Source organism: Dapis hubbardiae BLCC-M172, from assembly GCF_050016015.1.
Classification (GTDB): domain Bacteria; phylum Cyanobacteriota; class Cyanobacteriia; order Cyanobacteriales; family Microcoleaceae; genus Trichodesmium.
The window spans coordinates 10,501-60,741 of sequence record NZ_JBNHEQ010000101.1 but is presented as its reverse complement, the minus strand read 5'-3'; the positions used below and the strand labels follow the sequence as shown (position 1 = coordinate 60,741).

Sequence of the window (50,241 nt, the reverse complement as noted above, 5' to 3'; positions counted from 1 at the left end):
TTACTTCAGAAGAGAAAGCATTAAGTTGATCTACCATTTTATTCAAGGTAGTCTTAAGTTCCAATATCTCCCCTTTTGCTTCTGCGGTTATCTTTTTACTTAAGTCTCCTTCGGCAACAGCAGTAGCTACTTCGGCAATATTACGAACTTGGTAAGTTAAGTTCGCTGCCATTTGGTTAACATTATCAGTTAAATCTTTCCAGGTTCCCGCGACTCCCTCTACTTCAGCTTGACCTCCTAATACTCCTTCGCTTCCTACTTCCTTAGCAACCCGCGTTACTTCTCCACTAAAAGCATTAAGTCGGTCTACCATTTTATTCAAGGTAGTCTTGAGTTCCAATATCTCCCCTTGAGCATCAACAGTAATTTTCTGAGTTAAGTCTCCTTCGGCAACAGCAGTTGCAACTTCAGCAATATTTCTCACCTGTAAAGTCAGGTTAGCTGCCATACCATTCACATTATCTGTTAAATCTTTCCAAGTTCCGGCGACTCCTTTTACTTTCGCTTGACCTCCCAATGTTCCCTCGGTTCCCACTTCCTTAGCAACCCGCGTTACCTCCGAAGCAAAAGTATTGAGACTATCCACCATCAAATTAATAGTATCTTTCAGTCGTTGGAGTTCCCCTTTTGTTTCTACCGTAATTTTCTGAGTTAAGTCTCCCACACTAATAGCGGTGGCAACTTTGGCAATGTTCCTGACTTGGTTTGTCAAATTACTCGCCATCTCGTTAACATTGTTTGTTAACTCTTTCCAAACACCAGATACTCCTTCAACCTTTGCTTGGACTCCCAATTTACCTTCTGTCCCCACTTCCTGAGCAACCCGCGTTACTTCTGAGGAAAAACTATTAAGTTTATCCACCATTTGATTAACAATGGTGCCAATGCGGTAAAATTCTCCTTTTAAGGATTTTCCTTGCAATTGTAAGTTAATTTTTTTCGACAAATCTCCATTTGCTACTGCTTCTAACACCCGCGAAACTTCTGTAGTGGGTCGCGCCAAATTATTAATTAGTCCATTTACCGCATCAATACTTGATTTCCATGATCCTTTAACTTCTGTCAAACTTGCTCTAGCAGTTAATTCTCCTTCTTCTCCAACTTCACGACTAATGCGCCCCATTTCTGCGGCAAAGTTTTGATTAATAACTATCATTTGATTAAAGACAATAGCTACTTCTCCTAAGCCATTATTTTCAGGAAGACGCACGGTAAAATCTCCATCTCTAGCAGCTTTAAGAGCAGTTAATAAAGAGTCAAGATTAGGATTATTATTCATATCAATATTAGTTTTTGCTTGAGAAATTGGAGTTGATGAAATTGATTCAGATTCAGTCATAGTTTCTTGGGGGTTTTCTACAGTTTGTTCAGTATCTTCAAAAAATACCTGACGACCAGGATTTCGTTTTTTAGGAATTGTCATTTCAGTTATAGCGCTAGGGAATAGGGAATAGGGAATAGGGAATAGGGATTCAATAGGATGTGTAATTAATGTTGCTTATGAACTTATCAGTTATCAGTTACTTGAAACCTTATTTATTTAGTCATAATTTTAAACTTTGATTTTCAAATTATTTAAAAGCTGATTCATAATGTATAAGCCTATTAATCATTGCGATAAATTTGAAAAAGCAAGAATTTTTGACTATCTAAATTATTAACCTCCTCTGACTAAGAAACTGTTTGTAAACTCATAAAAACCTCTCTCCTATAGCAGGGGACAGGGAACAGGGAACAGGGAACAGGAATTCAATAGGATGTGTAATTAATGTTGCTTATGAACTTATCAGTTATCAGTTATTTGAAATCTTATTTATTTAGTCATAATTTTCAACTGTGATTTTCAAATTATTTAAAAGCTGATTCATAAGGTATAAGCCTATTAATCATTGCGATAAATTTGAAAAAGCAAGAATTTTTGACTATCTAAATTATTAACCTCCTCTGACTAAGAAACTGTTTGTAAACTCATAAAAACCTCTCTCCAAACCTCTCTCCTACGAGGAGAGAGGCTTTTCACCCCCCATTCCCTTGTAGGGAAAGGGGGCAGGGGGGTTAGGTTTGCGCGGATTCATCGGTTCCATACAGCACTTCTCAAACAGGTTCTAAAGTTGTCAATTTACTTCTGATAAATAGTTGGCTATTTCCATATAATTTTTCACAATTTGACTGGTGGGTGAAAAATGAGAAATTGGCATTCCCTCCTGTTGTGAACGATAAACTAACAGAGATTCGGGAATTTTAAATAGAGGATAAGACATCCTTTTAACTCCCTCCTCAATTTCTTCAGATATACTATTTTTTGATGATTTTTTTGATTGAGATGCACCAGTTCTAGATTTCGTATAACGATTGAAAATAACCATAAACCGATTAATTTTATGTCCGGTCATTTCCTGAATATCCTGACAATAAATTTGGAATTTTTCTAACGCTTCTAGAGAAAAAATACTACTATCAATAGGAATAATAGCCTCATCTGCTGCTCGTAAACTATTGAGCATAAATAAGCCCGTATCCGATGGCACATCAATTAAAATATAATCATAATAGGATTTAATCGGAGCTAAAATTCGATTTAAAATTCCGACTTTATCTTTACCTTGCTGCATTAAAATAGAAGCTGCTGCTAAATTTAATTCTGAGGGAACTAAATGAAGATTTTCTATTTGTGTTTCTAAAATTGTCTGAGTAATAGGAACTCCTTGATATTCCTGACATTGATTTAAGACTACATCATAAATAGAGTTTTCTAAACTATTCTCATCAATTCCTAATCCAGAAGTTGCATTAGCTTGAGGGTCAAAATCTACTACTAATACCCGACTTGTTGGACGAATTAAAGTTAAACATCCAGCTATATTTATGCAAATAGTAGTTTTTCCTGTACCACCTTTTAGGTTAGCAAAGGCAATGGTTTTAGCCATGACTTATAATCTAGATATATTTAGCGTTGCTGAAATAAGGTATGAAATTCAACTAGCGGTAAATTTTCAGGCAAAACAAGACTACAAATTATACCTATTTCTTCCTCGCAGTCGTCACCGAAAAACTCCTTTCTACCTTATGAGGACTGTAGGGGTGATTCGCGAATCATCCCTAGAAGGACCGACTACTGTAAAATCATACAATCATTCACATCAACCTTGTTTCTAAGAACGGTTTTAACGGTTTGATCGTACTAATACTACTAGCGGGTCTAGCTTGAAAATTTGGGTTGAAAAAAGCTAACCCCCCAACCCCCTTCCCTGGTAGAGAAGAGGGAGAACATTCCCCCCTCTCCTTGTAGGAGAGGGGTCGAGGGAGAGGTCTTCATTGACTCAAATTTACCCATTTTTTCAAGGTAGACACCCTACTACCAGATTTGGTCTTAGTCTGACTAAACTATTTTGACTGATAATACTTTTGCTGGTCTGTCAATCTAAAATACTCCTATTTTTTTTGTTGGCATTATTATATAGCTGGTATTATACAGATTTCTAGATAAATTTATTTATTGTGACATACTCCCGACACAGAGACAAGCTACAGTGCGGGCTTCTCAGCGACTCCTCTATGAGGACATAAACTGAGCTAGCAAGGAATGCCCTTCCTCTCCAGGTGGGAAGATTTGGAGATGTTAGTCAAATTTAATTGGTGGTAATAAATCTTTCAACAATACTTTGGCTCTATTCTTGATATTAATTGCAGCATTTAAGTCTCTACCAAGAGATAATCCGCAGTTAGGACAATCATGCTGTCTCTGAGCCAAAGTCTTTTTAACTTTATGACCACATCTACTACATTCAACAGATGTTCCATGAGGTTTTACTTCTACAATTAACTGACCAGCTTTTTCGGCTTTGTTAGTTAATATAGTATTAAATTGACCCCAACCTGCATCATGTACAGACTTAGCTAATCTAGATTTAGCCATACCTTTAATGTTCAACTTTTCTACTGCTACAATGTCGTATTTTCTTAGTAAATCATTAGCAGTTTTAAAGTGGAAATCTTTTCTAGTATCAGCTACTTTTCTATGTTTTTTGGCTAATTGTTTAATAGCTTTTTGTCTACGTTTGCTACCTTTCTTTCTTCTAGATACTTTTCGTTGTGCTGACTTTAATTTTCCTTCAGACTTTCTCAAGTATTTAGGAGCTGGTACAGACTCATTATCAGAAGTAACATAAAAGTCTATTAGCCCTACATCTATGCCTACAATATTACCTCGTTTAATATCTGGTTTAATTTCGGGTACAGACTTATCTTCTAAGCTGAAAGTAACAAAATAGCCATTAGATTTTTTGGTAATTGATGCTGTTTTGATACTAAACATATCTGGAATAGGTCTATGTACAATTACTTTTACATCACCAATTTTAGATAATTTAACTCTATTGTTGATAAAATGATGCTGCTGAAATTGAGCATAAGTAAATGTCTTATACTGACCTTTGCCTTTGAATCTAGGTTTTCCTAATCTCTTACCATTACTGTCACCTTTTAGCCATCTTTTAAAAGCTAGTTCAACCCGTTTTGGCACTTCTTGTAAAACTTGAGAATGAATATCTTTGTACCAAGGTCTGTCTACTTTTAATTGAGTTAATAACTTTTGCTGACTAAATCTTGTTGGTTGGTCTTTTAATTCGGGAAGATGACATATTAAAGGACAAGCATTAATCGGACAACGATTTTGCTCCCACCAATCAAATCTTTCTGCTAACATATAGTTATATTGGCAACGCAACATATCTAAAGTTCTATCTATTTTTTCGGCCTGTTCTTTAGTTGGGCGTAACTTGTATTGGTAGGCTATTCTCATCTTTCTTTTCCCTTTCGACCATATATCTATATAGAGATGTCAATGCAGCTATCAATATTCTAGAAGCAGGAACAGTTAATCAACCGATAACCAAGGCTGAAAAAACTGTACTAGACACACCAATTCAACTATCACTTTTCGTTAGGGTTAGCGCAGCTCCTCTGCAAGAGGCAGCTCCGACCCAGGAGGCTATAGTCGCGGGAGGGCAATCCGAGACTAATAATAAACGGACACGGAGTCGGCGGAAGACTGCTCCTAAAAAGGCAGCAGCTAACAGTGATGTGTCAACCCACCTTGAGTCATTTAAGCAACTTAGTTTGTTTGATTGATGGATAGGAATCTCCACGCCTTTAGGACGGAGAGGATGTCAATTAAGCAATATCATGGTGGGAATACCTAACACAATTTCGTCCGTTTTCTTTCGCAATATAAAGACCTTTATCGGCTTGACTAATTAATTCATCTGGATGTGAATTTATAGTCGGAATAGTTGTTGCCAAACCTAAACTAATGGTGATATATTTGTCAACTTTTGAAGCCTCATGGATAATTTTCAAACTATTAACTTCAGTGCGAATACTTTCAGCAACAAACATTGCTCCAGATTTGTCTGTATTGGGTAATACTACTACAAATTCTTCTCCTCCATAACGAGCAACTAAGTCTGTTGATCTTTTTAAAGTTTTTTGAATTACTTGAGCCACTTTTTTTAAACAAATATCCCCTTTGGGGTGACCATAAGTATCATTAAATAATTTAAAAAAATCAATATCCATCATTATTAAAGATATGGGCTGAGATTCCCGGATAGATTTTTTCCAATCTCTTTCTAAGACTGTTTCCCAGCAATAACGATTAGGAATTCCTGTCAAAGGATCTGTATTTGATATTTTGAGTAGATGTTGCAGCTTCTCATTTTGTTGCTTAAGCTCATAAGTTCTTGCCAGCACTTCATCAGCTAATTTTTCAGTAAAACCACTTAATTCTTGTTCTCTCTGCTGTAGTTTTTGCACTAACTGAATTCTTTCCAAGGAATAACGTATCGAACGGATTAATACTTCTGCTGAAATTTCACTTTTAACTAAATAATCCTGCGCTCCTTTTTGAACTACTTGAACTGAAAAATCCTCATCATCTCTTCCGGTTAAAACAATAATTGGAATATTAGGAGCAATTTCTATCATGTGGGAAATAGTCTCAAATCCTTGACTATCAGGTAGTCCTAAATCGAGCAAAATTACATCAATTTTTTCTTCATTAAGTTGCTTAATTGCTAAGGATAATCTATCACAATGAGCCACATTAAAATTCAAGGATGATTCAATTTTTAATAACTGTTTGATCAGAAAAGCATCTCCTGGATTGTCTTCTACTAATAAGGTATTTAAAGATTTTTTTTGATTAACATGGTTATTCCTAAACATGGTTTTCTTCTCATTTGAGATATAATAAACATTATAGGTTGCTATTTGGGAATTTTTCTGATATTGGGATAATAATTTCATAATTTATTATGATTTAAGAAAATAAAAACTAGGGTTTAATTAGAATTAAGTAATATCACTAATGTTATATATAAACTGTTTGATAAATTATCTAGTCTTTGACTACCAAAGAGTCTATTAAGAAATAATACTTATAGCAGCCATAATTTCCAGTTTCCCTATTTAGGATAGTATAAATATTATACTGTTTCTAGATTTTTTAAAAGGTTTATTCACATAATTAGATATTTAGATACAATATGTAATATTTTCTCATGAAATATCTATGTTATTCAAAACTGTCAGTTTTTTATAGTTATTATGTGGTTTACCTATAGCAATCCTATTTAACTTGTACTATTAGGAGTTAGGAATCAGAATTTCCAAGGTTTTAAGTTAAAATTTATTATAAAAATTATCACAACTAATTTAGGATTACTATAATTTTATTAGATGAAAAAGTTAACCAGGTACACAAAATAAATTATAAGCATTCAGCTATTTCATTAATGGATAATGGATAATTGATAATTGATAATTACCTCTCCCTTTTAGGGAGAGGATTGACACTAATCAGGAAAAGATTTATTTTTTTCCCCTTGAAAGGGGAGGCTTTAAACCTGAATTATCTAATTATTTAATTGTTTAATTATTAATTATTTCGGTAATACCAATTCTCAAAAAGTTTTCTACATTTGGTTAAGCAGGGGAGTAGGGGAGTGTAGGGACGTTGCATGCAACGTCCGTACGGGAGAAGTAAAGATAAGAATAATTAACATTAACAAGTGCTAAAATTAGCAAAAAGATTAAAATATTGGTGTTAACTACTTAATAACTGAACTGTTAGCTAAGTATAGCATTAATGCATGGTAATTGGTACAGCGCTTTTCAAGTTGATGAACCACATCTTCACAAGCAAAACCTAGTAGGGACTAACCATGATTAGTCCCTACTGTAGTCTACTGAAATGAAAACTGCTGTATAATTGCTTAAAACCACTTAAAATAGAGCGATAAAAAAATTATGAATATTACTAATAAACTGAGAAGTATAATAGCTATTCTTTTAGCATTTGCTATTTTTGATGTAGGATTAATCTATCAAAAAATAAATGAGATGATAGACGATGAAAGAATTATTAATATTGCCGGAATGGTGAGAGGTGGAGGTCAAAGACTGGTCAAAAAAGAGATGATGGGAAGTGGCACAAATAAAGCAATAATTGTTGAAGTTGAGGAGAATATTCAAGGTTTAATTCATGGTAGCTCAACTTTAAACATTCCTAAAGCAAAAGATCGGATGTTCATAAATGATATGAAAGCAGGGGAGCAGAGTTGGATAAAATTAAAGTCAGCTATCGAGATATTTAGACAAGATTCTCAACAGAAAGATATCCTCATAGAAGCTAGTGAAAACTTCTGGAAGGCAGCCGATAAAGCAACATTTACATCTCAAAAATTGGCAGAATCTAAAGTAAAAAGTCTTCAACTTCTTCAGGGATTACTTTTTGGAGTTAACCTGCTTATTTTGGGGGTTATTTCTTTTCAAAGCTATCAAATATCATTGAATATTCAGGCTCGTGAACAAGCAGAGAAAGCAAAGGAAATATCAGAAGCACGGTTAAGAGGTATTGTGGATAATGCTGAGGATGCCATTGTTTCTATTGATAAGAATCATCGCATTATTCTCTTTAACCACGGAGCAGAAAAAATATTTGGTTATGACGTTCAAGAAGTCTTAGGAAAACCCTTGAATATACTACTACCTCAGCGTTTCGCTCAGGTTCATACAGGCCACATAGAAGAGTTTCGTCACTCAGAGGTGCAGGCAAAGGCAATGGCTCAACGTCCGAAGGTTTTGGGTTGTCGCAAAAATGGAAGTGAGTTTCCTGCTGAAGTCTCTATTGCTAAATTGAAGTTAAACGATGAAATTATCTTTACTGCTATTCTTCATGATGTGACTGAGCGTCTTCGCATGGAAGAAAAGTTAGAACACGATGCTTCTCATGATTTACTAACGAATCTTGCTAACCGAGAAATGTTTATTAATGGCTTAGAGCGAGCTATTAGCCAGACTAAGCGCGATCAAGAATATTTATTTGCTCTACTTTTCCTTGATCTCGATAATTTCAAAAATATTAATGATAGTTTAGGACATTTAGCTGGTGATGAACTGCTAATAACTTTTGCCCATCGTTTGCAAATTCTGTTGCGTGCTGGGGATACTTTAGCTCGTTTGGGAGGAGATGAATTTACGATCCTTTTAGAACCGATCAAGGATATTGAAGACGCGCTCAAGGTGGCCGAGAGAATCCACGAACAATTATTGGCTCCTTTTATTCTGAATAATCAGGAAGTTTTTATCAATACCAGTATTGGTATCACCTTCAGCAAAGATAAGTACAACACACCAGAAGAAATTCTCCGGGATGCAGATACGGCCATGTATCGTGCTAAAAAATTGGGCAAAGGGAGTTGTATGATTTTTGATGAACAAATGCACTACCGAGCAGTTAACCGCTTGCAATTAGAAACTGAATTAAGAAAGGCTCTAGAACGTCAAGAATTTAGGCTTTACTATCAGCCAATTTTCTCATTAACTACTAATAATATTTTGGGTTTTGAAGCTTTAATTCGTTGGCAACATCCCCAAAAAGGGTTCATTTCTCCTAGTAAGTTTATTCCTCTAGCGGAAGAGACTGGGTTGATTATTCCTATAGGTTTATGGGTACTAGAAGAAGCTTGCCGTCAACTATCTATTTGGCATCAAAAATTCCCTCATCAAAATTTCCTTACTGCTAGTGTAAATATCTCTAGCAGACAGATTAGAGACTCAACTATAATAGAAGAAATTGACATAATTATCAGGCAAACTAATATACCTGCTCAAAGTTTGAAGTTAGAGTTAACTGAAAGCATACTAATGGAAAATATTACTATAGCAACTAACTTTCTCAAACAGCTTAGACTAAGAAATATTGATGTTTGTTTGGATGACTTCGGCACAGGTTATTCATCTTTGAGTTACTTACATCTGTTTCCTGTTAATGTCTTAAAAATTGACCAATCTTTTGTTAGTCAGATTCAACCAAATGATGAGAAAATAGCTATTATTCGTTCTATCATTAATTTGGCTGACGATTTGGATATAGATATTATTGCTGAAGGGATTGAAACCCAGTATCAATTAGAAAAACTTCAGGAGTTAGGATGCGAAAAAGGACAAGGATATTTGTTCTCAAAACCATTAGAAGCTCAAGCATTAGAAAGTTTATTAATTAGAAATTAGTCTTTAATAGACTTCTTGCATACGTCAGGGAATAGGGAATAGGGAATAGGGAGATGGAATTTTTTATTTCATATCAAATCTGGTAGTATCGGTAGAATTCAAGACCGTAGGAGTTTGGTCTCCAAACCTTCCACAAACTAGGAGTTTTCACTCTTTTCTGATGGTAGAATTATATCCCTTCCGTTGCCCAGCGGATTTGATATCATATCTTGAATTGATTTAATTAAAACTTTTGCAAGAGGTCTATTATAGAACCCAAATGGGTTCTTTTCTTGAAATACAAAGGTTTCAGGAAAGCCGTTTTCAGGAGCATAACAACTATAAGGGTTCAGGAAACCGAAAAATTATCAAAAATGACTATTCACCAATGCCGCAATTTAATACTCTATAACTTGTTATCTGTCAATAGCCATAATTACTTAAGCATTTCTACTTGTCTAAAATTTATCGTTTTGAGATTATCCACCTTGACCAAAAATGTAAATATTCTGGATGATATTAACGTAAATACTTGCTTGTAGCTTTATTCAAGACAGAATCTTTTACTTTTAAACACAACATTGGCACAATACCTTATGTACAAACTATGATACCAAATGCCTAAAATAACGCAAGTGCGTGAAATATTTTGTCATAATTTGGGGAAAATCGGAACTTGTTTGATTAAAATAAATAATTTTAATGACTGACGTGATAAGTTAAATTTATATTTTTCCCTTCTTGTCTAATTTTTAGTTTGAAACTACTTTTAGATGATTGGCGATCGCCTGACTGACAAAAAAGAGAAAATTAAAGATACCTTCAGGGGTTCTATAAATTTAGGAATTTCATACCGTGTTTCAGCAACACCAAAAATATTAATTCCTATTATTTTAATCTGATTATTTATATTCATTAATTATTAATTATGTCTAACCAACTCCAGCTATCACCTAGAACCTTAAATATCTTATTAATTGAGGATAATCCAGGAGATGTTTTCCTGATTCTCGAAATGTTAAGATTAGCCAATACGACGCAATTTAACACAACCCAGGTTGAGCGATTAGAAAAAGCAATTACACAACTTCAGCAAAATGAGTTTGATGTAATTTTACTGGATTTGAATTTACCCGACAGTAAAGGAATTGAAACAGTTATCTCAATTAACGAACAAGCTCCATATACTCCTATTGTCGTACTAACAGTAACCAATAGCCAAGAATTAGGGGTTGAAACAGTTCGGGAAAAAGCACAAGACTTCCTAATCAAAGAACAGGTTAGCACTGCTTTCTTAGTTCGGTCAATTTACTATGCCATTGAACGAAAACATTCAGAGAGTGAAATTTTATTACAAAAACACCATTTAGAACAGCGTATTGCTATACAAACTCAAGAACTAAACCAACTTCAACAAGAACTTCAGCACATAATCTATCAACGTCAAAACATTGAAGAAGAATTACTTTACAATGCTTCCCATGACTCTTTGACAAATTTACAAAATCGTGCTTGGTTTCTCGAACGACTATCCCATGTATTAGAAATTGCTAAACGAGATGCAACTTATTTCTTTTCCATATTGCTGATTGATATTAATAGATTTCAGGTCTTAAATACCAGTTTAGGTTATCCGACTGGAGACCAAATACTTAGAGAATTCGCTAATCTATTACAAACTATAATCAGAAGTGAAGATTCTGTCGCCCGTTGTGGAGGAGATGAATTCGCTATCTTAGTAGAAAATAGTCAATCTTGTGGGGAAGGAATTCGTCTTGCTCAACGTATTCAAGAAGGATTAAAATCTCCTTTTAAGTTCGATCAACAAGAAGTAATTATCTCAGTTAGTATTGGCATTGTTTGTGATTGTAATGTTTATGAAAATGGTGAAAATATTTTACGGGATGCTCATTTAGCAATGAAAGAAGCTAAAGAAAGTAGTCAAGTTGATTATGCTATTTTCAACCAAGATATGCACAGTTTAACTCTAAAGATATTAGAGTTGGAACAGGATTTACAACAAGCCTTAAAACGTCAAGAATTTATCTTGTATTATCAGCCAATTATATCTTTAACCAGCCAAAATCTTGTTGGGTTTGAAACATTACTTCGTTGGCAACATACTAAAAAAGGTTTCATCCCTCCAGGGGAGTTTATTCCAATAGCTGAAGAAACAGGATTAATTGTTGAAATTGATGATTGGGTATTCAGAAATGCTTGTCTGCAATTAAAAGCTTGGCAGGAAAATTTTCCCCAAGCAAGGAATATTTTCCTCAGTGTTAATTTATCTGCTAGACAACTCAATAATTCAAGTTTGACGAATAAAATTCAGCAGATTTTGACAGAAACACAAGTAAGTGGGGAAAATATCAAGTTAGAAATTACAGAAACTACTTTGATGGAAAATGCGGTTAAAGCAGTTGATATTTTATCTGAGTTACAACAACTGAATATTAAGTTAAGTATGGATGACTTTGGCACAGGGTATTCTTCTTTGAGTTATTTACAAAAGTTTCCTCTAAATAGTTTAAAAATTGACCGTTATTTTGTGAATCAAATGGATAACTCTCAGGAAGATTTAGAAATTGTTGGTACTATTATTGCCCTAGCACATACATTAGAAATGGAAGTAATTGCTGAAGGAATAGAGACTGCTGCACAATTAGATATTCTTCAATCTCTTGGTTGTGAATATGGACAAGGATATTTTTTATCTTATCCTTTAAAAGTAGAAGATGCGACTGCTTATTTTGAGTAATATAGAATACGGCAGCATTGGTAAAGGGTAAGGAAGAAGGTAGAAGGTAGAAGGAGGAAGGTTTTATACCAATTACCAGGCATTAATGCTATACTTAGGCAACACTTCAGTTATTAAGTAAATAACACAGACTGAACATCTTTTTGTTAATTTAAGCCAAGTTAATGTTAGTTATTCTTATTTGACTTCTCCCTTACTCCTCTACTTAATAAAATGTAGAAAAGTTTTTGATGGTATTAGTTATCTAGGAGAGAAGGCTTAAAAGCGGGAAAAACTTAAATTTCCTGTAGATATTCACACTTATGTTTACACAAACCATACTAGCGGACATGATATAATATTTTTTTTAGTAAAACACTTATAATAAGGTTCGTAGTTTTGCTCTAGCCCTAATACCAATTACCAGGCATTAATGCTATACTTAGGTGACACTTCAATGAGTTAATTATCCATTATCCATTATCTATTATTCATTAATGAAAAGTATGTCATTGCGACTGGAACGGAGTGGAAGGTTTGCGGAGCATTCCCGAACGGATAGCAATCTCAGGGTAAACATTTCATTACATAGTGAGGTTTATTTGTCCTACTGGATTGACACATTTAAAATGCTGCCCTGCGACGGATTGCTGAATCTCTTTCATAGTCTGAGTTGAAGCCGTCTAACGCACCCTACTGGACCGACACAGCTAAGACTGTACATTAGGGAGTAGGGGAATGGGGGAGTAAGGGAGTAGGGGAGCAAAATTTTTGTTGGGTTTCGGTTCCTCAACCAAACCTACATCTATTGCACCATTTAACGTGTGTCAGTCCACTACAATTTTGCTTCCTTTTAGGGAGAGGTAATTATCAATTATTCATTATCAATTATCAATTATTCAACCTTCTTCCATTCTGACTCCTGACTCCTGACTCCTGACTTCTCGCTCTTTATTTATAACTATTCAAGCAGAAACTATATTACTTCTAAGCAACACTCATATCAACAACTTTTTCCACATCAAGAATTAGTAAAAGTTGTTTTTCTAACTTATAAGCACCTCGAATTAATTCCCGTACTTTTCCTCTCAATGTTTCCGGTGGCGGTTCAAAATTATCTTGAGATACATCAATCACATCTCCTACTTCATCCACTAATAAACTAATTGTTTCATCTTCAAAACGTACCACCACATTAAGAGGTAATTTTTCCATTTTATTATCAATTAAATTCAATCTCCTGCGCAAATCAATTGCAGTTACAATTTGACTCCGAAGATTAATTAATCCAGCAACTTCTGGTGAGGATAAAGGCACATGAGTTATCTTTTGATAACGAATAATTTCTTGCACTTTTTCTACTTCTATGCCAAAGAATAGTTTCTCTAGATAAAAAGTACAAAATTGATTTTCTTGGGTCGCTTTTATAGTTGGATTTTCCATTTTTTATTCTATAAAACTAAAAGGAAGAAGGAAGAAGGAAGAAGGAAAGAGGAAGAAGGAAGAAGGAAGCAAAATTGTAGTGGAGTGTTTCACCTAAAATAGTGCATTAGATTTTTTTGTATAACTGACACCCTATCCCCCCATCTCCCCATCTCCCCATCTCCCCATCTCCCCACCCCCCCCATTTTCTATTGCAACATTTAAGATGAAACAATGCAGTAGGGTGCGTTAGACGGCTTAAATTAATACTATGAAAGGGATTTAGCAATCCGTCGCAGGGCACCATTTTAGATGTAGGTTGGGTTGAGGGACGAAACCCAACAACAATCTTTCTCCCCTACTCCTGTACGGACGTCCCATGCAACGTCCCTACTACTCCACTAATGCACTATTTTAGCTGAAACAGTCTAGTAGACCGACACATCTAAAATTGTCCGTTACATCATTGGGGGGCGGGTTTATCTAACTTTAGGTGAAAGTTCGTTAATTTAACGGGGAAACCCGCCCCTACTATTGCACCATTTAAGATGAAACAGTCCAGTAGGGTGCGTTTCACTACGCGACATGAAAAGACGGCTTAAATTAATACTATGAAAGGGATTTAGCAATCCGTCGCAGGGCACCATTTAAGATGAAACAGTCTAGTAGGGTGCGTTTTGCTGCGCAACATGAAAAGCGGGATAATTTAATCATGGCGTAGTCAAGTTAATATTCTTCTCACATAACGCGCCGATACAAGGGGATATCTGTGCGTTACGGCGGTATACAGGGGTTAAATGATTATTTTGGCAGATTATAACCCGCCTAACACACCCTACGACTTATAGAACTCCTGAAGGGATCTATTTAAAAACAGAGGAGGGAGATGGGGAGATGGGGAGATGGGGAGATGGGGAGATGGGATGTATTATATAGAATCCGGGTAATTAGTTATCGTATTGCGGAGGAGTCAGTCCTCGTAGGGGCGTTTTCCTGACGGAATGCTCCGCAAACATGTCGCGCAGCGAAACGGCCGTTAGCTTCGCATAACTATCGTTAACGCCCGTACAGGAGTTAGGAGAAATATTGGATTTGAACTATTAAATTATATAATTCCTATTCAATAGAAAACTTGTCTTAATGAAGAAGTAGTTTTGCAATTACTGTATAACCGGATTTTATATTAGATATCTCCCACTCATCCAATCATCAAATCATCAAATCAATTATTACCCATTTTTTATCAATTACTTTTCCCTCCAACCTATTTTCTGGAGATACGCTTAGGGCTTCTATAGATAAGATAAGGCTACTAAGAATTCTGCCTTCCTTCCATCCCTTCTTCCTTCTTGCTTCTACTTTCTTGCTTCTTCCTTAAACCGAAACGGTAACTTGCTTTTCTGACAACTTAGTTTTAAAATTCGATAAAAATTTTAAATTAGCCATCTTAATTACTTCCTCCACATCCAAAATTTCTGTCACCCTTTCCTGAATAACTGCCGCATAATCAATTCCCTTTTCAGTAGCAGCACCTTTAATCTTAATTTCTTGCTCCACAATATCCAAAATTTGTTCCACTACAAACCCTACTAAATTATCCTCATCCATCGCTACAACCACCACTTGAATAGTTGATAATTCAGAAAAATTTTCCCTTTGAGAAGATAATTCATTTCTACCAAGAAGCTCCGATAAATAAATTAAAGGTAAGATTTGTTCCCGATATTGAATCACCTTTTGATTACCAATACGTTCCACAGAAGTAATAGGAAATTCCTCTAAACGAGCAACCCTAGACCTAGTAATAGCCATCCGTCGATTATCAGGTCCCGAAAATAACAATAACATCTCCAATTCATTAGCAGTTTCTTGAGATTCTGCTTGTGTAGCTGTTATCTGAGAATCTGTTTCTTCAGAAATTACATGAACAGTTTCAGCTAATCCCTGAACATCTAAAATTAATGCTACCCTTCCATCTCCCATAATAGTTGCTCCAGCAAAACAAGAAATTCCTTTAAGCTGTTTTCCTAGAGGTTTAACCACAATTTCTTGAGTATCATTAATAGCATCAACCACTAAACCAAAAGACTGATTTGCAGCTTGTAGAACAACAATATTTAGAATATCCAGATTGTGATTTTGCCCCTTGAGATTTGAACCCTCTAACCAGGGAGTCGCCAGAGGATAACGGTAGGCCAGGTTTGCTTCTAATTGTAATGCGTCCCTTAAATATATCAGAGGCAAAAGATGGCCCCGCAAACGATGAACAGGGGCACCATGAACCATTTCTACCCCTTTTTTCGCATCCTCCCCTTCCAGACGGACTAACTCTAATAAACTGACTTGAGGTAGAGCATAGCGATCGCCATTAGTAGTAATAATTAAGGTAGGGATAATAGCTAGAGTCAGGGGAATTTTTAATTTAAAAGTAGTTCCCCGATTAACTTGACTAGAAATATCAATAGTGCCACTAATTTTTTCAATGTTGGTTCGGACAACATCCATCCCCACTCCACGTCCTGAAACATTAGTAACTTGTTGAGCAGTAGAAAACCCTGGAATAAAAATCAGATTTAATGCCTCATTTGGAGTTAAACGGGATGCTTGTTCATTAGTAATAATATGACGTTGAAGAGCTTTAGCTTTAATCTTCTCTACATCAATTCCTGCCCCATCATCCCCAACCTCTACATTCACATAACCACTTTCATGGAAAGCTCTTAACCAAAGTCTACCGATGGGAGGTTTACCTTTAGCAGTTCTAATATCTGAGAGTTCAATACCATGATCCACACAGTTACGGACTAAATGAGTTAGGGGAGCTGAAATAGCTTCAATTAAAGTTTTGTCCAGTTCAGTTTCTTCCCCTTCCATTTCTAAATTTATTTCTTTGTCCAATGACACAGATAAATCTCGCACCACTCTAGGAAATTTACTCCAAATCGTGCGAATTGGCTGCATTCGGGTTTTCATTACCCCTTCTTGCAATTCTGTAGTTACTAAGTCTAAACGTTGGGAAGTATCAGCAAAAACAGTATCAGTCTGTTGATTAGTAAATTCTAAGATTTGGTTGCGACATAAAACCAACTCTCCCACCAAATTCATTAATTTATTCAGCAGTTGTACATCTACTCGAATATAACTATCTGAAATATTTGAAGTTGCAGAAATAGTAGATATATCTTCCCATAAATCTCCTGATGAGGGAGACATCGAAGAAGTCTCTGGAATATTAGATAATTGTTCCGTTTCCCCAGGGAGTAATTGTTCCGAAACAGTTTGTTGAGTATCGCCGATCATTGACTTTTGAGGCGAATTTTCTGCTTGTTCCAACTGAGACGAAGAGTTTTCAGGAGGAGAAGAAACCTCTGTTTGGGTTTTTTCAGTCTGTTTTGATGAGATGGTACTTGACAAACTCTCTTTTAGAGAGTCATAATTATTATCCCCCTCTTCTCCCGTTTCTTCCAGACAGGAGAGAATTTGTTTAATCGCATCAATTACCTGAAGTAAAATACTCGTAATCTGAGGAGTCAAAATAATTAGACCTTCTTCCAAACAGGTCAATAAATTTTCCCCCGCATGAGCTACAGATTGAAGAATATCCAAACCCAAAAATCCACTATTTCCTTTGAGGGTATGAAGCGAGCGATAAATACGTTGCATCAATTCAGGATTTGTCGGGTGTTGTTCTAGTTCGACTAAATCACTCTCTAACTGATTGAGAGTTTCATAGCTGTCAACTAGGAACGCTTTAACATCTTCATCTATTTCCATGTCGTTTGAGTGAATAGCAGCATCAACTTTTTTGTATTATAGAAGTCATTTGGTATCTTTGTCCGCGATTAAATTTTTGAGTTACGAGTCAGCAATGGAATAGAGGCAATACACCGAAAAGATTGAAAAATCCTCTACCAGAAATATTGTCATTTTCTGAAGCTTCCATAAATGCTTGTTTTTCCCTCATCAAATTTTTCCATCTCTCCCTCCTGAATGGAAAATCACTAACCCAGTTCATTTTCTGAAGCTCCGAGAAAAATCTCAAGAATATTGTTGGTTGCATCCTCACGATTTTTGTGATAAGATAAAACTTAAATGGGGTTACTCGTCTATATGCATGATTTTTTATTCAACTAAATTTCCTTGCTCACAGACAATCAAATATTCAGAAATATTTTCATCTTGTTAAGCTCTGATAGGGATTGCTGATTAAATATCAAAGGATTGACAAATAAAGGTTTGAGAAATTTTCAGCCCGGAAAAAGTACCAGCTTTTCAGTTAATAGAGGGAAAAAGTGAGCATTATGGGGTAAATATGGCAGAAAAATCACTCTTGGTATTATGAACGACCAACTTCTCTATAACTCCTATTTATCCTGTAGGGGCGATTCGCTATTAACTCTGAGGAACACCATCCATGAGGTATAATCCAAATTTGGTAATTAGGTAGCAAATCGAATTTATGGCCTTAATTTTAATTACAGATGATGCAGCATTTGCCCGTCGAATGGTCAAAAAAGCTCTCAAAGAAGACAACCATGAAATGCTAGAAGCTGGTAATGGTAATGAATGCTTAGAAATGGTTGCTACTCATTCCCCTGATTGTATTCTCCTAGATTTGTTAATGCCAGAACTTGATGGTTTTGGGGTACTAAAAAAACTTCAAGAGCAAGGCTCTAACATTCCTGTTATTGTATTATCAGCAGATATTCAAGATGCTGCCCGCACTCAATGTGAAGAGTTAGGAGCCTTTACCATGTTACAAAAACCTCCAAAACCTCCTGAAATTAAAGAAGCAATTTCTCAAGCACTCCAAGCAAAAGGTTGAAATTAAAGTGGTAAGTCTGACAGATGAACAACTTGATATCCTGACTGAGTTAATTAATGTTGGTATTGGCCAAGCGGCCAAAATGCTCAACGAAATGATAGAATTTCGTATTCGCTTACAAGTACCTTTGTTAGAGGTACTATCAGGGGTTGAACTACAGGAGATATTGAGCCAACGTTTAGGTATCGAGCCATTATCTTCAGTACAATTGGATTTTAGTGGGTCTTTTGCTGGTACGGCACAGTTAGTTTTTCCCACAGAAAGTGCAGCTAGTCTAGTTTCTGTCCTCACTGGAGAAGAAGTTGAAAGTCCCGACTTAGATACCCTCAAAATTGGGACATTGACTGAAGTGGGGAATATTGTGATTAATGGCGTGATGGGGTCAATGAGTAATATGTTAGACCAGCCAATGCACTATGCTGTTCCTACTTATACAGAGGAAGATATTGAACACCTCGTACCCATGCGAGAACCTGAGAACTCTGTCCTTTTAGCCCAGGCAAGATTTGATGTTGAGGAGTTACAACTAAAAGGCGATATTATTCTGTTCTTTAAAGTGGGTTCTTTTCAGGATTTACTCACTGTCATCGAAAATTTTTAATCAAGATAAAAAGGGAATAGGGGGAAATAATGGATAATTAATAATGGATAATTGATAATGGATTTTATTATTTGGAGATCTCTACTGTAATAATTCAACTTTATTTCTAAATTATGAATCCTAAATTAAGCCATTCAATTCTCAATTCTCAATTGCCAATGTTTGAGAAGAATTAGGAATAGTAAAATAGAAAGTTGAACCTTTTCCAACTTCTGAATTTGCCCAAATTTTCCCACCATGACGTTTAATAATTCGCTGCACAGTTGCCAACCCAATTCCTGTGCCTTCAAATTCATTTTTACTATGTAACCTCTCAAAGGGAATAAACAGTTTATCTGCATCTTTCATATCAAAACCCACTCCATTATCAGCAACAAAATAAACCAACTGTTTTTGAGATATTTCCTCACCTCGATTATTTTCTAATTCTTGTGAGTCAGGATTAAAAAAACTTCCCACTTCAATTATTACTTTTTCTTGTTTTTGGCTATACTTTACAGCATTATTTAATAGATTTTCTAAAGCAATATACACAAGATTTTCATCTGCCACTGCGATGATATTAGATTCAACAATAGCTTCTACCTTTTGGTTAGGATATTTCATCTCTAATTGCTGAATAATTTGATTAGCTAATACACTTAAATCAACATCACTCAAGTAAGTCTTTTGTTTTTCAACATGAGAAAATAACATTAAATCCTGAATCAGTTGATTCATTCTATCGCAAGACCGATTCATAATATCAAACCATTGTCGGTCTTGAGTATCAAACTGCTCTTTATATTTTTCTACCCAAAGAAAGAGAACTCCTTTAAAATTGCTGAGAGGATTGCGTAAATCATGGGAAACAGTATAACTAAACGCTTTTAATTCTTTATTAACCGCCTCTAATTCCTCTGTTTTTTTTTTCAGTTCTTGGTTAGTTTTCTCTAATTGTTCTGTGCGTTTTTTCAGTTCTTTTTGGATGATTTTTCTCTCAATTCCATAGCGAATTGATTGAGTTAAAATCTCAGTTGTAACTTGTCCTTTAATCAGATAATCCTGCGCTCCTTTTCTCACAGCTTCCATAGCTAGTTTTTCATCGTTCATTCCTGTTAAAATCACAATAGGAATATTGGCAGCTTTTTGTTGAATATTTAAAAGAGTTTCTAATCCTTGACTATCTGGTAAAAGTAAATCTAATAAAATTACATCACAAGTTGCATTTTCTAGATGAGATATAGCTTTTGCTAAATAATCAAAATGACTTACCTGAAACTTACTAATTTGAGATTCTTTCAAAATTTGTTGCAGGAAAAAAGCATCTCCTAAATTATCTTCTACAAGAAGAATAGAAACTAACTGCTGGTTCATCATTTCTTCTATCTAGCTTTTCTCTATTATTTATCATACATCTTTAGTCATTTATAGGCAAGAGAAACTTAAATAGAAGCTTAAGCAGATATACCTACATCTTTGAATATATTTCTAGCAGAAATAGGCAAAAGATTAGCTAATCTCTTTTGGGAGTAACTTAGAATTTTTGCTCAGTCTTTCAATTTTACTTCCTCTTTCAAAAAGAATAAATTAATAGCTGATTACTACATTAGATATCAAGAATGATTTAAGTGCATCAGCAAAATTAATTACACATTCTATTAACTCTCTGTTCCCCGTTCCCTATTCCCTGTTCCCTTTCCCAAGGCAGATATACCTACATCTTTGAATATATTTCTAGCAGAAATAGGCAAAAGATTAGCTAATCTCTTTTGGGAGTAACTTAGAATTTTTGCTCAGTCTTTCAATTTTACTTCCTCTTTCAAAAAGAATAAATTAATAGCTGATTACTACATTAGATATCAGGAATGATTTAAGTGCATAAGCAAAATTAATTACACATTCTATTAACTCTCTGTTCCCTGTTCCCTATTCCCTGTTCCCTTTCCCAAGTAGGAAATCTATTTTGCACAACTACTTATGATATATTTAAGAACAATTAAGACAATTCAAAATCCTTTTATCTTCTGGCTCCTGACTCCTAACTCCTGACTTCTAACTTACCGAAAAATAAAGGTATAAAGCCTCTCACTCACCGTGGAGAAACAAAAAAAATTTCCTTTTATTCAATCCTATCCGTTTTTAGGGAGAGGTAATTATCAATTATCAATTATCAATTATCAATTATCAATTATTGAACGCTATTTGCATAGCATTCCGTAGGAAATGCTGACAAAATAGTTAGAAATTCAAGGAAGTTGCACAAATCTAAACCAAAACTCTTTTAAAGACTGTATCACTGCCATAAATTCTGGCAAATCAACTGGTTTAGTCAGATAACAACTAGCATGGAGAGAGTAACTTTCAATAATATCTTTTTCCGATTTGGAAGAGGTTAAGACAACGATAGGAATAGTTTTTAATTCCTTATCCTGTTTAATTTCTTTCAAGACATCAAAGCCATGTTTTTTAGGAAGGTTTAAATCTAGTAGAATTAGATGGGGTCGGACAGAATTTTTATAATTTTCTTGTTTATGGAGAAACTTCATTATTTCTTCTCCATCTGATACCTGATATAGTTTATAAGGCGAACCATTTTGATTGAGAGCTTCTTTAATAATAAAAACATCTCCAGGATTATCTTCTGCTAAGAGAATATTAATTTCCTTATTTTTTTCGTTCATTATTTTTACTACAAAATTAGGTATTATATTTCTAATATAGGCTAGGATAAACATCTATTCTGGCATAGCTCGAGGAAGAGTAAAATAGAATGTTGAACCTTTTCCTAATTCTGACTCCAACCAAATTTTCCCTTGATGACGTTGAGTTATTTTCTGACATATTGCTAATCCAATGCCAGTTCCTGGATATTCTTGTCTGGTATGTAACCGTTGAAAAATCAGAAAAATTCGCTCAAAATACTGTTGAGAAATACCAATACCATTATCCTTAATCGAGAATAACCAATAGTCATCCTCTGAACGAATGCTTATTTCAATATTTGGTGGCTCTTCGCTACGATACTTAATGGCATTATTGAGGATATTTTGAAATAGTTGAATTAATTGGGACTTATCCGCCATAACAGTAGGTAAGGGTTCTCGGCAAATATTGGTATTAGTTTCTTCCATCAACAACTGAAGATTACTTAACGCCGTATCCAAAACCTCTTCACAATCAGTTGGCTCAAAAGATTGGCCAAGTCTACCCACCCTTGAGTATACCAGTAAATCGTGGATTAGAGACTGCATTCGCATAGCTCCATCTACGGCAAAATCAATAATTTGATTAGCATCTGCATCTAATTTATCTTTGTAACGTTGGCCTAACATTTGAGTAAAACTGGTAACCATCCGTAAAGGTTCTTGTAAATCATGGGAAGCAAGGTAAGCAAAATTTTCTAATTCAGCATTAGAACGTTCTAATTCTTGTTGTATTGATTGGCGTTTTTTTAGTTCTTCTTGATAAATGTGGATACGATCTGTTAAATCAGTAATATCCTGAATAGACATTAAAGCATAGTAACCATTACCATCGTCAGTAGGAATAGCATTAACGGTAGTTTGTTGAATCCTTGTTTGTTCATTGGGAAGAAAACAAGGAATTAAAGGAGGGTGTAATTGAGGGGAAAAAATAGCAGGAAATCCCCCAGAAAAAACTTGGTAGAAACGACTTTGATATTTAGGTTCTTTGAGGTGAGGAAAAAAGTCTAAAAGATTTTTACCAATAATGTCATCCCTAGAAATTTTTGTCCAATTTTCTAGACAACGATTCCAAAATAGGACAACAAAATCTTGTCGTAGTAGGCATAAACCAACAGGAACATGATCGACTAAATTAAATTGGGTTGTTGCTTTGAGAATTTGGGTCATTTCAATTATTAGTTAGCCTCCTGCGGAGGAACTACGTTAACAGTTATCAGTTATCATTACCTCCAACTGGAGCTAGAGGTTTGAAATACTGAAATTTATTTTTTAGTTATTTTCTCTTTTCAATATTACTTGTTTATGATTAAACTTTTAGCTCTGCTTGGCTATTGTCTGAGAAAGTGGTATAATTACTATCCTGGTAATTATGTGTTTTCCTATGTTTCCAGAATTTGATTTAGTGAGACATTTTATAATAGAAATCCTGGATAAAACATTTAAAAATAATTATGGGGTTTTCACTAATCTGCACAACAATCAGATAATATTGTAGCTAAAAATCCTAATTTTGTAGCAGAAGCAACAGTAAATCAAACACATATAGAAATTATTAAACCTGTATTTAAGAAAAATTGCTAATTTTTTGACTCTAGAAATTACTGTAAATGAAGAATTTATAGTTTTTCCTAGCAACAAAATTTAGAAGGTTACAAATGTTATGCTTGAAACTCTGGAAATGCTAAAATTTGGATTATTATAATTTATTTTGTACATATAAATAATAATAATCCAAAATATTGCTGCTCGCGATCGCTCATCAAAAAAAATCCTAATTATAAGATAATTAAATTACCACTAATTTTTCCTAAAAACATGGACTTTAATTATATTAATTATTGTCAATATTTACTCAATTCTCACACCAACTATACTTTAACTAATTTAGCTAACCACCTAGAAAAAATTAGCCATGATCAAATTAATCGTTATTTACAGCGGTTTTCATATGAATAAACCACAATGTTCAAACCAACCCACGGCATCATCTTCAGTTAACGCAGCAAAATGGCTTTGTTGCATGAAAGTATATATCTGCCTTACTTGCTTGTGCATATGTACTTCATAACGCGCGTAAACTGCTGTAACTATTGGACAATAGATGAATCAAACATCAATATGAGACAAAAAAAGGCTGAAACCTTTCCAGGTAAAAGTTTTGAGATTTAATTAGCAGAGCAATAACTATTGGACAATAGATGAATAGAACATCAATAATCGCGAAATAGAGCAATATAGCTGCCGCGCTTGCTCCGCGTTTGATATGCGAACCAAAGCGGAATGGATGTTCTATCGCTACCGATCGCTATTTTTATGTAACAAAGCCCAGCAAAATTGTAGGGTGCGTTTTGCTGTCGCATAACTCCGTTTTGCTAGCGCAAAGCTCCGCTTTTTCCTGACGGAATGCTCCGCAAACATGTCGCGAAGCGTTAACGGAGTTGTGCGGAACGCTAAACGGCTGTCGCCGACATGAAAAACGCTGCGCGACATGAAAAGACAGCTTAAACTCAGACGATGAAAGGGATTTAGCAATCCGTCGCAGGGCACCATTTTAGCTGTGTCAATCCAGTAGTGGACCGACACAGCTAAAAGCTAAAAGTGTGCAATAATAGATTTTCAAGTTCCGTTGTTGCGCTGCAGCGCGATTCAGTTGCGTAAGTCCTGAATTAGGTCATTCAAAGCTGATTAATATACTCTTTTAATAGGGGATTAATGAACAAAATCGTCTCTTGATTTTTCGGTTTTAATTCGAGTAAAATTCGTCTTTTCAGAGAGTCTATCACCATTAATAAATCAGGGATAGAAACAGATTGTTTATCTAAGAGTTTTGTTAAATAAATGGGATTACTTTCTTGAGCTATCAAAAATATTAATTCTTTCTCACTTTGGGTAAGACGTTGAAATTTTTTATCGAATATATTCTTGAGAGATTCAGTTAAAATTAAAGGATTCATAGCTAAAAATTGAGTGAAACTACCCCTGAAAAACTCTTGAATCATTACGGCAATTATCTGTAACCATTCAGGATTGCCTTGATAATTTTCTATTAAAATGTCCCACTTGTCCACATCTAACAGTTGATAATCTTTGAGAATTTCTTTAGCAGAATTGCCTAAACTGGATAAAGTTAAGGAACGGATGAAGGGGTTAGTCTTAGTTAATACAGCGATTTCGGAAGAGGTTTCTTGACTATTTAAGAGGAGAATACTTTGATGATTTTTTTGACCAACTTTTTCCAAGAATAAATGATAATCTTCATAACCATTTTTATACCTTCCGGCAAGGTGTTCGGGTTTAAAGATTTGATACCAATCATCAAGGATAACTAAACAACGATATTGACGAAAATAGTTAAGAATACAAGAGATTTTATCTTCTGTATCTTCTGGAATTTTTGCTGATTTTGGGAAGATTTGTAGGAGTTTAGTTAAGAGTTTATCTAAGGGAGGAGAAAAATATAAACTTCGATAGATGATATAGTCAAAATGGTGTTTAATTTGTTGGATTAGTTGGATAGATAAAGCAGTTTTTCCACTTCCTTTGAGTCCTAATAGAGTAATGAGACGACAGCGATCGCCTACTATCCATTTTTCTAGGGTATTCAGTTCCTCAATTCTGCCATAAAAGCGCAAAATTTCTGGGGCAGTTCCTAAGTCTAGATAGGGTTGAGTTGGGATTATTTCGGGGGGTGAGTTAGCTTCTTTAGAGTTAGGGTGATCGGTGCAGATATGAAGGTTATTAAGTGCTAGAAAATCCCCCTCTGATGAAATATTAGAAAATTGAATATTCTCTAAAATTCCCCTTGCTGTTGGTTTATGAATATCCACTCCCAAAACCTCAGATAAAAGTTTCCATAATTCCGATCCCTTATCCCCAATATGACCTTCAGTTAAATAGGATTCATGGGCAATATCTGAATAAGTTTTACCCTCTAAACTCCCTTTGATAATCGTCTTCTGGATATGGCTGAGGTTTTCACCAGTTTTGCTAAGAACTAGGTCATCTAGGAGTTGTAGAACTGTTGCAAATGACATAGGGAAGAGTATGGGTTAAGTTTATCACTATTTTAGCCTAATTTTCCGAATTTGCCGAACTGTTATTGTTAAGTTTTTATACTTTAAGTCCTGAACTTTCCGATGGACGAGGGTTAGGGAGTTAGGGGAAAATTGAGATGTAGAAACAAAAGGCACAAAGCTAAATGTCTTTAATCTAAAGCTTATTTATTGAGAGGCTATTATGACTCAAGTAACACATGAATCCAACTTAGTAGGTGAGGCGTTGAGCACTTCTGTTGGGTGCTACACTTGTAGGGTATTGATGGCTGGACCGGCAGAAAATGGAGTAATTTATATTATGCTCAAAGATATTAAGTCTGATACTCCAAAGTTTTCGTGGTGGTTCTGTGCTAATCGAAATATCCAAAAAGAAATGCTTTCTGTTGCACTAACAGCAATCACAGCAAGTCTACCAGTACACGTTGATATCGCTGACACAAAGGAATATAGTCAGATCTATAGAATGTACCTCAAAACTCCCGAGGGATGAAGAGAATACCGAGGCTGTTGTTTATGGGGTCTGAGGATGTTGACAAAACTTGACAACAGCGATTTTCAAATTTTAAGCATTTTCAGGAGAAAGTCAAATGGTAATGGTAACTTTCCATGGATGTGATTCTATCCAATATAACTCAGACTTCTTGACTGAAGAAATAATTAACGGATGGTTAAGCTTAGATGTGTCTGAAATCTTAGAACCGTTCCAGCAATCTGAAGCAAATGTTCCAGCAGATCGGGGAAGTGAAGAAATAGACCTTTTTTCCTTACCTATCATAGCAGTAATGAATAGTCGTGATTTTAAAGAGAAAAATGTTCAGGCATTTTACGATGAAGACATAACACGATCTGCAGTTCAACAAGCGATAGAGATGGCACAACAAGATGAAGACCTCGAAAAACTTTATCAAAAAGGAGGGAGAAGTTGGCAGGAAGTTGAGGATAAAGTCTTGAGTGAGCTCCGTAAAGAGCTACAGACAAAAGAGATTAATGAAAATGTTTACAAAGCTAATAGTGAGTTCTTGCAGCGAATCGAATATTCTACAAACCAAGAAGGCTTGTTTGAATGTCGCATTGATGGAGAATTGTTTGTCAGAGCTAATTCTTTAACTTCTGAAGGGAAAACTGTTGAAATTGTCACTCAAATAGCTTGTGTAATTATAGATATTGCTTTTATTATCATGTCTATTGTTGGAGTTGGAAATGCAGCTGGGGTGCAGCCAGCCAAGACAATTGCTAAAGTTGCCGAAGCAATTACGAACAAGGCGATTAAAATTTTTAAGGGAATTTTTAAGGAAATAGGTGCTAAGTTTGTGGTTTTAATCGACAAAATTAAACGGCTAATTGGAACAGCTACATCTGAAGGCTCACGGCTATGGAATGCAGTTAAAGAATCAGCCAGAGAAATTTATGCAGTAATCTGTTCTCTTATAAAAGCAGTGAAGGCAAGTGAGTCTTTATACGCGTTTACAAAATTAATGTTGAAAACTTTTAAGATACTGATCTGGGATCAAAACCCTTTCTTGCTGTTAATCTATGTAGTCCAAGCGTTAGCGACAATCATTGCAGATGTTCTCACTGATGGAGCAGCATTAGTGATCCAAGTTATTCAATTAGTAAACTCATTGATGTTCTTTATCATAGATGTAGTTAAGCTAGTCTTGCTACTCTTGCCTAATGTTGCTGCTCGTCCTAGTATTCCAGCTATTTTAAGTCTTGTTTTAACTGAAGTTTAGGAATCCTCAATTTCAGTGCTATCGCCGATCTGGTAGGGTGCGTTAACGGAGTGTAACGCACCCTACTGAACTTTCCTTGAGATATTGTTCAAACTTAGCTTGCGTCTACTCAACAGAAGATACTGATAACTGATAACTGAAACCCTACTCCACAGTCACCGACTTCGCTAAATTTCTTGGCTGATCCACATCCAAACCACGATGAGCAGCAATATGATAAGCTAACAACTGCAAAGGAATAACTGTCAACATCGGCGACAATAACTCATCCACCGCAGGCACCGCCAACACATTATCAAACACATCTGCCTCCGTACTTTCAGGAGTCACCCCAATTAACTGCGCATCTCTCGCTTTAGCTTCCTGAGCATTAGAAAGCACCTTTTCATAAACTAAACCAGGCATAGCGATCGCCACTACAGGCACTTTATCATCCAACAAAGCGATCGGACCATGTTTCATCTCACCTGCTGGATATCCCTCAGCATGAACATAACTAATTTCCTTCAATTTCAAAGCACCTTCTAAAGCAATTGGATAATTAATTCCTCTACCTACAAAAATAAAATCTTGAGTATCATTAAACTGGTGAGCAAAATCTTCGATTTGACTATCTTGAGTTTCTAACATCTGTTCCATCTGTGCAGGAATTTTTTGTAAACCATTAATAATTTCTGCGATTCTTTCCCCAGATAAATATTTTCGTTGCCATGATAAATCTATGGCTAAAAAATAAAATGCCATTACCTGCGCGACAAAAGTTTTAGTTGCTGCAACCCCAATTTCAATACCCGCCCGAATATCAATAATTTGATTAACTAAATTAGCAAGAGAACTTTCTGCCCGATTAGTAATTCCTAATAATATTGATTCAAATTCGGCAGGTTTATCTAAACGACGCTGTTGTTCCATTGCTAAAGCTGCTAAAGTATCAGCCGTTTCTCCAGACTGAGTAACACCAATTAAGAGAGTATTTTTTCTCAGAGGTGAAGGAGCATAACGAGCTTCAGAAGCATAATTTACTGTAGTCGAAATTCCGGCTAATTGTTCTAATAAATACTTGCCAATTAAACTGGCGTGCCAACTCGTACCGCAGGCAAAAATTTCAACCTGTTCTAAATTTTCATATAGGGATGAAGATAACTTTAAATTAGTAGGAGAAACAAGACTATTCATAGCATCCCAATCACTATTAATATAAGCTTCTAAACAACTCCTCACAACATTTGGTTGCTCATGTATTTCCTTGAGCATAAAATGTTTAAAAATGTGTTTCTCAACCAAAGTCGGACTCCAGTTAAGAATACGAGGAAGTTTATTAACGCGATCGCCATCAAAATTATAAACCTCCACTCCCAGAGGCGTTAAACGAGCAATTTCCCCATTATCCAAACTCACAACAACTTGAGTATGAGATACAAGAGCAGGAGTATCAGAAGCACAGAAAAATTCCCCTTGCCCCAAACCGATAGATATAGGTGCCTGTTGTCTAGCAACAATAATTTCATTTGGATAGTCTGCACAAACAACAGCGATCGCAAACCCCCCATCCAATTTATTCACTGTTTGACGCACCGCCTCAAAAAATGCTTCCCTCTGTCCAGTAAAATTAGATAAAAATGCGGCAATTAAATGAGGAATAACTTCTGTATCAGTATCAGAAACAAATTTATGCCCCTGACTTTCCAATTCTTTGCGTAACTCTCGATAATTTTCGACAATTCCATTTTGCACAACTGCCACTCGCCCCGTATCATCCGTATGGGGATGAGCATTATATTCTTCCGGTTTACCATGAGTTGCCCAACGAGTATGACCAATACCAACATTAGCTGGCATTTCCACTCCTACCAATTTTTCTCGGAGGTTGTGCAACTTACCCTTAGCACGAACAGATTTGATTTGACCATCACAAACAGTAGCTAACCCAGCAGAATCATAACCTCGATATTCTAATTTCTCTAATCCTGATAGTAAAATTTCTGTAGCTGACTGTGTACCAATATAACCAACAATTCCACACATTGAATTTTTTACTCCTATTAACTTTAACTGTATTAGGACTGAGGCAGCAAATCTACCTATAGGGTGTATTGCAACGCACCCATACCATAAACAGGTAAGGTATAATCATAAATTTTGTCTTAGTCCTGTATATAAGATAATACTCACTCTACGCGCCTCATTCCGCATGAGCAACATAGTATGTATTGATACTTTTTAAATAATTTTTCTAATTTCGATTAAACACTTATCAACAAATTTTGATAGGTTTGCATAAGGTTGTTCAATATATATATATAGGGATCTGTATTTGCATGGTCGAAGGTAATACTCAACGGAACAGTCTGTCGATGATAAGAATTATGGCGTTGTCCAAAATAAAACAGAGGCCGACCAGTTTTCTGTGTTCCACGGTGCATTTGAAATGATGTAAAGTTTAAGTAAGGTAGGTTGCCAATAAAATGAGAAATTTCCCATACCAACGGAGGAAGAGAACCAATATCCATGTTTGAGTTTTCAATAGAGTCTCGATATACTCTACAAAACTTTGTCCAATCCATCGAAATAACATCATTAATAATCACATCTTGAAACCTATTATCTCCACCAACAGCAATAGGGAAATAAACTGGAAGATTCTTAAAGAGATACCACTCGCCATCGATTTTGCGGGTACAAAAAATCCACTCCACAGATAAAGTTTTAACTAAATTCCATACAAGATAACCTTGAAAAGATGCTCCTTGGGTATTTTGAAAAGACCTTTCATAAACCTCACGAGGTTTTGCTAAGTCTAGCTGTATAGTTACTGAAAGGTTTGGGTTTGAAACAAATTCTTCATTATGGAAAAAACGGAAAGCCCACTATTGATATTTACTCAATTCATCAAGGTTGAGTTTAGTACCTTGATATCTTTCTAAAGCTTATTTTCAGCAATTAACAATGAACAATTAATAATTAATAATTACCCCTTCTTGAAAGAAGGGGATTGGCGCTCAAGGAAATTTTTTTGATTTATCCCCTTGAAAGGGGAGGCTTTAAACCTTAATTGTTGAATGAATAATTAATTATTAACTATTAATTATTAATTATTAACTATTAATTCTTCGGTAAATCCATCTTCACTACTTTTTTTTACCTGAATATTTCAAGTATTATCTTGACATACTCCCGACGTTGCGCTTACGCGAAAACGCGGGATTCTTCAGTCAGCAAAAACTGACCGCTGTTTTAACAGAGGTGATGTCCTCCCCCTGTGATGACGCTTACAATAACAAAATGTACCTAGCATGTCTTGCGGCTTATGAACGTTTAGCTTGTGGAGGTATCCGAATCTTGGCCCTGGCTTTCCTTTATGACGCTCCCCCACCGGAGAGCGCGGGACTTCCCGCCAGGGAAGTTAAATATTAGGCAATTATTTCTATCAATTAGAACTCTCTTCTAAATCTGCATATCTAAAGTCTACAGAACCATCACTTTTGAGAATCCCTCGTGTTTGGGTAGATAGGAAAAGCGTAGGTTCATCCCCTACCTCAAAACCATGACTGATACCTTTTGGAACATCAAACACATCACCAGTTTCGTAAGAAAAACGTTTTCCATCAATAATTATAATTCCAATCCCAGAAATTATCTTAATGATTGTATCTGACTCATCTGGGTTAACTTCTGACTTCTAACTTCTGCGTAGCGGCACTAGGTGCTAGATAGATAATACTAAAAAATAGAGGGAAAATTATTAATTCCCTCTACAAAATTTTTAGTTCTTATACCTAAAATTTTTCTTACCCTCTATTAAATCTCAAACCAAAAACCAATAGAAGGAAATTAGTATTAGTAAGCGAGACCCATACTGCGAGTAGTTTCAGCGCCTAGATAAACTCGGACACTCAAAAAGTCAGTAGGGCAAGCAGTCTCGCAACGCTTACAACCAATACAATCTTCTGTACGAGGGGATGAAGCAATTTGACCTGCTTTACAACCATCCCAAGGTACCATTTCTAAAACATCTAATGGACAAGCACGGACACACTGAGTACAACCAATGCAAGTATCATAAATTTTTACTGAATGAGACATGAATTAAATTCTCCCAACAAATTGATTTTGCCATACCTGCTTAAGGGCAAATGGGACAGCAAGTTTTATAAGCGAATGCTTCGACTTAGTTTACCGCACGACTTCTCATCACTGATAAACATTGTTGAAAAACTTAAAATATCTCAATAAATCTGATAGGGAGTAGGGAAGTAAGGGAGTAGGGAGTAGGGAGTAGGGGAGTAGGGGAGTAGGGAAGTAAGGGAGTAGGGAGTAGGGGAGTAGGGAGTAGGGGAGTAAAGGAGTAGGGAGTAGGGAGTAGGGAGTAGGGGAGTAGGGGAGTAGGGGAGTAAAGGAGTAGGGAGTAGGGAGTAGGGGAGTAGGGGAGTAGGGGAGTAGGGGAGTAGAAGAACAACTGTACCTCAGTAACTTGAGAAATGCGATATGTTAAATTCCCATATAATTACAACTTGCTAATGAAACCTCAAAGTATCTAAAAATAAAGGATTTTGCCTTTTTAGAATCAAAAAAGTGCTAGCTTTTTAGTCCCTAAAGCACCTGCATATCAATTTATAGATGAGCAGACAAGATTCGATTTCCCCACACTTCCCACCCTCCTGACTCCTTCTCCAAAAAATTCAAAGTCCCAACTTTTCTAAGACTGGACGAGTTGACACTACATGACGGTCTAATCCTAGTTCCTTTGGAGAAATGCCTAAAGCTAAACCTATTAATTGGGGTAAGTGTAACACTGGTAAACCCAACTTACGTCCGATCACTTTCTCTACCTCTGGTTGACGGGAATCTAAATTTAAGTGACACAGAGGACAAGGAGTTACCATACAATCTGCACCCTTGTCAATAGCCTCACTAACATGAGTTCCAGCCATTTGAAAAGACTGATTAGTGGCATAACTAGAAAGAGGCCAACCACAACATTGAGTCCGACCTCGATAATAAATAGGAGTCGCCCCAATAGCCCGAAACACATTTTCCATAGATTCTGGTTGATAGGGGTCATCATAAACCAAATTAGTTTGCCCTCTAAGTAAATAACAACCATAGAAGGCAGCACATTTAAGGCCAGAGAGCTTGCGGGTGACACGATTTTGGATTTCTTCGAGACCATAATCTGCCACTAACGCCCAAAGTATATGTTTAACTTCTGTACTACCTTGATAGGGAGAACAACTTTCTTTTTGTAAGAGGCCATTGATTTGTTCTAGGTAAGCTGGCTCAGTTTGTTGGGATTCTTTAAGACGCTCATCTACATGGCCAATAACACCTTGACAAGTGCTACAGTGGGTTAGTAATGGCAAGTTTAGTTCTTCCGCTAAAGCTATGTTACGGGCATTAACAGTATCTTCTAGTAATTGAGAGTCTTCTTTAAAAGTGCCAGAACCACAACAAGCAGCCTTTTTCAGTTCTATTAGCTCTATTCCCAGGACTTGGGTAAGAGCTTGGGTAGACTGATAAAGCTCTCGGCAAGCACCTTGAGCTACACAACCAGGAAAGTAAGCATATTGCAATGTTTTAGAAGGCATGAGATTAACTAATATAGGTATAGGAACAATATTTTATAAACATGACTTATGATTTGTGATATTAATTTTATCACTGTTTATAATATAAGTTTGTGATTTCTATAATGTAGTTGGCAAATAAAACAAGGAAATACTTTGACAACAGTAATAAGCTTGTGATATTTGTGAAAAGTTAAAGAAATTGATTGAAAAAAACAGGATTGAAATCTCCTCCTTTACTGGGGGAGTTTTAAGTAGCTATTAGCTATCAGCATTTAGCTAGCCTCCTAGGTCGGAACTATGTTAACAGCTAAAAATCCAAGGGTTTAAGTACCCCACAAGAGGAGCGAAAAATTAGTGGTGCGCTTTGCGTGGGGGTCAACACCCCCCATTAGACACCAAGAATAAGCTGTTAACGTTTCGTGGAGAGACTTGAATTGCGTTTCGGCTAAGAGCCGACATGTTTGCGGAGCATTCCGTCAGGAAATGCGGAGCATGACCTAGGATAGCTCCTCTGAAGGAGGCAAGAGGCACTTCCGACCCCGGAGGCTAGCTGAGTGCTAACTGCTACTTCAATGCGGAGGGCATTCACTAGACAAAAAACGGACGTGGAGAAAAGCGTCAGACTAACGCTAAGTTAGCAGGATAAAATGAAGCGTCAACCCACTGCATAGTTAACACTCGGTATATTTTTATGCCTTTAGGCAGAACGAGGATGTCAACAAATATTCAGTTATTTAATTGGCATAATGAGTGTTTAGCTTGAACCGAGTTTCGGATAAAATCGGAAACGCAACATCTAAATAATTTAAAGTAAGGAGAAAATTTTATGAGCATAGAAATTATGGGCAAAGTACAGGACATTGTGGCTAAACAACTGGAAGTTGATAAAGAAAAAGTACAGCCAGAAGCTAACTTTGCCAATGATTTAGGAGCTGATTCTTTAGATACTGTAGAATTAGTTATGGCATTAGAAGAAGAATTTGATATCGAGATTCCAGATGAGAAAGCAGAACAAATTGGTACTGTCCAAGCTGCTGTAGATTATATTGAGGAGCAAACAAAAGCAAAAGCATAATATTAATATTGTCCTCAAAACCTTAAGTTTCTGCCTTGTGGGTGTGGAATTTTAGGAAAAGAAAATTATGACAAATTTTGAACTTAAACGGGTAGTTGTCACAGGAATGGGTGCAATAACACCAATTGGCAACACTCTATCTGATTATTGGGATGGGTTATTGAAAGGTAAAAGTGGTATAAGCCCAATAACCCTGTTTGATGCTTCTAAACACAAATCTCGTATTGCTGGAGAGGTAAAAGGATTTGACCCTCACGACTACATGGATCGCAAACAGGCAAAACACATGGACCGCTTTGCTCAGTTTGCAGTTGTAGCTAGCAAACAAGCAATTGCTGATGCCAAATTTGAAATTAACGACCTGAACGCGGAACAGGTGGGGGTAATGATTGGTACTGGGGTGGGTGGCATTAAAGTCTTAGAAGACCAGCAGGAAATATATTTGACTCGTGGCCCAGGTAGATGTAGCCCTTTTATGGTCCCGATGATGATTGCTAATATGGCTGCCGGGTTAACGGCAATTCATACTGGAGCTAAAGGGCCTAACTCATGTCCAGTAACTGCTTGTACTTCTGGGTCACATGCTGTAGGAGATGCTTTCCGCTTAATCCAAAGAGGATATGCTCAAGCAATGATTTGTGGTGGAACTGAATCACCAGTAACACCTTTGGGATTAGCAGGATTTGCTTCTGCCAAGGCTTTGTCTACTCGTAATGATGACCCGACTCATGCAAGTCGTCCTTTTGACCGCGATCGCGATGGCTTTGTTATAGGTGAAGGAGTAGGTATTCTCCTCCTAGAAGAATTAGAATATGCCCAGAGTCGTGGAGCAAGGATATATGGAGAGATTGTTGGTTATGGCATGACCTGTGATGCCTACCACATGACGGCCCCACCTCAAGATGGAGAAGGGGCAACTAGAGCTATTCAGTTGGCAATTAAAGATGGTGGCTTAACTCCTGAAGAAATTAGTTATATAAATGCTCACGGCACAAGTACATCAGCAAATGACCCAACAGAAACAAAAGCGATTAAAAAGGCACTAGGTGAAAGTGCTTATAAGGTAGCAATTAGTTCAACTAAGTCAATGACTGGTCATTTGTTAGGAGGTTCTGGGGGTATTGAAGCTGTGGCGACGGTAATGGCGATCGCCAATGACAAAATCCCACCAACCATTAATTTGGATAATCCCGATCCAGAATGTGACCTAAATTATGTCCCCCATACACATATTGAGAAAAAGGTAGAAGCAGCCTTATCCAACTCATTTGGATTTGGAGGCCATAATGTTACTCTAGCATTTAAAAAATACATATGAAAGTAGCCAACAGCAAACAGTGTTTGCTGTTGACTTCCTGATAGAGTGGCCAATACATCAATACTTAAAAGTATTTTGGTCTGACTCAGCCTCCACAGGCAGAGAGAGACCCATCTCACAAATTTTTTACCCTGGCCAAAAAATAAGGTCTTAATCCTTCCGTTCAATACTATGCTTTATAAACATCTTTCTTAAGATAAAACGTAGACATTAGAAAGAAGTTATGTGATTATTCAACGTATTTAATTAGGGTTTACTGGTTAAATATCAAAGCATTGACAGATAAAGGTCTTAAACTTTTTAAGTCTGGAAAAAGTACCTGGTTTTGAGCTGCTTGATGGTCAAAAAGTTAGGATTTTGGGTTGACTATAACAGAAAAATCAAGGGATAGTTCTTCTTCCTGCCTCCTCGCTCCCATACCCATTCCTCCTGTACGGGCGAATCGCCATTCGCCTGTACGACTCCTGACTCCTGACTCCTACCCTCACCCATAAGACTTTTGAGCGCAAACCCTAATTAGAGGCTTTTATCCCCCGACCTCCCCATCTCTCTATCGCAAAAGGGTTTTATATAAAATCCGGTTATACAGTAATTGCAAAACTACTTCTTCATTAAGACAAGTTTTCTATTGAATAGGAATTATATAATTTAATATTTCAAATCCAATATTTCTCCTGACTCCTGTACGGGCGTTAACGATAGTTATGCGAAGCTAACGGCCGTTTCGCTGCGCGACATGTTTGCGGAGCATTCCGTCAGGAAAACGCCCCTACGAGGACTGACTCCTCCGCAATACGATAACTAATTACCCGGATTCTATATTAGGAGTTCCTGATAAGGGATAGCTTTCAGTAGGAGATAGTAATAACTTATAACTGAAATGACCCTGAAATAGGAAAATATTAACCTTTGCTGAATAGATTGTTAATCAAAAAATAGGTTAATTTAACACTACCATGAAATCCTTACCCTAACAATCAATAATGAAGTCCACACTTTAACGAAGTCAGAAGTCAGATAGGGGAGCCGTCGATAGGGTGACGTACAGAAGTTGTTTTTGTAACGAGGACTTAGAGCAACCCTCCAAAAACATTTCGCCTTAAAAGGCGAGGTTGTGTTAACCAGTTATTTTGATCGGCTTAACTTCTAGATGGCCGGAAAATTTTTAACTTGACTACTTCTCTTGCCTAGAGTTCCCCACAAGTGAGATGATTTGTAATGTATATGGCCTGAGAAAAATTCCAGACAAATATTACTGTAGAAAAATATCTGGTTTATAGGCTCCGGCATTCACATCTATTAAGTATATAGAAACGATAACTATGGCTGTTGCAACTCAATCACTCGAAGAACTTTGTATTAACTCAATCCGCTTCTTAGCAATTGATGCTGTCCAAAAAGCTAATTCTGGCCACCCAGGACTACCAATGGGTGCTGCACCAATGGCCTTTGTCCTCTGGGATAAGTTTATGCGCTTTAACCCTAAAAATCCTAAGTGGTTAAATCGCGATCGCTTCGTTCTCTCTGCTGGCCACGGCTGTATGTTACTGTACGCTCTTATGCACCTCACAGGTTTTGACAGTGTACCTATGGAGGAAATTAAACAATTCCGTCAGTGGGATTCTAAAACTCCTGGCCACCCAGAAAATCATATTACTGAAGGTATCGAAGTTACTACAGGTCCACTAGGACAAGGTATTGCCAACGCCGTCGGATTAGCAGCAGCAGAGGCCCATTTAGCTGCTACATTCAATAAGCCAGATTGTAATTTGATTGACCATTACACTTATGTGATTATGGGTGATGGTTGTAACATGGAAGGTATTTCTGGTGAGGCTGCTTCTCTAGCGGGACACTGGGGTTTAGGTAAGTTAATTGCTTTCTATGATGATAACCATATTTCTATTGATGGTCATACTGACATCTCCTTTACTGAAGATGTAAGTAAGCGTTTTGAAGCTTATGGTTGGCACGTTCAGCATGTTGTTGATGGTAATACTGGTTTAGATGCCATCGCTGATGCTATTGAAAAAGCAAAAGCGGTTACTGACAAACCTTCCCTGATTAAAGTTACTACTCTTATTGGTTATGGTTCTCCTAACAAAGCTGATACCCATGATGTTCACGGTGCAGCACTCGGACCTGATGAAGTAGCAGCTACTCGTAAAAATCTTGGTTGGGAATATCCAGAGTTTGAAGTTCCTGCGGATGCTCTGAGTCATTTCCGCAAAGCAGTTGATCGAGGTGCAAAATATCAGGAAGAATGGGATAAGTTATTCTCTGAGTATAAGTCTAAGTATCCTGAAGATGCAGCTACTTTGGAACGGATGGTAAGTGGCAAATTACCTGAAGGTTGGGCGGATGCACTACCTAAATATACTCCTGAAAGTAAGAAAGATGCTACTCGTAACCAGTCTGGTGCAACACTAAATGCTATAGCTGGAGTTTTACCAGAATTAATTGGTGGTTCCGCTGACTTAGCTCCTTCTAACAAGACTTTGCTTAAAGGTTTAGGAGATTTCCAAAAAGGTCAATACCAAAACCGTAATATGCGTTTTGGTGTGCGGGAACATGGTATGGGAGCTATTTGTAACGGTATTGCTCTACACGGTTCTGGGTTAATTCCTTATGGTGCAACTTTCTTGGTGTTCACAGATTATATGCGGAATTCTATCCGTTTATCTGCTTTAGCTGAAGCTGGTGTAATCTGGGTAATGACTCATGACTCCATTGCTTTAGGTGAAGACGGACCAACTCACCAACCAGTTGAGCATATTGCATCTTTACGTTTAATTCCACAATTACTTGTGATGCGTCCTGCTGATGGTAATGAAACTTCTGGTGCATACAAGGTTGCAGTAGAAAAAGCTAAATCTTCTCATCCTCAACCTACTTTATTAGCATTATCTCGTCAAGGTTTGCCTAATTTAGCTGGTAGTTCCATTGATGGGGTTGCTAAAGGTGCTTATATTCTGACTGACAGCGAAGGTACTCCTGACATTATTATTATTGGTACTGGTGGAGAAACTTACCAATGTGTTGATGCTGGTGAAAAACTCCGTGCTGAAGGTAAGAAGGTTCGGGTGGTTTCTATGCCATGTTGGGAATTATTTGAAGAGCAAGATGCGGCTTATAAGGAGTCTGTTTTCCCTGCGTCTGTGAAAAAGCGTTTGGCAGTGGAAGCAGGTGTTAGTTTTGGTTGGCATCGTTATGTGACTGATGAAGGTGCGACTTTGAGTGTTGATACTTTTGGTGCTTCTGCTCCTGGTGGTGTTGTACTGGAGAAGTTTGGCTTCACTGTTGATAATATTGTTGCTAAAGCTAGGGAAGTATTGGGTTAGTTTTGATAGTGGGTTGTTGATCTACCTAGTCTAACAATACTGAATTTAAGAAAGCCCTCTATAAATATTAGAGGGCTTTTTATTAACTAAAAATCAGAAATATACTTGAATAGCAAATTGATAAATGTTTGTTACATTTTTTTGAGGGGAGGGAGTAGGGAGTAGGGTTTTTAGGCAGAATATATCCTTGCGCTTTGGCAACTAATCCTGAAAAATATTACTCTTACTTATTTATTACTTAATAACTGAAGTCTTGAGTAAGTATTGCAGTTGTTATTAGTGGCGCAGACATTCTCGCTCTTATGAAATATAGTCTATTCTATGAATTTAATTTCTGAATTGAAAATTCATAATTTTGCTATATTTACCAAGAGATAATTGATAATTGATAATTAATCCCCAAAGGTTTAAAGCCTTTCCTAATAATCATAGGAGTTTTCATTAATATAGACTACAGAGATTTGCGTTTAAAGGAAGAAGTAAGAAGGAAGAAGGAAGAAGGAAGAAGGAAGAAGGTTTGTAGTCTACCTTTGTGAAAACCGCTATAATAATTGATAATTAGGTCAGAAATAATTATCCATTATCCATTGTTCATTATCAATTGTTAAAGAGGTAATTATCCATTATCAATTAATCAACCACCCTACTACTTTTTAAGAAACTTTAAACCGCATTTGAATCATCCGCCAAATTTCTCCAACCCACAATACAACAGAAGTACCGCCAATAATTATTAACCAATCTCTTAAAGATAAAGGAACTGTTCTAAACACATCTCCACCATATTGAACCATCACAATTTGCCCTACGAAAATAAATGCAGCGATCGCTACAAAACTGCCATTTTTACTAATACTAGAAAATGCAGATTCCCTTAAACCAAAACATTTGGCATTAAACATATTCCAAAACTGCAACATCACAAATGTGGAGAAAAATAGAGATAGTTCGTAAGGCGTTACTACATTGTCTTGCTGAATATATAGCAAGAAACCGACAAAAAACACTAAGAATATTGATGCTACTGAGAAAATACTCACCGTCATTGGTTGGGAAATAATAAATTCTTCAGGATTTCTCGGTGCTTTCTCCATGACTTTTTGATTAGGTGGTTCTGTTGCTAAAGCTAATGCAGCAAAAGTATCCATAATTAAATTTACCCACAATAATTGAATTACAGTAAATGGCAGATTAATTCCAATAAACGGACCTAATAAAGCTATCCCACAAGCAGCAACATTTATTGTTAACTGGAAAAGGATAAACTTTTGAATGTTTTGGTAAAGCGATCGCCCCCACATAACTCCATTTTCAATACTGGCAAATGAGTCATTCAAAATTATGATATCGCTTGCTTCCTTAGCAACAGAAGTACCACTACCCATTGATAAACCTACCTGCGCTTGGTTTAATGCAGGCGCATCATTGGTGCCATCACCTGTAACTGCCACAACTTCCCCACTTGCTTGTAGAAGTTGTACAATACGTTGCTTATCCTGTGGTCGCGCTCTAGCAATCACCTTAGCTGTTTTCACTACTGCCAAAGCTGCTTCATCATCCAATTCACGGAGTTTATTACCAGTGATGCAATAATCATTATGCTCGTTCTCACCCATAATACCAATTTCACGGGCAACTTCCATTGCTGTCAAACGACTATCTCCAGTAATCATTTTGACTTTGACCCCAGCTTTTTGACAGATTTGTACTGCTGGCGGTACTTCCTCTCGCACTGGATCAGCGATCGCCACAAAACCTAGCAAAATCAAATCGTGATATTGTTCCAGTTCATTTCCTTGTTGATAGTTTTGAGGATCTCTAATATAAGCAAATCCCAAAGTGCGTCTACCAATAGTTTCATACTTATTTAACTCTGCTGCGATAGATACTCTTTGAGAATTTGCAAAAGGTTTAACTCCATCTGAGGTGAGAATTTGATTGCAACTCGCGAGCAATAGTTCTGGCGCACCTTTAATATGGAGTATTTTTTCACCTGTAGTGGGGGAAACTCCAAGAGTTGCCATGTACTTTCTGTCTGAGGAAAAAGTTAACTGACTGATAATGTCAAAATTTTCTCGTTTGTCAATATAGTCAATTTTGTTTTCTTCTAACCACAATAGCAAAGCTGCTTCTGTATGGTCTCCCAGAGGAATAGACTCTTCGCCTTTTTTGTGTTCTAAGTTAGCTGTACTGTTGGCACAGATAGCTTCAACTATAATATTGTCAGCATTGAGAGTGCCAGAATTAAAACTGGGAAAATGTACATCACTCACCTGCATTTTGTTTTCAGTCAATGTACCTGTTTTATCAGAACAAATCACTGTTGTGGCACCGATAGTTTCGCAAGCCTGCATCCGACGAACCAGATTATTCTGTTTAGTCATCTTCTGCATACTGTAGGCGAGACTGAGGGTAACGCTTAGAGCTAATCCTTCCGGTACGGCAACAACTATGACTGCAACTGCAATCATAAAGTATGTTAGGAATTTGAGGGCGATATCGGAAGTTATCCAGTCAGCGGGAGAAGTGGGAACCCATTCTAAATAGTAACCGACTCCGATACCGATGCCAGATATTGCCAGGGCTATCAAAACATTTTTTAACCAGGCGATGGCACTATCATCTTCCAACCATTCTGGTACTTCTATTTCTTTGCCTATTGATTCTAATCCATCTACAATTATTGGCAACCAGACTCTAGTTATAGCAATAAGTAATCCAATGACTAGAATACTAATAATATACCATTGTCCCAAGGTAAGGTTAAGTTCTCCTGTGAGGATACCTCTTGCTACTAAGGCAATATCAATTAAGACTGCTATCCCTAAACCGAGGATACCAATCAAATTACTGAGGCGTTCGAGTTGGAGATTTAGAGGCGTTTCTACATCTGTAATATCAAGAATGCATCTAGCAGTTTTACCGATTTCTGTCTCATCCCCAACTGCTGTGATTTCGATGATTCCATGTCCATCATTGACTATGGTATCACGCAAGACTTGGTTGGGAGGATAAGCGTAGTTAGTATGGTTGTTAGAAGATAAATTTGCATTTGCTGTTTTGGTAACAGGTATTGCTTCTCCTGTTAAACTTGCTTCGTTTACTTGTAGAGAAACTGCTTCTATTACTTGACCATCTGCTGGTATTTCGTCCCCTGTTTCTATTAGTACAAAATCTCCTACTACTAAGTCTTTTTTCGGAATAGTTGTAACGTTATTATCACGAATTACTGTGATTGGTATTTCATCATTTACTTGGTTCAGAATATCGAATTCTTTACTAGCTTTATATTCATTCAAAAAAGCAACAGTTGTAGCTAGTAGAATAGCAGCAATAATACCTAAACCTTCTACATAATTCCCTTCAAAAATTCCGACCGTAATGGCAATAACTGCAGCTATAATTAGAATTCTAATTACTGGGTCATCGAACTTTTCTAACCATAATTTCCACCACGGGGATCGCTTGGGGGGTGTTAATAAATTAGAGCCATACTTTTGTCTACTTGCCTCAACCTCAGCTTGTGTGAGTCCTCTATAGCGGCTTTGTTTTTGCCCTATTTCTTGAGTAGTTTTCATTGATTAATCTCCTTGCCAAAATTTTATTTGGTGGGTATTTTGATAATTTTAGTATTTTATCATTTTTTTCTTAATTTTATTAATATATCTTAAATTAGAATTTTTGTCTATAATCCATCCAATTCTATTAAAAAGGGAATAGGGAATAGTAAAGAATGGAAAACAGCATTAATTAAATAGTAGCCTTCCACAAGGATTAGTGGCTACTCAAGAAAGATTTTTTTTGTAATAAAAAAATGCTATGTAGATTTACATCTCATTTGAAAAGACTATATAATTTAGATTGCCAAATATAGTAGTCTTATGACTTTTGAATAAAATGTTGATTGAGCGTTTAGAAAATATACATTGGAATCAAGCACCAAAAATAATCTCTTTATTTTCTGGTTGTGGAGGAATGGATTTACCATTTCATAAGGCAGGATTTAAGGTGGTTTGGGCAATTGATTCTAATTTTTATGCCTGTCAAACTTTTAAGAAAAATATTGCTGATGTTATAGAGCATAATCAAATTGAAAACATAGATATTAGTAAAGTTCCCGAAGCAGATTTAATTACAGGTGGTTTCCCTTGTCAGGATTTTTCTATGATTTGGAAACGTCCAGGTTTAGAAGGTACTAGAGGCAATTTATATACCTATTTTTTAGAATTTGTTAAACGGAAAAAACCAAAGGCATTTATAGCAGAAAATGTCAAAGGTTTATTAAGTGCGAATAAACATCAAGCAATTCAACAAATAATATCTGATTTTGAAAGTATATCTCCAGGTTATTTAGTTAAACCTAAACTATATAATTTTGCTGATTATGGAGTACCTCAGTTTCGGGAAAGAGTAATTTTAGTTGGGATTAGAATGGATACTGGTTTTAATTTTATTCATCCTGCACCAGAATATGGTATTAGTCGGAAATATCCACATATAACTGCTGGTAAAGCACTTAAAAATGTAGAAAAAGTTCCTGACAATAATGAACATCAAAAAATTCAACCTCGAACAATTGAAATATTGAAAAGGATAAAAGCAGGAGGTAATTTTAGAGATATTCCTAAAGATAGTCCCTACTATGTAAAAGGAATGATTAGTCATGTTTATCGACGCATTCATCCAGACAAACCTGCTGCTACAATTATTGCTGGTGGGGGTGGCGGAACATGGGGTTATCATTATCCTGAACCAAGGTCTTTAACAAATAGAGAAAGAGCAAGGTTACAAACATTTCCTGATAATTTTATTTTTGAAGGTTCTTTTACTGAAATTAGACGACAAATTGGTAATGCAGTACCTCCAGATGGAATTATTTCTATTGTTGAATCTTTGATTCCATTATTCAAAAATGATTATCAGAAAATAGATTTATATAGTCTCAGTAAACATTTGCAAGTTATGTCAATTAAAGAAAGATTAAAATTAGCAGAATCAGAATTATATGAACAACCAATACAGTTAAGTTTACTCTAATTTTTGAGATTAATATTATGGCTATTTATACTAATCATCCAGATTTTGGAGGTGCTTTTGGAGAGAAACTTAGTAAACTTTTAAAGGAAGCTACTGCTGTTACTATTGCATCTGGTTATACTTCAGGAATTACAGTCAAAGAGTATCAAGAAGATATCGCAAGAATTGTGAATAATGGTGGAGATTTTACATTATTAGTTGGGATGGGAATTTTTGAAGGATTAAACAGACATACCTATAATAAATTAGGCGAATTAAATAGTTTTGTTTTATCTGCAAATCCTAAATGTGGAGGTATCAGATTTGTCTGGAATCCACCACCATTTCATGGCAAAATTTATAGGATAAAATATCAAAATGAATTACTCTACTTTGCTGGTTCTTCAAATTTTTATCAAAGAGGCTTGTTTAGTAATTTAGAATTTACTTGTAAAATTAGTGATGCTACTACAATCAATCAAACAGAAACTTATCTTAATTGGTTACTAACTGATAATATATCTGTTAATTTTGCTAAATGTGAATCATTTCCGATTATTCAATCAGTTAAGGAAAACCGCAAAAAAGTTTCTTTTCAGAAAGCTGAAACAAAACCACTTATTGATTCTAAACTTCCTTATGTAGATATATCTTTAGCGAGAGTTGATAAGCAACAAAGGTCAAACTTAAATGCTTTTTTTGGCAAAGGAAGATGGAATAGAAAAACAGGTATTGTGATTCCTAGAGACTGGTATGAAGTAGAAATTATTGTAGATATAGCTACAACTAAAAATCCTATTTATCCTAAAGGATATTTTGTTGCCTACACTGATGATGGTTTAGTATTTCCCTGTAAAACTCAAGGTGATTATTATAAAAATCTGAGGTCAAGAGATGACTTAAAAATTTTAGGTCATTGGATTAAAGGAAAACTACAACAAAAAGGGGTTTTAGAATTATTTGAACCAGTTACAAGTCAAACATTAGAAGAATATGGTAGAGACTACATTCGGATATATCAACTATCTGATTCAAATTACTACTTAGAGTTTTAAGTAATAATAATTTAGGTAGATATTATCTCTTAAAGCAAAATTTTCAGCGGTTGCTAGAGGAAAATTAGGGTAAATAAACATAGTTTATCTCAACCAGCTATTCGTGACTTAGATGAGATTTATGATTATTTTAGTAACTTTAGTCTAGAAGCAGGTGAACTTTTTATTAAATGCTTTGATGATAAGTTTATAAACTTAATTAAGTTTCCTAATATGGTGCAGAGTTATACTCAGATTATGCCTAATTTAAGAAATGTGCCTTTAGATAGTTATATTATTTTTTATCAAGTAACTGAAGTGGAAATAGAGATTGTGAGAATAGTTAGTGAGTATCGTAATTTAGAGTCTTTATTCTTAGACGAGGAATAAAATTAATACTAAATCTGATTATTCAAAGTGTTTTTTTCTTTTTCATAAGTAAAGCGTTAAGATGAGGTTTTCCCATGTTAATAGAATTAATAGAAAGAGGTTTTCCCATGTTAATAGAATCAATAGAAGGAGTCTTTCAGATTACATTGATCTTAGCTACATTGCTGTGTTCCCTGGTAGCAGGTTTCGTGTTTGCTTTTGCTGTAGTAGTCATGCCAGGGATCAAGACTTTAAGCGATCGCGAGTTTATCCGAGCTTTTCAGGTAATGGATGGCATTATTCAGAATAATCAGCCGATTTTTGTGTTAGTCTGGGTTGGTTCAATTGTGGCTCTAGTGGCCTCAGCTTTGCTTGGCATCCGGCAATTTGAGGGAGTGGAGCGTCTGCTGATAATCTTAGCGGTACTTGTTTACCTTCTAGTTGTTCAATTGCCAACTTTCACTATTAACGTACCTTTGAATAACAAACTGCAAGCCATGAATGTTGATGATATGGATGAAACTGCACAAAAAGTGGCTCGCATGGACTTTGAACCAGGTTGGCTCCTATGGAATTCAATCAGGACAACTTTTGCCTGCTTGGTATCTAGCCTGTTAATTATTCTATTATTTAGACTTTGAAGAAGTTGGATATAAGACACCCTTTAGTTATACCATTTCTCAAAAACTTTTCTACATTTGATTGAAGTAGGGGAGTAGGGGAGTGGGGGAGTAGGGGAGTGGGGGAGAAATAAAAACAACAATAATTAATGCTGAATTTGCTCTTTTCTAACAAAAAAGTAATTACCTTAGTTTAATTATTTAATCACTGAAGTTTTGTATAAGTATAGCATTAATGCATGGGAATTGGTATTATTCAATAATTAATAATTAACAATTAACAATTAACAATTACCTCTTCTTAAAAAGAAGAGGATTGGTTCAGAGGAATTTTTTTCTTTTTTTATCCTTGAAAGGAGAAGTTTTAAACCTTAATTTTTCGGTAATATGGAAGGCAATGGAGAGCAATATCTATAGAAGCTTTAAAAAATAAATATTTGCATTTGCCAGCAAATACCTCTTGAGGATATTTAACTTCTTAAATTTATCTCATTGGAGGCATACTTAAACCTTTCAAAGTTTGCTTTTTTTCCTGTTCAGTTAAACCTTTGCTCTGCACTAATACTCCAAAATTTCCTAACCCTATTGGATCTATTAATGAATGTAATACCTCCCTACGTCGGAAAACTTCCTCAATAGAAAACCCCTGATTATTTGATAGTTCATTTAATCTATCTCCCAAACCTAACGCCATTAAAAATAAACCCTGTTGAGTAAAACCTAGAGTTTCTAATCCTGACAAATTTCCCTGTTTTTCCAAAGCAGTAAAATCAACATGAGCAGTAATATCTTGTCGCCCAATATTCCAATAAGGGTCGTTATTTCGGTGATGTTGATAATAACATTGTAGAGTTCCCTCTCTTCTAACGGGATTATAATAACGTGCTGCTTGATAACCATAATCAATTGTTAATACATAACCTTTCAGTAATTTATCACTAAGAATTTTCATCCAATCTAAAGCTTGTAAATTTACTTCACTTTGATAACCTTCAACATTGGGAAATGAAAGTAAATCTATATCTACTAATTTAAAATATTCAGCAATCTCAGGAGTTGAAATTTTATCGGTTATTTCTACAAATTTTCCATCAGAGTCAGAGGTGACATAAATTTCTCGAATTTCCTCATTTTCTATGATAAATTTATGCACTGAAAAAGCATCTACTAACTCATTGGAAAAGAAACAACCTGTAATGGAATTATGGGAAATTTCATCCCACTCAAACCATTTGACTTGGTATGAATTCAGTCGTTGTTTTTGTTCTGCTTTTAAAACTTCCGATTTTTCAATAATCAGATATTCAATTGTTTGGAAAAAATCTAAATGTGTTTGTTGGAGATAACCTAAAATTTGCTCGGCTAAAATTCCTTTACCAGCACCCATTTCTACCAGAGTAAAATTATTAGGTCTTTGGAAAATATCCCACATTTGCAGAAATTGTTCTGCTAATAATTCTCCAAAATCGTTACTCCAATGAGGAGAAGTTAAAAAGTCTCCTTGTTTGCCAATATTTACAGGATGAGTTGCATAATAACCATGTTGGGGATGGTATAAAACTAAATCCATATATTCGGCAAAAGTAATCTGTTTTTTTGGAGATTCAGAGATGCGTTGATGGATTATTTCACACAAATTTTCGTTACTGTTGTTGATAGTTAGTTGTGGTTGATTCATAATAAGGAATTATACTCTCTATACCTTCATAATAAAACTTTTTGATCCGTTCTGTAAAACCAGTAAAATCTGGTTTATCATTGAAAGAAGTTCTTAGTAACTCAATTTCTTTTTCTTTGAATTTTGACACAAATATAAACTCGTTTCCTGTTATATAAGCTTCAAAGCTAGGCATAAAACGTTTCGTTACCAGCTTATTAAATTCTACACTCATAAGATGTGGTGTAGAGAATTTGAAATTTTCCCAATTTATTAGCTTATAATAACTTTTAGTATAAGCTGCTGTTCCCGGTCTTATTTTAAAGTCAGAACCTAGTTCTTTAACTACATCTTGCACTACATAAGAAATTTGTTCTACAGTTTGTTTTATTAATGTGTGAAATAACTCTCTATGTTCAGAATGAGAGTTCACAGCTAATTGCTTATTTCTGATTCTTTCTCTAATAGTTTCAATTTTATTATCTTTCTGATTTTCTGATTCTAGAATATCTATCAAAGCTTCTTTAAGTGCAGGAATAGACTGCCAGCGATAGTCAATTTTTATATCAAAAGCTCTATCAAAAATTCTATTTGTCTTTGTTAGTATAGATTCAGATAAAACCGATAAAGTCTGTTTTATTTCTGGTCTCTGATGTGGCTTTTTTCCGTCAGAGTCTAAAAATGTAGTAGGATTTTTTCCCGTAATAACAAAAAACAAAATTCCACAAATTTGCGTTATATCTGACCTAAAGTCTCGTTGCAAACTACTTTTTTCTAAAAGTTCTGGAAGTGAGAGAAATCTATTTCCTAGTTGTTGCCATGTGAGTGTTAAGCTAGTATCAGAATCATCAACTTTATTGAATGAAATCCCAAAATCTATTAACACTGGATTGTTTAGATCATTATTTTTAACCATAATATTGTCAGGTTTAATATCTCTATGTACTATTCCAAGTTGATGACAATACTCAACTGTATCTAATAGTTTAATTACAAAATTCACAGCATCTTGTATGTTCAATGTTTTTTCTTTTATTGTTTTAAACAAAGTTGTACCAGGCACAAATTCAGTTACCATATAAAGAGGAGTATCTGAATCAAAAAGCTCCGAATTTGAATCAACTATTTTTGGTATCCCTGAATGATTTAGTGTAGTTAAAGCAGCAACTTCTCTGTGCATCCTTCTAAGTCTTTCATTGTCATTTTGCTTAATAAGTTTTTTGAGAACATATTGATTAGATAGAAACACATCTTTTCTAGGTTTTACTAAAAAAGTTTGACCCTGACCACCACTACCAATTTGTTTAATAATTTTCCAGTTTTCATTCCAAGGTTTATTCTTGTTTGTGTTCATAGTAAATATCAATATATTGCATTGAATTTAGAATTAAAAAATGTATAATTTAGGTAAGCATTAAGCTATTAGCAGTCAGCTATCAGCTTTTTAGAGAACTCGCCCTTCAGGAGGTCTAAATTAAGCGAATGCTTGCTTAATTTATACTACATTTTTATCCTACATTTCACACTAATTCCTGCTCAAAAGCAATGAATTAATAGCTGATAGCTGATAGATGATAGCTTAGGGCTGAATGCTTTACGGATTATTCCTGAATTTTTTGCTGAGTTAATTTTACCCTGGGTACAGGAATTAACATGGAAACTTGCTGCCGATATTCCTGATATAAATTTCCATAAATAGAAATCATATCCTCCTCTTCTAATTTAATACCTACTAGCACATAAATAGTTGTACCTATAGCAAAAACTAGATGAGAAACTGTCATCAACGGAGTTGCCCAAAAAGCAATAACAAAACCTAACATAATTGGATGGCGAATATATTTATAAAATCCAGGAGTTCTAAATCCTAAATATTCATATTCCTGACCGCGCCAATATAAATATACTTGTCGCAAACCAAATAAATCAAAATGATTAATCATAAATGTGCTGAGAAAAACAATTAACCATCCCAAGGCAAAAATGCCATAAATAATATTAGAAATTATGGGGTTTTGTATATTCCAAATAATTCCACCTAAAGAATGCCATTGCCAAAATAACAGTAATAATGCCAGACCTGACATTAAAACATAAGTGCTACGTTCTATAGGTTCTGGAATTATTTTTGTCCACCATTTCTTGAAACTTTGACGTGCCATAAGACTATGTTGAATGGCAAACAAACTGATTAATAAAAGATCGATTAATAAACCCTTAATCAGAGAAACATCTAAATTAGAATCTAGTGTTTTTGGAACTATTAAGTTGCCAATAAAACCAATACTGTATAGAAAAGCTATCAATGATATTAAATAACAAACTAAACCATAGAGAAATGCTAGTATTCTACTCATTTTTTTCTAATGAAACCTCCAGAAATTTGATGACATTATTTGACAAGTAAAGCAGCTTTAGTTAAAGACTCTTAAAAAACAGAAATTTAGTTACTAAACTCTTACTTTAGCCAACTTTTTTGAATTAGTATTAGATCGAGTTAGATTCGGTGATTAATATTGTACAACTGACGGGGTAAATATTCTTTGCTTTTTTCCTATCTTTCGACCGATATTCTCTTCATTTTTTTCTAATGAAACCTCCAGAAATTTGATGACATTATTTGACAAGTAAA

34 protein-coding genes and 1 pseudogene are annotated in these 50,241 nt (G+C 35.6%); 14 read left to right on the top strand and 21 right to left on the bottom strand.

Annotated features, from left to right (window positions below; translation table 11 throughout):
• The 4 genes from ACP6PK_RS09840 to ACP6PK_RS09825 all read right to left on the bottom strand — a co-directional run.
• The coding region (locus ACP6PK_RS09840) for a HAMP domain-containing protein (RefSeq protein WP_426559447.1) at nucleotides 1-1,423 on the bottom strand (1,423 nt) is incomplete at its 3' end.
• A gap of 691 nt (nucleotides 1,424-2,114) precedes the next feature.
• The gene (locus ACP6PK_RS09835) at nucleotides 2,115-2,927 is read right to left on the bottom strand and encodes a ParA family protein (RefSeq protein ID WP_426559446.1); all 813 of its coding nucleotides are present in this window, start codon (nucleotides 2,925-2,927) and stop codon (nucleotides 2,115-2,117) included.
• 692 nt (nucleotides 2,928-3,619) lie between these two features.
• Nucleotides 3,620-4,801 (bottom strand): RNA-guided endonuclease InsQ/TnpB family protein, encoded by a 1,182-nt coding sequence (locus ACP6PK_RS09830; protein ID WP_426559445.1) that lies wholly within the window; start codon nucleotides 4,799-4,801, stop codon nucleotides 3,620-3,622.
• Nucleotides 4,802-5,172: 371 nt separating this feature from the next.
• On the bottom strand, nucleotides 5,173-6,306 hold the full coding sequence (locus ACP6PK_RS09825; protein ID WP_426559444.1) for a GGDEF domain-containing response regulator: 1,134 nt from the start codon (nucleotides 6,304-6,306) through the stop codon (nucleotides 5,173-5,175).
• Nucleotides 6,307-7,308: 1,002 nt separating this feature from the next.
• Here ACP6PK_RS09825 and ACP6PK_RS09820 point away from each other — a divergent pair.
• Nucleotides 7,309-9,573, top strand: coding sequence for a putative bifunctional diguanylate cyclase/phosphodiesterase (locus ACP6PK_RS09820; RefSeq protein ID WP_426559443.1), 2,265 nt, complete (start codon nucleotides 7,309-7,311; stop codon nucleotides 9,571-9,573).
• A 748-nt stretch (nucleotides 9,574-10,321) separates the two neighbouring features.
• Here ACP6PK_RS09820 and ACP6PK_RS09815 read toward each other — a convergent pair.
• A complete protein-coding gene (locus ACP6PK_RS09815) occupies nucleotides 10,322-10,468 on the bottom strand; it encodes a hypothetical protein (RefSeq protein ID WP_426559442.1) in 147 nt (48 codons plus the stop codon).
• 12 nt (nucleotides 10,469-10,480) lie between these two features.
• Here ACP6PK_RS09815 and ACP6PK_RS09810 point away from each other — a divergent pair, with 12 nt between their 5' ends.
• Nucleotides 10,481-12,310 (top strand): putative bifunctional diguanylate cyclase/phosphodiesterase, encoded by a 1,830-nt coding sequence (locus ACP6PK_RS09810; protein WP_426559441.1) that lies wholly within the window; start codon nucleotides 10,481-10,483, stop codon nucleotides 12,308-12,310.
• Between the two features lie 966 nt (nucleotides 12,311-13,276).
• Here ACP6PK_RS09810 and ACP6PK_RS09805 read toward each other — a convergent pair.
• The 3 genes from ACP6PK_RS09805 to ACP6PK_RS09795 form a co-directional block, all read right to left on the bottom strand.
• Nucleotides 13,277-13,732, bottom strand: a complete 456-nt coding sequence (locus ACP6PK_RS09805; RefSeq protein WP_426559440.1) for a chemotaxis protein CheW — start codon at nucleotides 13,730-13,732, stop codon at nucleotides 13,277-13,279.
• Nucleotides 13,733-15,085: 1,353 nt separating this feature from the next.
• Nucleotides 15,086-17,485, bottom strand: coding sequence for a chemotaxis protein CheW (locus ACP6PK_RS09800; protein ID WP_426559439.1), 2,400 nt, complete (start codon nucleotides 17,483-17,485; stop codon nucleotides 15,086-15,088).
• A gap of 88 nt (nucleotides 17,486-17,573) precedes the next feature.
• Nucleotides 17,574-17,726: a hypothetical protein gene (locus tag ACP6PK_RS09795; protein WP_426559438.1), complete on the bottom strand. Its 153-nt coding sequence runs from the start codon at nucleotides 17,724-17,726 to the stop codon at nucleotides 17,574-17,576.
• A gap of 444 nt (nucleotides 17,727-18,170) precedes the next feature.
• On the opposite strand from ACP6PK_RS09795, the gene ACP6PK_RS09790 reads away from it, so the two are divergent.
• Together ACP6PK_RS09790 and ACP6PK_RS09785 are read left to right on the top strand one after the other, a co-directional pair.
• Complete coding sequence (locus tag ACP6PK_RS09790) at nucleotides 18,171-18,536, top strand: response regulator (protein ID WP_426559437.1); 366 nt, start codon at nucleotides 18,171-18,173, stop codon at nucleotides 18,534-18,536.
• Between the two features lie 7 nt (nucleotides 18,537-18,543).
• Entirely contained in the window at nucleotides 18,544-19,137 is a 594-nt protein-coding gene (locus ACP6PK_RS09785) for a chemotaxis protein CheC (RefSeq protein WP_426559436.1), read from the top strand.
• A gap of 141 nt (nucleotides 19,138-19,278) precedes the next feature.
• On the opposite strand, the gene ACP6PK_RS09780 is transcribed toward ACP6PK_RS09785, so the two are convergent.
• The 3 genes from ACP6PK_RS09780 to ACP6PK_RS09770 form a co-directional block, all read right to left on the bottom strand.
• Complete coding sequence (locus tag ACP6PK_RS09780; protein ID WP_426559435.1) at nucleotides 19,279-20,496, bottom strand: sensor histidine kinase; 1,218 nt, start codon at nucleotides 20,494-20,496, stop codon at nucleotides 19,279-19,281.
• Nucleotides 20,497-21,365: 869 nt separating this feature from the next.
• The gene (locus tag ACP6PK_RS09775; RefSeq protein ID WP_426559434.1) at nucleotides 21,366-21,800 is read right to left on the bottom strand and encodes a response regulator; all 435 of its coding nucleotides are present in this window, start codon (nucleotides 21,798-21,800) and stop codon (nucleotides 21,366-21,368) included.
• A gap of 54 nt (nucleotides 21,801-21,854) precedes the next feature.
• On the bottom strand, nucleotides 21,855-22,991 hold the full coding sequence (locus ACP6PK_RS09770; protein ID WP_426559433.1) for a PAS domain-containing sensor histidine kinase: 1,137 nt from the start codon (nucleotides 22,989-22,991) through the stop codon (nucleotides 21,855-21,857).
• Between the two features lie 648 nt (nucleotides 22,992-23,639).
• Between ACP6PK_RS09770 and ACP6PK_RS09765 the strand changes: the two are divergent.
• A pseudogene (locus ACP6PK_RS09765) lies at nucleotides 23,640-23,774 on the top strand (IS701-like element ISPlag1 family transposase); the annotation flags it as partial.
• Between the two features lie 725 nt (nucleotides 23,775-24,499).
• On the opposite strand, the gene ACP6PK_RS09760 reads toward ACP6PK_RS09765, so the two are convergent.
• Entirely contained in the window at nucleotides 24,500-25,858 is a 1,359-nt protein-coding gene (locus tag ACP6PK_RS09760; protein WP_426559432.1) for a helix-turn-helix domain-containing protein, read from the bottom strand.
• 283 nt (nucleotides 25,859-26,141) lie between these two features.
• Between ACP6PK_RS09760 and ACP6PK_RS09755 the strand changes: the two genes are divergently transcribed.
• A complete protein-coding gene (locus ACP6PK_RS09755) occupies nucleotides 26,142-26,369 on the top strand; it encodes a hypothetical protein (RefSeq protein ID WP_426559431.1) in 228 nt (75 codons plus the stop codon).
• 97 nt (nucleotides 26,370-26,466) lie between these two features.
• On the top strand, nucleotides 26,467-27,612 hold the full coding sequence (locus tag ACP6PK_RS09750) for a hypothetical protein (RefSeq protein ID WP_426559430.1): 1,146 nt from the start codon (nucleotides 26,467-26,469) through the stop codon (nucleotides 27,610-27,612).
• Nucleotides 27,613-27,756: 144 nt separating this feature from the next.
• Here ACP6PK_RS09750 and glmS read toward each other — a convergent pair whose 3' ends face one another.
• The 5 genes from glmS to ACP6PK_RS09725 form a co-directional block, all read right to left on the bottom strand.
• Nucleotides 27,757-29,637 (bottom strand): glutamine--fructose-6-phosphate transaminase (isomerizing), encoded by a 1,881-nt coding sequence (gene glmS, locus ACP6PK_RS09745; RefSeq protein WP_426559429.1) that lies wholly within the window; start codon nucleotides 29,635-29,637, stop codon nucleotides 27,757-27,759.
• Between the two features lie 218 nt (nucleotides 29,638-29,855).
• Nucleotides 29,856-30,308 (bottom strand): hypothetical protein, encoded by a 453-nt coding sequence (locus ACP6PK_RS09740; protein WP_426559428.1) that lies wholly within the window; start codon nucleotides 30,306-30,308, stop codon nucleotides 29,856-29,858.
• A 731-nt stretch (nucleotides 30,309-31,039) separates the two neighbouring features.
• Entirely contained in the window at nucleotides 31,040-31,258 is a 219-nt protein-coding gene (locus ACP6PK_RS09735) for a cupin domain-containing protein (RefSeq protein ID WP_426559449.1), read from the bottom strand.
• 191 nt (nucleotides 31,259-31,449) lie between these two features.
• The gene (psaC, locus tag ACP6PK_RS09730; RefSeq protein ID WP_006616272.1) at nucleotides 31,450-31,695 is read right to left on the bottom strand and encodes a photosystem I iron-sulfur center protein PsaC; all 246 of its coding nucleotides are present in this window, start codon (nucleotides 31,693-31,695) and stop codon (nucleotides 31,450-31,452) included.
• A 596-nt stretch (nucleotides 31,696-32,291) separates the two neighbouring features.
• Nucleotides 32,292-33,197, bottom strand: coding sequence for a CoB--CoM heterodisulfide reductase iron-sulfur subunit B family protein (locus ACP6PK_RS09725; protein WP_426559427.1), 906 nt, complete (start codon nucleotides 33,195-33,197; stop codon nucleotides 32,292-32,294).
• An 808-nt stretch (nucleotides 33,198-34,005) separates the two neighbouring features.
• On the opposite strand from ACP6PK_RS09725, the gene acpP reads away from it, so the two are divergent.
• From acpP to tkt, 3 genes are all read left to right on the top strand, one after another.
• Nucleotides 34,006-34,254: an acyl carrier protein gene (gene acpP, locus ACP6PK_RS09720; RefSeq protein WP_094678065.1), complete on the top strand. Its 249-nt coding sequence runs from the start codon at nucleotides 34,006-34,008 to the stop codon at nucleotides 34,252-34,254.
• 67 nt (nucleotides 34,255-34,321) lie between these two features.
• Nucleotides 34,322-35,572: a beta-ketoacyl-ACP synthase II gene (gene fabF / locus ACP6PK_RS09715; protein ID WP_426559426.1), complete on the top strand. Its 1,251-nt coding sequence runs from the start codon at nucleotides 34,322-34,324 to the stop codon at nucleotides 35,570-35,572.
• A gap of 1,322 nt (nucleotides 35,573-36,894) precedes the next feature.
• Complete coding sequence (gene tkt, locus ACP6PK_RS09710) at nucleotides 36,895-38,913, top strand: transketolase (protein ID WP_094678061.1); 2,019 nt, start codon at nucleotides 36,895-36,897, stop codon at nucleotides 38,911-38,913.
• Between the two features lie 653 nt (nucleotides 38,914-39,566).
• Here tkt and ACP6PK_RS09705 read toward each other — a convergent pair.
• The gene (locus tag ACP6PK_RS09705; RefSeq protein WP_426559425.1) at nucleotides 39,567-42,491 is read right to left on the bottom strand and encodes a calcium-translocating P-type ATPase, PMCA-type; all 2,925 of its coding nucleotides are present in this window, start codon (nucleotides 42,489-42,491) and stop codon (nucleotides 39,567-39,569) included.
• Nucleotides 42,492-42,810: 319 nt separating this feature from the next.
• Between ACP6PK_RS09705 and ACP6PK_RS09700 the strand changes: the two genes are divergently transcribed.
• The 4 genes from ACP6PK_RS09700 to ACP6PK_RS09685 all read left to right on the top strand — a co-directional run bounded on the left by ACP6PK_RS09700 (nucleotide 42,811) and on the right by ACP6PK_RS09685 (nucleotide 45,973).
• Nucleotides 42,811-43,950, top strand: coding sequence for a DNA cytosine methyltransferase (locus ACP6PK_RS09700; RefSeq protein WP_426559424.1), 1,140 nt, complete (start codon nucleotides 42,811-42,813; stop codon nucleotides 43,948-43,950).
• A gap of 17 nt (nucleotides 43,951-43,967) precedes the next feature.
• Entirely contained in the window at nucleotides 43,968-44,984 is a 1,017-nt protein-coding gene (locus ACP6PK_RS09695) for a restriction endonuclease PLD domain-containing protein (protein ID WP_426559423.1), read from the top strand.
• Nucleotides 44,985-45,047: 63 nt separating this feature from the next.
• Complete coding sequence (locus ACP6PK_RS09690; RefSeq protein WP_426559448.1) at nucleotides 45,048-45,353, top strand: type II toxin-antitoxin system RelE/ParE family toxin; 306 nt, start codon at nucleotides 45,048-45,050, stop codon at nucleotides 45,351-45,353.
• 74 nt (nucleotides 45,354-45,427) lie between these two features.
• Nucleotides 45,428-45,973, top strand: a complete 546-nt coding sequence (locus ACP6PK_RS09685; protein WP_426559422.1) for an anthrone oxygenase family protein — start codon at nucleotides 45,428-45,430, stop codon at nucleotides 45,971-45,973.
• 463 nt (nucleotides 45,974-46,436) lie between these two features.
• On the opposite strand, the gene ACP6PK_RS09680 is transcribed toward ACP6PK_RS09685, so the two are convergent.
• From ACP6PK_RS09680 to mddA, 3 genes are all read right to left on the bottom strand, one after another.
• On the bottom strand, nucleotides 46,437-47,630 hold the full coding sequence (locus ACP6PK_RS09680; protein WP_426559421.1) for a class I SAM-dependent methyltransferase: 1,194 nt from the start codon (nucleotides 47,628-47,630) through the stop codon (nucleotides 46,437-46,439).
• On the bottom strand, nucleotides 47,596-48,963 hold the full coding sequence (locus ACP6PK_RS09675; RefSeq protein ID WP_426559420.1) for a serine/threonine-protein kinase: 1,368 nt from the start codon (nucleotides 48,961-48,963) through the stop codon (nucleotides 47,596-47,598). Before ACP6PK_RS09675 ends, ACP6PK_RS09680 begins: the two co-directional genes overlap by 35 nt.
• 247 nt (nucleotides 48,964-49,210) lie before the next feature.
• Entirely contained in the window at nucleotides 49,211-49,966 is a 756-nt protein-coding gene (gene mddA / locus ACP6PK_RS09670) for a methanethiol S-methyltransferase (protein ID WP_426559419.1), read from the bottom strand.
• Nucleotides 49,967-50,241: the final 275 nt, after the last annotated feature.

Bases quoted from the DNA above. Each gene is read 5' to 3' on its own strand.
- ACP6PK_RS09815 (WP_426559442.1), bottom strand. From the start codon at position 10,468: ATGAATATAAATAATCAGATTAAAATAATAGGAATTAATATTTTTGGT.
- ACP6PK_RS09830 (WP_426559445.1), bottom strand. From the start codon at position 4,801: ATGAGAATAGCCTACCAATACAAGTTACGCCCAACTAAAGAACAGGCC.
- ACP6PK_RS09675 (WP_426559420.1), bottom strand. From the start codon at position 48,963: ATGAACACAAACAAGAATAAACCTTGGAATGAAAACTGGAAAATTATT.
- ACP6PK_RS09755 (WP_426559431.1), top strand. From the start codon at position 26,142: ATGGCTGGACCGGCAGAAAATGGAGTAATTTATATTATGCTCAAAGAT.
- mddA (WP_426559419.1), bottom strand. From the start codon at position 49,966: ATGAGTAGAATACTAGCATTTCTCTATGGTTTAGTTTGTTATTTAATA.
- ACP6PK_RS09805 (WP_426559440.1), bottom strand. From the start codon at position 13,732: ATGGAAAATCCAACTATAAAAGCGACCCAAGAAAATCAATTTTGTACT.
- fabF (WP_426559426.1), top strand. From the start codon at position 34,322: ATGACAAATTTTGAACTTAAACGGGTAGTTGTCACAGGAATGGGTGCA.
- ACP6PK_RS09835 (WP_426559446.1), bottom strand. From the start codon at position 2,927: ATGGCTAAAACCATTGCCTTTGCTAACCTAAAAGGTGGTACAGGAAAA.
- ACP6PK_RS09770 (WP_426559433.1), bottom strand. From the start codon at position 22,991: ATGACCCAAATTCTCAAAGCAACAACCCAATTTAATTTAGTCGATCAT.
- ACP6PK_RS09775 (WP_426559434.1), bottom strand. From the start codon at position 21,800: ATGAACGAAAAAAATAAGGAAATTAATATTCTCTTAGCAGAAGATAAT.
- ACP6PK_RS09760 (WP_426559432.1), bottom strand. From the start codon at position 25,858: ATGTCATTTGCAACAGTTCTACAACTCCTAGATGACCTAGTTCTTAGC.
- tkt (WP_094678061.1), top strand. From the start codon at position 36,895: ATGGCTGTTGCAACTCAATCACTCGAAGAACTTTGTATTAACTCAATC.
- acpP (WP_094678065.1), top strand. From the start codon at position 34,006: ATGAGCATAGAAATTATGGGCAAAGTACAGGACATTGTGGCTAAACAA.
- ACP6PK_RS09680 (WP_426559421.1), bottom strand. From the start codon at position 47,630: ATGAATCAACCACAACTAACTATCAACAACAGTAACGAAAATTTGTGT.
- ACP6PK_RS09705 (WP_426559425.1), bottom strand. From the start codon at position 42,491: ATGAAAACTACTCAAGAAATAGGGCAAAAACAAAGCCGCTATAGAGGA.
- ACP6PK_RS09695 (WP_426559423.1), top strand. From the start codon at position 43,968: ATGGCTATTTATACTAATCATCCAGATTTTGGAGGTGCTTTTGGAGAG.
- ACP6PK_RS09750 (WP_426559430.1), top strand. From the start codon at position 26,467: ATGGTAATGGTAACTTTCCATGGATGTGATTCTATCCAATATAACTCA.
- ACP6PK_RS09800 (WP_426559439.1), bottom strand. From the start codon at position 17,485: ATGGAAATAGATGAAGATGTTAAAGCGTTCCTAGTTGACAGCTATGAA.
- psaC (WP_006616272.1), bottom strand. From the start codon at position 31,695: ATGTCTCATTCAGTAAAAATTTATGATACTTGCATTGGTTGTACTCAG.
- ACP6PK_RS09780 (WP_426559435.1), bottom strand. From the start codon at position 20,496: ATGATGAACCAGCAGTTAGTTTCTATTCTTCTTGTAGAAGATAATTTA.
- ACP6PK_RS09725 (WP_426559427.1), bottom strand. From the start codon at position 33,197: ATGCCTTCTAAAACATTGCAATATGCTTACTTTCCTGGTTGTGTAGCT.
- ACP6PK_RS09795 (WP_426559438.1), bottom strand. From the start codon at position 17,726: ATGAACTGGGTTAGTGATTTTCCATTCAGGAGGGAGAGATGGAAAAAT.
- ACP6PK_RS09790 (WP_426559437.1), top strand. From the start codon at position 18,171: ATGGCCTTAATTTTAATTACAGATGATGCAGCATTTGCCCGTCGAATG.
- ACP6PK_RS09700 (WP_426559424.1), top strand. From the start codon at position 42,811: ATGTTGATTGAGCGTTTAGAAAATATACATTGGAATCAAGCACCAAAA.
- glmS (WP_426559429.1), bottom strand. From the start codon at position 29,637: ATGTGTGGAATTGTTGGTTATATTGGTACACAGTCAGCTACAGAAATT.
- ACP6PK_RS09685 (WP_426559422.1), top strand. From the start codon at position 45,428: ATGTTAATAGAATTAATAGAAAGAGGTTTTCCCATGTTAATAGAATCA.
- ACP6PK_RS09825 (WP_426559444.1), bottom strand. From the start codon at position 6,306: ATGAAATTATTATCCCAATATCAGAAAAATTCCCAAATAGCAACCTAT.
- ACP6PK_RS09820 (WP_426559443.1), top strand. From the start codon at position 7,309: ATGAATATTACTAATAAACTGAGAAGTATAATAGCTATTCTTTTAGCA.
- ACP6PK_RS09810 (WP_426559441.1), top strand. From the start codon at position 10,481: ATGTCTAACCAACTCCAGCTATCACCTAGAACCTTAAATATCTTATTA.